Source organism: Curtobacterium sp. MCBA15_007 (genome assembly GCF_001864905.1).
Lineage (GTDB): Bacteria > Actinomycetota > Actinomycetes > Actinomycetales > Microbacteriaceae > Curtobacterium > Curtobacterium poinsettiae.
In genome coordinates, this window is record NZ_MJGM01000078.1 from 1 (window position 1) to 57671 (window position 57671).

Annotated in this window: 53 protein-coding genes and 1 tRNA gene (1 of these 54 running past the window's edge); 17 read left to right on the top strand and 37 right to left on the bottom strand. The window is 71.5% G+C overall.

Annotation, left to right across the window (positions count from 1 at the left end; all coding sequences use genetic code 11):
* A partial coding sequence (locus BIU95_RS18980) for a hypothetical protein (RefSeq protein WP_217639452.1) occupies positions 1–181 on the top strand: 181 nt, incomplete at its 5' end.
* Between the two features lie 122 nt (positions 182–303).
* Here the strand turns inward: BIU95_RS18980 and BIU95_RS15645 are convergent.
* The 13 genes from BIU95_RS15645 to otsA form a co-directional block, all read right to left on the bottom strand.
* Positions 304–1074: a fumarylacetoacetate hydrolase family protein gene (locus BIU95_RS15645; protein WP_071252120.1), complete on the bottom strand. Its 771-nt coding sequence runs from the start codon at positions 1072–1074 to the stop codon at positions 304–306.
* A gap of 30 nt (positions 1075–1104) precedes the next feature.
* The gene (locus BIU95_RS15650) at positions 1105–2214 is read right to left on the bottom strand and encodes a branched-chain amino acid aminotransferase (RefSeq protein ID WP_071252121.1); all 1110 of its coding nucleotides are present in this window, start codon (positions 2212–2214) and stop codon (positions 1105–1107) included.
* 15 nt (positions 2215–2229) lie between these two features.
* Positions 2230–3303, bottom strand: coding sequence for a 3-isopropylmalate dehydrogenase (locus tag BIU95_RS15655; protein WP_031260625.1), 1074 nt, complete (start codon positions 3301–3303; stop codon positions 2230–2232).
* 13 nt (positions 3304–3316) lie between these two features.
* Entirely contained in the window at positions 3317–4906 is a 1590-nt protein-coding gene (gene serA / locus BIU95_RS15660) for a phosphoglycerate dehydrogenase (protein WP_071252124.1), read from the bottom strand.
* A 217-nt stretch (positions 4907–5123) separates the two neighbouring features.
* A complete protein-coding gene (locus BIU95_RS15665) occupies positions 5124–5504 on the bottom strand; it encodes a hypothetical protein (protein WP_071252128.1) in 381 nt (126 codons plus the stop codon).
* Positions 5501–5965 carry a hypothetical protein gene (locus BIU95_RS15670; protein WP_042538764.1) on the bottom strand — a complete coding sequence of 155 codons (465 nt, stop codon included), beginning with the start codon at positions 5963–5965 and terminating at the stop codon, positions 5501–5503. The genes BIU95_RS15665 and BIU95_RS15670 overlap by 4 nt, the downstream gene beginning before the upstream one ends.
* A 73-nt stretch (positions 5966–6038) precedes the next feature.
* Complete coding sequence (locus tag BIU95_RS15675; protein ID WP_071252131.1) at positions 6039–7229, bottom strand: mannitol-1-phosphate 5-dehydrogenase; 1191 nt, start codon at positions 7227–7229, stop codon at positions 6039–6041.
* A 209-nt stretch (positions 7230–7438) separates the two neighbouring features.
* On the bottom strand, positions 7439–8464 hold the full coding sequence (gene ilvC / locus BIU95_RS15680; protein ID WP_017888843.1) for a ketol-acid reductoisomerase: 1026 nt from the start codon (positions 8462–8464) through the stop codon (positions 7439–7441).
* A 70-nt stretch (positions 8465–8534) separates the two neighbouring features.
* The gene (gene ilvN / locus BIU95_RS15685; protein WP_017888842.1) at positions 8535–9035 is read right to left on the bottom strand and encodes an acetolactate synthase small subunit; all 501 of its coding nucleotides are present in this window, start codon (positions 9033–9035) and stop codon (positions 8535–8537) included.
* Entirely contained in the window at positions 9032–10855 is a 1824-nt protein-coding gene (locus tag BIU95_RS15690) for an acetolactate synthase large subunit (protein WP_071252133.1), read from the bottom strand. The genes ilvN and BIU95_RS15690 overlap by 4 nt, the downstream gene beginning before the upstream one ends.
* Before the next feature lie 45 nt (positions 10856–10900).
* Positions 10901–12595, bottom strand: a complete 1695-nt coding sequence (gene ilvD / locus BIU95_RS15695; RefSeq protein WP_017888840.1) for a dihydroxy-acid dehydratase — start codon at positions 12593–12595, stop codon at positions 10901–10903.
* A 70-nt stretch (positions 12596–12665) separates the two neighbouring features.
* A complete protein-coding gene (gene otsB / locus BIU95_RS15700) occupies positions 12666–13448 on the bottom strand; it encodes a trehalose-phosphatase (protein WP_017888839.1) in 783 nt (260 codons plus the stop codon).
* The gene (gene otsA / locus BIU95_RS15705; protein WP_017888838.1) at positions 13441–15033 is read right to left on the bottom strand and encodes an alpha,alpha-trehalose-phosphate synthase (UDP-forming); all 1593 of its coding nucleotides are present in this window, start codon (positions 15031–15033) and stop codon (positions 13441–13443) included. Before otsA ends, otsB begins: the two co-directional genes overlap by 8 nt.
* A 261-nt stretch (positions 15034–15294) precedes the next feature.
* Here otsA and BIU95_RS15710 point away from each other — a divergent pair, with 261 nt between their 5' ends.
* Together BIU95_RS15710 and BIU95_RS15715 are read left to right on the top strand one after the other, a co-directional pair.
* Positions 15295–18069, top strand: a complete 2775-nt coding sequence (locus tag BIU95_RS15710) for a hypothetical protein (RefSeq protein WP_139179870.1) — start codon at positions 15295–15297, stop codon at positions 18067–18069.
* Between the two features lie 114 nt (positions 18070–18183).
* Positions 18184–19155 carry a magnesium transporter CorA family protein gene (locus BIU95_RS15715; protein ID WP_042538769.1) on the top strand — a complete coding sequence of 324 codons (972 nt, stop codon included), beginning with the start codon at positions 18184–18186 and terminating at the stop codon, positions 19153–19155.
* 18 nt (positions 19156–19173) lie between these two features.
* Here the strand turns inward: BIU95_RS15715 and BIU95_RS15720 are convergent, their stop codons facing one another.
* Positions 19174–20325, bottom strand: a complete 1152-nt coding sequence (locus BIU95_RS15720) for an SLC13 family permease (RefSeq protein ID WP_056070958.1) — start codon at positions 20323–20325, stop codon at positions 19174–19176.
* 93 nt (positions 20326–20418) lie between these two features.
* On the opposite strand from BIU95_RS15720, the gene BIU95_RS15725 reads away from it, so the two are divergent.
* Complete coding sequence (locus BIU95_RS15725; RefSeq protein WP_017888834.1) at positions 20419–20607, top strand: hypothetical protein; 189 nt, start codon at positions 20419–20421, stop codon at positions 20605–20607.
* Between the two features lie 182 nt (positions 20608–20789).
* Here BIU95_RS15725 and BIU95_RS15730 read toward each other — a convergent pair whose 3' ends face one another.
* Positions 20790–21953, bottom strand: a complete 1164-nt coding sequence (locus tag BIU95_RS15730; RefSeq protein WP_071252136.1) for a mechanosensitive ion channel family protein — start codon at positions 21951–21953, stop codon at positions 20790–20792.
* A 138-nt stretch (positions 21954–22091) separates the two neighbouring features.
* On the opposite strand from BIU95_RS15730, the gene BIU95_RS15735 reads away from it, so the two are divergent.
* On the top strand, positions 22092–23636 hold the full coding sequence (locus BIU95_RS15735; protein ID WP_017888832.1) for an amino acid permease: 1545 nt from the start codon (positions 22092–22094) through the stop codon (positions 23634–23636).
* A 79-nt stretch (positions 23637–23715) separates the two neighbouring features.
* A complete protein-coding gene (locus tag BIU95_RS15740; protein WP_042538775.1) occupies positions 23716–24015 on the top strand; it encodes a hypothetical protein in 300 nt (99 codons plus the stop codon).
* Between the two features lie 10 nt (positions 24016–24025).
* On the opposite strand, the gene BIU95_RS15745 is transcribed toward BIU95_RS15740, so the two are convergent.
* The 7 genes from BIU95_RS15745 to BIU95_RS15775 form a co-directional block, all read right to left on the bottom strand.
* Complete coding sequence (locus tag BIU95_RS15745) at positions 24026–24703, bottom strand: PepSY domain-containing protein (RefSeq protein ID WP_071252138.1); 678 nt, start codon at positions 24701–24703, stop codon at positions 24026–24028.
* Positions 24704–24751: 48 nt separating this feature from the next.
* Positions 24752–26173, bottom strand: a complete 1422-nt coding sequence (locus tag BIU95_RS15750) for a cell wall metabolism sensor histidine kinase WalK (protein WP_254783394.1) — start codon at positions 26171–26173, stop codon at positions 24752–24754.
* Positions 26166–26843: a response regulator transcription factor gene (locus tag BIU95_RS15755; protein WP_017888828.1), complete on the bottom strand. Its 678-nt coding sequence runs from the start codon at positions 26841–26843 to the stop codon at positions 26166–26168. Before BIU95_RS15755 ends, BIU95_RS15750 begins: the two co-directional genes overlap by 8 nt.
* 149 nt (positions 26844–26992) lie before the next feature.
* Entirely contained in the window at positions 26993–27205 is a 213-nt protein-coding gene (locus BIU95_RS15760; RefSeq protein ID WP_056070944.1) for an SCO4848 family membrane protein, read from the bottom strand.
* A 157-nt stretch (positions 27206–27362) separates the two neighbouring features.
* The gene (locus BIU95_RS15765; protein WP_071252142.1) at positions 27363–28289 is read right to left on the bottom strand and encodes a hypothetical protein; all 927 of its coding nucleotides are present in this window, start codon (positions 28287–28289) and stop codon (positions 27363–27365) included.
* On the bottom strand, positions 28286–28747 hold the full coding sequence (locus tag BIU95_RS15770; protein ID WP_071252144.1) for an ImmA/IrrE family metallo-endopeptidase: 462 nt from the start codon (positions 28745–28747) through the stop codon (positions 28286–28288). Before BIU95_RS15770 ends, BIU95_RS15765 begins: the two co-directional genes overlap by 4 nt.
* A complete protein-coding gene (locus BIU95_RS15775) occupies positions 28744–29184 on the bottom strand; it encodes a hypothetical protein (RefSeq protein WP_017888824.1) in 441 nt (146 codons plus the stop codon). The genes BIU95_RS15770 and BIU95_RS15775 overlap by 4 nt, the downstream gene beginning before the upstream one ends.
* Positions 29185–29278: 94 nt before the next feature.
* Here BIU95_RS15775 and BIU95_RS15780 point away from each other — a divergent pair, with 94 nt between their 5' ends.
* Positions 29279–29935, top strand: coding sequence for a YigZ family protein (locus BIU95_RS15780; protein ID WP_082509606.1), 657 nt, complete (start codon positions 29279–29281; stop codon positions 29933–29935).
* A gap of 138 nt (positions 29936–30073) precedes the next feature.
* On the opposite strand, the gene BIU95_RS15785 is transcribed toward BIU95_RS15780, so the two are convergent.
* Positions 30074–30146, bottom strand: a tRNA-Lys gene (locus BIU95_RS15785).
* 95 nt (positions 30147–30241) lie between these two features.
* Between BIU95_RS15785 and bcp the strand changes: the two genes are divergently transcribed.
* Positions 30242–30712: a thioredoxin-dependent thiol peroxidase gene (bcp, locus tag BIU95_RS15790; protein WP_071252146.1), complete on the top strand. Its 471-nt coding sequence runs from the start codon at positions 30242–30244 to the stop codon at positions 30710–30712.
* A 79-nt stretch (positions 30713–30791) separates the two neighbouring features.
* Here the strand turns inward: bcp and BIU95_RS15795 are convergent, their stop codons facing one another.
* Entirely contained in the window at positions 30792–31223 is a 432-nt protein-coding gene (locus BIU95_RS15795; protein WP_071252148.1) for a hypothetical protein, read from the bottom strand.
* Positions 31224–31484: 261 nt separating this feature from the next.
* Between BIU95_RS15795 and BIU95_RS15800 the strand changes: the two genes are divergently transcribed.
* Positions 31485–31733, top strand: coding sequence for a WhiB family transcriptional regulator (locus BIU95_RS15800; RefSeq protein ID WP_017888820.1), 249 nt, complete (start codon positions 31485–31487; stop codon positions 31731–31733).
* A gap of 173 nt (positions 31734–31906) precedes the next feature.
* On the opposite strand, the gene BIU95_RS15805 is transcribed toward BIU95_RS15800, so the two are convergent.
* Positions 31907–33409, bottom strand: coding sequence for a sensor histidine kinase (locus BIU95_RS15805; protein ID WP_042538784.1), 1503 nt, complete (start codon positions 33407–33409; stop codon positions 31907–31909).
* Positions 33410–33527: 118 nt separating this feature from the next.
* Between BIU95_RS15805 and BIU95_RS15810 the strand changes: the two genes are divergently transcribed.
* The gene (locus BIU95_RS15810) at positions 33528–33968 is read left to right on the top strand and encodes an Rv3235 family protein (RefSeq protein ID WP_083389414.1); all 441 of its coding nucleotides are present in this window, start codon (positions 33528–33530) and stop codon (positions 33966–33968) included.
* Positions 33969–34113: 145 nt separating this feature from the next.
* Here BIU95_RS15810 and secA read toward each other — a convergent pair whose 3' ends face one another.
* The 6 genes from secA to mtrA form a co-directional block, all read right to left on the bottom strand.
* A complete protein-coding gene (gene secA, locus BIU95_RS15815; protein WP_056070934.1) occupies positions 34114–36894 on the bottom strand; it encodes a preprotein translocase subunit SecA in 2781 nt (926 codons plus the stop codon).
* 171 nt (positions 36895–37065) lie between these two features.
* A complete protein-coding gene (raiA, locus tag BIU95_RS15820; protein ID WP_071252150.1) occupies positions 37066–37782 on the bottom strand; it encodes a ribosome-associated translation inhibitor RaiA in 717 nt (238 codons plus the stop codon).
* 159 nt (positions 37783–37941) lie between these two features.
* The gene (locus BIU95_RS15825) at positions 37942–38604 is read right to left on the bottom strand and encodes a ComF family protein (RefSeq protein WP_175470784.1); all 663 of its coding nucleotides are present in this window, start codon (positions 38602–38604) and stop codon (positions 37942–37944) included.
* A 97-nt stretch (positions 38605–38701) separates the two neighbouring features.
* Entirely contained in the window at positions 38702–40384 is a 1683-nt protein-coding gene (locus BIU95_RS15830; protein WP_071252154.1) for a GerMN domain-containing protein, read from the bottom strand.
* On the bottom strand, positions 40384–42090 hold the full coding sequence (gene mtrB, locus BIU95_RS15835) for an MtrAB system histidine kinase MtrB (protein WP_017888814.1): 1707 nt from the start codon (positions 42088–42090) through the stop codon (positions 40384–40386). The genes BIU95_RS15830 and mtrB overlap by 1 nt, the downstream gene beginning before the upstream one ends.
* Before the next feature lie 5 nt (positions 42091–42095).
* Positions 42096–42770, bottom strand: a complete 675-nt coding sequence (mtrA, locus tag BIU95_RS15840; RefSeq protein WP_017888813.1) for an MtrAB system response regulator MtrA — start codon at positions 42768–42770, stop codon at positions 42096–42098.
* 331 nt (positions 42771–43101) lie between these two features.
* Between mtrA and BIU95_RS15845 the strand changes: the two genes are divergently transcribed.
* The 5 genes from BIU95_RS15845 (at position 43102) to BIU95_RS15865 (ending at position 48638) form a co-directional block, all read left to right on the top strand.
* Complete coding sequence (locus tag BIU95_RS15845; protein WP_071252157.1) at positions 43102–44355, top strand: glycerophosphoryl diester phosphodiesterase membrane domain-containing protein; 1254 nt, start codon at positions 43102–43104, stop codon at positions 44353–44355.
* The gene (locus BIU95_RS15850) at positions 44352–44993 is read left to right on the top strand and encodes a DUF4129 domain-containing protein (protein WP_056070922.1); all 642 of its coding nucleotides are present in this window, start codon (positions 44352–44354) and stop codon (positions 44991–44993) included. The genes BIU95_RS15845 and BIU95_RS15850 overlap by 4 nt, the downstream gene beginning before the upstream one ends.
* The gene (locus tag BIU95_RS15855) at positions 44990–46273 is read left to right on the top strand and encodes a DUF4350 domain-containing protein (protein ID WP_071252159.1); all 1284 of its coding nucleotides are present in this window, start codon (positions 44990–44992) and stop codon (positions 46271–46273) included. Before BIU95_RS15850 ends, BIU95_RS15855 begins: the two co-directional genes overlap by 4 nt.
* A gap of 71 nt (positions 46274–46344) precedes the next feature.
* Positions 46345–47286, top strand: coding sequence for a MoxR family ATPase (locus BIU95_RS15860; RefSeq protein WP_042538896.1), 942 nt, complete (start codon positions 46345–46347; stop codon positions 47284–47286).
* Positions 47286–48638, top strand: coding sequence for a DUF58 domain-containing protein (locus tag BIU95_RS15865; protein ID WP_071252161.1), 1353 nt, complete (start codon positions 47286–47288; stop codon positions 48636–48638). The genes BIU95_RS15860 and BIU95_RS15865 overlap by 1 nt, the downstream gene beginning before the upstream one ends.
* Before the next feature lie 13 nt (positions 48639–48651).
* Here BIU95_RS15865 and BIU95_RS15870 read toward each other — a convergent pair whose 3' ends face one another.
* Entirely contained in the window at positions 48652–49650 is a 999-nt protein-coding gene (locus BIU95_RS15870) for a stage II sporulation protein M (RefSeq protein ID WP_071252162.1), read from the bottom strand.
* A 42-nt stretch (positions 49651–49692) separates the two neighbouring features.
* Here BIU95_RS15870 and BIU95_RS15875 point away from each other — a divergent pair, with 42 nt between their 5' ends.
* Positions 49693–50562: an RDD family protein gene (locus BIU95_RS15875; protein ID WP_071252165.1), complete on the top strand. Its 870-nt coding sequence runs from the start codon at positions 49693–49695 to the stop codon at positions 50560–50562.
* Between the two features lie 115 nt (positions 50563–50677).
* Here the strand turns inward: BIU95_RS15875 and ahcY are convergent, their stop codons facing one another.
* Together ahcY and BIU95_RS15885 are read right to left on the bottom strand one after the other, a co-directional pair.
* Positions 50678–52156: an adenosylhomocysteinase gene (gene ahcY, locus BIU95_RS15880; protein ID WP_017888805.1), complete on the bottom strand. Its 1479-nt coding sequence runs from the start codon at positions 52154–52156 to the stop codon at positions 50678–50680.
* Positions 52157–52259: 103 nt separating this feature from the next.
* A complete protein-coding gene (locus BIU95_RS15885; protein WP_071252167.1) occupies positions 52260–52475 on the bottom strand; it encodes a DUF3499 family protein in 216 nt (71 codons plus the stop codon).
* Positions 52476–52534: 59 nt separating this feature from the next.
* On the opposite strand from BIU95_RS15885, the gene BIU95_RS15890 reads away from it, so the two are divergent.
* Complete coding sequence (locus BIU95_RS15890) at positions 52535–52975, top strand: metallopeptidase family protein (RefSeq protein ID WP_017888803.1); 441 nt, start codon at positions 52535–52537, stop codon at positions 52973–52975.
* A gap of 84 nt (positions 52976–53059) precedes the next feature.
* On the opposite strand, the gene BIU95_RS15895 is transcribed toward BIU95_RS15890, so the two are convergent.
* The 3 genes from BIU95_RS15895 to BIU95_RS15905 form a co-directional block, all read right to left on the bottom strand.
* Positions 53060–54469: a DUF5719 family protein gene (locus BIU95_RS15895; protein WP_071252169.1), complete on the bottom strand. Its 1410-nt coding sequence runs from the start codon at positions 54467–54469 to the stop codon at positions 53060–53062.
* Positions 54466–57303, bottom strand: a complete 2838-nt coding sequence (locus BIU95_RS15900; protein WP_017888801.1) for a glycosyltransferase — start codon at positions 57301–57303, stop codon at positions 54466–54468. The genes BIU95_RS15895 and BIU95_RS15900 overlap by 4 nt, the downstream gene beginning before the upstream one ends.
* A 178-nt stretch (positions 57304–57481) precedes the next feature.
* A protein-coding gene (locus BIU95_RS15905; protein ID WP_139179876.1) for a WhiB family transcriptional regulator crosses the window boundary here: on the bottom strand, positions 57482–57671 show its 3' portion. The gene runs 134 nt beyond the window's last position; the window shows 190 of its 324 coding nt (coding positions 135–324); its start codon lies off the right edge, out of view; the stop codon is at positions 57482–57484.

The window sequence follows — 57671 nt, forward strand, 5'->3', positions numbered from 1 at the left end:
CAGAGAGGCATTCGTCTTGTACAACACCCGGGCTCACGACCAGAAGGTCATGGATCCGAGGGCTGGTTGCCTGAGCGGGACCCCGTCCGGACTGCATCTCCAGGTGTTCAACCCGGTGATCGTCTCGGCCGTTCCGTTCTCCGCCTCAGCGGCAACGATTGATTACTTTACGCAGAGGTGAACGGCAGCGCCAAGCCGGGCCACATCCCGGGCGTGTCGGTCATCCCGCCCGGGACGACGGCTCCCCCGACAACGACGGACGGCCCGCTCCCCACCTGGGGAACGGGCCGTCCGAGAGCGTTGTCAGTGCCGACCGATGACCGGGTTCTTGAGCGTGCCGATGCCGGAGATGGTGACCTCGACGATCTCACCGTCGCGGATCTGGCCGACGCCGGCCGGGGTGCCGGTCAGGATCACGTCGCCGGGCAGGAGGGTCCAGATCGAGGACACGAACTCGACGAGCGACGGGATGTCGTGCACCATCTCGTTCGTCGACGCCGCCTGTCGCAGGTCACCGTCGACGCGGGTCTCGAGGCGGATGTCCGACGGGTCGATCTCGGTCTCGATCACCGGGCCGAGCGGGCAGAACGTGTCGAAGCCCTTCGATCGGGTCCACTGCCCGTCCCGTGCCTGCAGGTCACGGGCCGTCACGTCGTTGGCGATCGTGTAGCCGAGGATGACGCTCGCGAAGTCCTCGCGCCGGACGTTCTTGGCGAGCGACCCGATCACGATCGCGAGCTCGCCCTCGTGGTCGACGCGGCCGATGTCCGCCGGCAGTCGGATGGGTTCGTCCGGACCGATCACCGAGGTGTTCGGCTTGAGGAACACCACCGGGTCGTCACCGGCACGTTCGTTAATCTCGGAGGCGTGCTCCGAGTAGTTGAGCCCGACGCCGATCACCTTCGACCGCGGGATGACGGGGGCGAGGAGCTTGGCGTCGGCGAGTGCGACGCGCTCCCCCGTGGTCTCGAACCCCTGGTACATCGGGTCCCCGGCGAGCACCACCAGGTGCCGCTCGTCGAGGATTCCGTACCGGGGGTCTTCACCCTTGCTGCTGAACCGTGCGATCTTCACCGTTCGACCCTACCCACGCCTACCGGTCGATCAGGACGCGTCGGTCAGCTTGGTCATCCACCCGTGCGGGTCGGGACGACGGCCGTACTGGATGTCGGTGAGCTCGTCGCGCAGCGACATCGTGAGTTCCCCGGCCCCCACGGTCGGCGAACCGATCGTGAAGCCCTCGCCCCGGAGTTCGGCGATCGGGGTCACCACGGCGGCGGTACCGCACGCGAAGGCCTCGGTGATGGAGCCGTCGGCGACGCCGTCACGCCACTCGTCGAGCGTCACCCGGCGCTTCTCGACCGTCAGGCCGCGGTCCTCGGCCAGCTGCAGGATCGAGTCACGCGTGATCCCCTCGAGGATGGACTCGGAGTCGGGCGTCACGAGGGTGCCGTCGGACTTGACCAGGACGACGTTCATGCCGCCGAGTTCTTCGAGGTACTTGCCCTCCACCGAGTCGAGGAACATGACCTGCTGGCAGCCGTGCTCGTAGGCCTCTTGCTGGGGCAGCAGCGACGAAGCGTAGTTGCCGCCGGTCTTCGCGGCGCCGGTCCCGCCCTTGCCGGCTCGGGCGTACTGCGTCGACAGCCAGATCGACACCGGCTTCGGGCCCGAGGTGAAGTACGCCCCGGCCGGGCTCGCGATGCAGTGGTACGCCACGGCCTGGGCGGCGCGGACCCCGAGGAACGACTCCGTCGCGATCATGAACGGCCGCAGGTACAGGCTCGTCTCGGGCGCCGAGGGTACCCAGTCGACGTCGGTCTGCACGAGCTGCCGGATCGACTCGACGAACGCCTCGACCGGGAGCTCCGGGAGCGCCAGGCGTCGGGCGGACCGCTGGAAGCGCTTCGCGTTGGCGTCCGGCCGGAACGACCAGACCGAGCCGTCTGCGTGCCGGTAGGCCTTGAGCCCCTCGAAGATCTCCTGGGCGTAGTGCAGGACACTCGCGCTCGGGTCGAGGGACAGCGGGCCGTACGGGTGGATCGACGCGCTGTGCCAGCCGTCGTCCAGCGTCCACTCGACCGTGGCCATGTGGTCGGTGAAGTGCTTGCCGAAGCCCGGGTCGGCGAGGATCTGCTCCCGCTCCGCGGCTGCGCGGCGGTCGGCGGACGGGGTGCTGGCGAACTCGAGTCCGAAGGCGGTGTCGGTGCTCATGGGGAGGACTCCTTCTCAGGCGGTGGTGGTGCGTGCCGTGACCGCGGCGGCGATCGCGTCGCCGATCTCGGCCGTGCGACGGGGCGTGGTGCCCCGGTCTGCGAGGTCGGACTCCACCGCAGCCGTCACCGCCGCCGCCAGGTCACCGCGACCGAGGTGGTCGAGCAGCAGGGCGACGGAGCGGATCGCGGCAGTGGGGTCGGCCTGCTGCTGGCCTGCGATGTCCGGTGCGGAACCGTGGACCGGCTCGAACATGCTGGGGAAGGTGCCGTCCGGGTTGATGTTGCCCGAGGCCGCCAGACCGATGCCGCCGCTGATCGCGCCGGCCAGGTCGGTGATGATGTCGCCGAACAGGTTGTCGGTGACGATGACGTCGAACCGTGCGGGGTCACGGACCATGTGGATGGTGACCGCGTCCACGTGCTGGTAGTCGACGGTGACGTCCGGGTACTCGGCGCCGACAGCCGCGACGGTGCGCTGCCAGAGGGCTCCGGCGTGCACCAGGACGTTGCTCTTGTGGACGAGGGTCAGGTGCCGACGCGGGCGTCGGTCCGCCAACGCGAAGGCGTACCGCACGACCCGCTCGACACCGAAGGCGGTGTTCAACGAGACCTCGGTCGCGATCTCGTGCGGGGTACCGGTCCGGATCGCACCGCCGTTGCCGACGTACGGCCCTTCGGTGCCTTCGCGCACGACCACGAAGTCGACCTCGCCGGGGTCGGCGAGCGGCGTCGGGACGGCCGGGTGCACCGTCGTCGGGCGCAGGTTCACGTAGTGGTCGAACGCGAAGCGGAGCTTGAGGAGGAGCCCCCGCTCGATGATGCCGCCGGCGAGCCGCGGGTCACGCGGGTCGCCGCCGACCGCACCGAGCAGGATCGCGTCGTGCTGCGCGATGGCCGCCATGTCGTCGTCGGTCAGGATGTCCCCGGTCTCCAGATACCGTGCGGCACCGAGGGAGAACGGGGTCTCCTGCACCACGAGGTCGTCCGGCAGGACCGCGTGCAGGACCTTCAGGGCCTCGGCGACGACCTCGGGGCCGATGCCGTCGCCACGGATGACCGCGAGTCGGATCGTCTGCGCAGTGCTCATGTCCGCCACTCCCCTAGAGCGTGATGTCGATCTCGCGGAGCGAGGACGCGTCGATCGCCGAGCGGACGTGCTCGAGGATCTCGGCAGGGACGGGTGAGTCGACCGTCAGCACGCTCAGCGCCTGGCCGCCCGCGGCTTCGCGCGAGATCTGCATCGCGGCGATGTTGATGCCGGCCTGGCCGAACTCCTTGCCGTAGACCGCGACGATGCCCGGTCGGTCGGTGTACTCCATCACGACGTGGTGCCGGTCGAGCGGCACCTCGACGTCGTGCCCGTTGATCTCGACGAGCTTCTCGACCTGCTTCGGGCCGGTGAGCGTGCCGGACACGCTGATCGCCGGGCCGTCCGACTGCGCGCCGCGGATGGTGAGCACGTTGCGGTACTCGGGGCTGTCGGTCTCGGTGATCAGGCGGACGGTGACCCCGCGCTGCTCCGCGATGAGCGGGGCGTTGACGTAGGAGACCTGGTCGCTCACGACGTCGGTGAAGACACCCTTGAGTGCCGCGAGCTTCAGCACGCTGACGTCGTACTCGGCCAGCTCGCCGTGCACCTCGACGTCGATGCTGGTGACCGGCGAGGTCGCGAGCGCGGTGAAGACCTGGCCGAGCTTCTCGACGAGCGGGATGCCGGGGCGCACGTACGGGTCGATGACCCCGCCGGCGACGTTCACGGCGTCGGGGACGAGCTCGCCGCCGAGGGCGAGACGGACCGACTTGGCGACCGAGACGCCCGCCTTTTCTTGCGCTTCGTCGGTGGAGGCGCCGAGGTGCGGCGTCACGACGACGTTCGGCAGCGCCAGGAGCGGCGAGTCCTTCGGGGGCTCGGCGACGAAGACGTCGAGACCGGCACCGGCGATGGTGTTCGACGTGAGGGCCCGGTGCAGGGCGTCCTCGTCGATCAGGCCGCCGCGGGCCACGTTCACGACGAACGCGGTCGGCTTCATGAGCGCGAACTGGGCGTCCGAGATCATGCCCAGCGTCTCCGGCGTCCGCGGCATGTGGATCGTGGTGAAGTCCGCCCGACGCAGCAGGTCGTCGAGGGAGACGAGCTCGACCCCGAGCTGCTGCGCACGTGCCGTGGTGACGTAGGGGTCGTACGCGATGACCGTCACGCCGAAGGCCTGCAGCCGCTGGGTGATGAGCGCGCCGATGCGGCCGAGGCCGATGATGCCGACGGTCTTCTCGTAGAGCTCGACACCGGTGTACGACGAGCGCTTCCACGCACCGGCGGCCAGCGAGGCGTGAGCGGCCGGGATGTGCCGCGCAAGCGACAGGATGTGTCCGACCGTGAGCTCCGCCGCCGAGATGATGTTCGAGGTCGGCGCGTTCACGACCATCACGCCGGCGGTCGTCGCCGCCTTGATGTCGACGTTGTCGAGGCCGACGCCGGCACGGGCGACGACCTTGAGGCTCGGTGCCGCGGCGATCGCCTCGGCGTCGATCTTGGTGGCGGACCGCACGAGGACGGCGTGCGCGTCGGACAGCGCCGCCAGGAGCGCCGGACGGTCGGTGCCGTCCACGTTCCGGATCTCGAAGTCGGGCCCGAGGGCGTCGACCGTTGCGGGCGAGAGTTCTTCGGCGATCAGGACGACCGGCTTCGACACAGCAGCTGTTTCCTCACTCGAGACGGTTGGTATCCCACCATGCTATCGACGCGGGCCGGTGGTGACGACCGCGGGAGCGGTCCTGTGGAGAACCACACGACGGCCAGGGCCCACGCCGCCGGTTCCGGAGCGCCGCGCCAGCGGCGGTCCGGCCGTGCCGGTGGGGAGAGGCGCGGGGCGGTGCCGCACCGCGCCTCCTGGCCGTCGGCGGGTCGCGTCAGAAGTCCAGCAGCGTCGGGACGAACAGCTGGAGGTCGAGCCAGAGGGCGCCGGCGCCCGCGAAGGCGACCACGAACACCGCGATCGTGACGGGCAGGCTCGAACGCCGGGTGATGACGATCGCCGCGACGAACGCGACCGGCGCGATGAGGATGTCGAGCACGAGCCACAGCCACGGGGTGCTGGTCTGCAGCGAGTCGCCACCGGAGGTCGTCTGGAGGAACGCGTTGAAGGCGTCCACCCGCTGGTTGATCTGCGTGAGGTTGCCGACGGCCTGCACCGTCATGTACGCGAACAGCGCCGCGAACACGACCCAGACCACGAGCTTCGCGACGACGGGAGCGGTGGCCTGACGGGTCGTCGGGACGGCCCCGGTCACCCGAAGCTCCGGGTCAGGAGGAAGGGCCAGGGGAAGAGCACGACGGCGCCGAGGAGCATCCAGAGCAGGCGGGTCCGCGTGCGGCTGCTGCGCGCCGCCCAGAGCACCACCGTGAACCAGAGTGCCGGCGCGAGGATCGCGAGGAAGCGGAGCACCTCGACGAAGAGCGTCAGGACCGTGTCGACGCCGGAGACGTACGCGGTCGACGCGGTGAGGAGCCAGGCCACCGTGTAGAGCAGGTAGAGGCCACCGAAGATGCCGAACCCGACGAGTGCACCGGAGGTCTCGGGGGCCTCGGGGTCGCGCGCTCCGCGGTCGCGGACCGCCACCGGGTTGTGCGCCGCGTCGACGTGCGTGGCGTCGTCGGCGTCACCCCAGCTGAGGGCGGCGTCGTCGGTGTCGACGGCGTTCGGCACGTCCGGGTCGATCGACCCGTCTGGTGGGGATGCTGCCGTGGTCATGCCCCGATTCTACGAGGGACGCGACGTCGGGCGGACCAGCGGGTGTCGGCGAGTGGCGCGGCGGCGGCGTCGGTCAGACGTCGGCAGGCTGCGTCGCGAGCACCTCGGCGACCACGTCACGGACTGCCGGGAAGAGCGGGTGGCTCTCCATCAGGCCCGTGAGGATCTCGGTCAGCGCGTGCGCGGTCGCCCCGGAACGCAGGAGCGCGTGCAGCTCGATCGACTCCGGGTCGTTCTCGTCGTCGAAGGCGAGTGCCGCACGGACGGCCCCGAGCAGGTGGTCGACGGGCAGGCCGCGCTCGGCGAGCTGCGATGCCGGGCCGACGAAGCGTTCACGACGGCCGAGCTTGCGGAGCGGATTGCGTCCGACTCGCGCCGTGGAGTCCGGCAGGTGCGGGTTCGCGATGCGGGACAGGTTCTCGGCGACGTAGCGCGCGTGGTCCTCGGGGTCGAAGCCGTGCTTCGCGATGAGCAGCGCGGTGGTCTCGGCGAGCACGCCGTCGACCTCGGCGCGGACGGCGTCGTCCTCCAGGGCTTCACGGATGAGCCGGATGCCCCGCACGTACCCGTGGTAGGCGGCCGTGGCGTGGGCGGTGTTCACCGTGTAGAGCTTGCGCTCGACGAACGGCTGCAGGTCGTCGACCCAGGTGACGCCCTCGATCGTCGGCGGTTCGGCGTCGGAACCCAGGAACGGGGTGCGCTCGATGACCCACTCGTAGAACGGTTCGAGCACGACGTCGAGGCCACCCGACTGGCCGAGGACGCCGGACTGGTCGGGCACGATGCGGTCGATGGCGCAGTTCGCGAAGACGGCGGCGATGTCGCGGTCTTCGAGGATCGGAGCGCGGCGGATGCTGGCGTGCAGGGAGTCGGTCGCGTTGAACGCGTTCTCGCACGCGACGATCGTGACGTCGCCGTGCTCGAGCGGTCGTGCCGCGAGCCCTTCGGCGATGAGCGGCGCGACGAGCGGGAGCGTGCGGGCCCCCACGGCGGTGGTCACGACGTCGGCCTCGGCGATGGCCCGGACCACGCGCTCGCGGTCGGTCTTGCTGTTCAGGGCACGGAACCCGTAGACGAGGTGCTCGACCGGCATCTCGCCGACCTCGTGCACCACGAAGCGTCCGGCTTCGTTGAGGGCCGAGACCACGCGTTCGTCGACGTCGACGAAGGTGAGCTCGTAGCCGCTCGCCACGAGGAACTGGCCCACGAACCCGCGCCCGATCTTGCCGGCGCCGATGTGGACCGCTCGCTTCGTCACCGCCATCCGACGATCATCCCATGCTGGTCGGGGCGGTCCTGACCGCCGGAGCGCAGCACGGCCGACGAGTGTCGGGAATCGGCCGCGGGGAGCGCGGAGGCATGCCGGTCCGCGGCGTGGGGGCTGGAGAAGAGCTGATGCATAACGTTCGGGTCACATCGCGAGGCGGCGGTGCAGGGTGCACCGCCGCCTCGTCGTCGAGTGTTCTCGGAAGACTACCGCGCGGCCGAGCCGTCGACGTAGTCACCGTCGTTCTGCTTCCACGCGAAGAGCGCGCGGAGCTCACGGCCGGTGGCCTCGATGGGGTGCCCCTCGCCCTTGGCGCGGAGTGCCTTGAACTCGGGGGCGCCGGCGTCCTGATCGTCGATGAAGCGCTTCGCGAAGGCCCCGTTCTGGATGTCCGCGAGCACCGCCTTCATGTTCTCCTTGACGTCCGGCGAGATCACGCGGGGGCCGGAGACGTAGTCACCGAACTCGGCGGTGTCGGAGATCGACCAGCGCTGCTTGGTGAGGCCGCCCTCCCAGATGAGGTCGACGATGAGCTTGAGCTCGTGCAGGACCTCGAAGTAGGCGATCTGCGGCTGGTAGCCCGCCTCGACCAGGGTCTCGAAGCCGTACTGGATGAGCTGCGAGGTACCACCGCAGAGGACGGCCTGCTCACCGAACAGGTCGGTCTCGGTCTCCTCGGTGAAGGTCGTCTTGATGCCGCCGGAGCGGAGCCCGCCGATGGCCTTGGAGTACGACCACGCGAGGTCCCAGGCGGAACCGGACGCGTCGACCTCGACGGCGACGATGACGGGGACGCCACGGCCGGCCTCGTACTCGCGGCGGACGGTGTGACCGGGACCCTTCGGCGCGACGAGCGACACGTCGACGCCCTCGGGGGCCTCGATGTAGCCGAAGCGGATGTTGAAGCCGTGGCCGAAGACGAGCGTCGCGCCCGGCTTGAGGTTCGGGCGGATGTCCTCGGCGTAAACGATGCGCTGGACCTGGTCCGGCGCGAGGATGACGACGACGTCGGCCCAGGCCGTGGCGTCGGCCGGCGTGTGGACCTCGAAGCCCGCCTCTTCGGCCTTCTGCCGGCTCTTCGAGCCCTCCTTGAGGCCGATCTTCACCTCGACGCCCGAGTCACGGAGGTTGAGTGCGTGGGCGTGGCCCTGCGAGCCGTAGCCGATGACCGCGACTTTCTTGCCCTGGATGAGCGTCAGGTCGGCGTCAGCGTCGTACACGATGTCAGTCACGAGGGTGTGTCTCCTTGGTTCTGTGGGAGTGCCGGGCACCGTCGGCGCCCGGGAAGGGTGTGACGGGCGCTCAGCGCACCCGATCGGTGATGCTCTTCGGTCCGCGGCCCATGCCGAGGAGACCCGCACGGGCGAGCTCCTTGACGCCGTAGGGCTCGAGCACGCGGAGGATCGCCTGGATCTTGCCGGGGTCGCCGGTCACCTCGACGATCAGGGAGTCGGTCGCCACGTCGACGACCTGGGCACGGAACAGGTTCACTGCTTCGAGCACCGCCGAACGCGTCTGGTTGTCGACGCGCACCTTCACGAGCATGTGCTCGCGCTGGACCGACTGCGAGAAGTCCAGTTCGACGATCTTGATGACGTTCACCAGCTTGTTGAGCTGCTTCGTCACCTGTTCCAGCGGCAGGTCCTCGACGTCGACGACGACCGTGATCCGGCTGAGGCCGTCCACCTCGGTGTTGCCGACGGCGAGCGACTCGATGTTGAACCCGCGTCGGGCGAACAGTCCCGCGACACGGGTCAGCAGACCGGGCTTGTCCTCGACGAGGAGGGAGAGGACGTGGCTCATGCGGTTTCTCCCGTCATGTCGGCGTCTTCGTCGTCCCAGGTGGGCGCGAGTGCCTGGGCGTACTCGATGGACGAGTTGCTGACGCCCTGCGGGACCATCGGCCAGACCATGGAGTCACGGCTCACGACGAAGTCGATGACCACCGGACGGTCGTTGGTGGCGAGGGCGAGCTCGATCGCGGCGTCGACCTCGTCGGCCTTCTCGACGCGGATGCCGAGGGCACCGTACGCGTCGGCCAGCTTCACGAAGTCCGGCACACGGCGCGAGGCGTGCCCCGTCTCGAGGTCGGTGAACGAGTGCCGGCCGTCGTAGAACAGCGTCTGCCACTGCCGGACCATGCCGAGCGACGAGTTGTTGATGATCGCGACCTTGATCGGGATGTCGTTGATGACGCAGGTCGCGAGTTCCTGGTTCGTCATCTGGAAGCAGCCGTCGCCGTCGATCGCCCAGACCACGCGGTCGGGCTGGGCGACCTTCGCCCCCATCGCCGCGGGGACCGAGTAGCCCATGGTGCCGGCACCGCCGGAGTTGAGCCAGGCGTTGGGCCGCTCGTACTTGATGAACTGCGCGGACCACATCTGGTGCTGCCCGACACCGGAGGCGTACACGGCCTCGGGGCCGGAGAGCTCCCCGATGCGCTTGATGATGCCCTGCGGGGCGAGCAGCCCGTCGGTCGGCTCGGCGTACCCGAGCGGGAAGTCGGTCTTGAGCTGGTGGAGCTTCGCCCACCACTCCTCCGTCGAGGCGCGGTCCTCGACCGCGATGCCACCCCAGGCGTCGAGCAGGTCGACCAGGACCTCGCGGGCATCGCCGACGATCGGGACGTCGGCGAAGCGGATCTTCGAGATCTCGGCGGGGTCGATGTCGACGTGCACGACCTTGGCGTCCGGCGCGAACTCGTCGGCCTTGCCGGTGACACGGTCGTCGAAGCGGGCACCGAGGGCGACGATCAGGTCGCTGTCCTGCAGCCCGAGCACCGCCGGCACCGTGCCGTGCATGCCGGGCATGCCGAGGTGCTGCGGGTGCGAGTCCGGGAACGCGCCGCGCGCCATCAGCGTCGTGACGACCGGCGCACCGGTCGCCTCGGCGAAGCGGAGGAGTTCGGCGGTCGCACCGGAGCGGATGACGCCGCCGCCGACGTAGAGCACCGGACGCTGCGCCTCGGACAGCAGCTGGGCGGCCGCGGTGATCTGCTTGCCGTGCGCCTTGGTGACCGGGCGGTAGCCGGGCAGGTCGAGCTTGGGCGGCCACACGTAGGGCGCGGACTTCTGCTGCGCGTCCTTGGTGATGTCCACCAGCACCGGGCCGGGGCGACCGGTCGTCGCGATGAGGTGCGCCGCGGCGAGGGTCGCCGGCACGTCGGCCGGGTCGGTCACCAGGAACGAGTGCTTCGTGATCGGCATCGTGATGCCGACGATGTCCGCTTCCTGGAAGGCGTCGGTGCCCATCAGCGTCGAGAACACCTGGCCGGTGATCGCGATGAACGGCACCGAGTCCATGTAGGCGTCGGCGATGGCGGTGACGAGGTTCGTCGCGCCGGGACCCGACGTGGCGATGGCGACGCCGACCTTGCCGGACGACGAGGCGTAGCCCTCGGCGGCGTGGCCGGCGCCCTGCTCGTGACGGACGAGGATGTGCCGGATCGTGGTGGACGCCATCAGCTCGTCGTAGAACGGGATGATGGCTCCGCCGGGCAGGCCGAAGACGTCGGTGATCCCGAGGTGCTCGAGCGTCCGGAGGACGGCTCCCGAGCCGGTCAGGAGCTCCGGCGACCGGCGTGCACCGGCGGCCGCGGACAACGGAGTTGCTTCCGTGGGCATGAGTGGTCCTTGCCTGAGTGGTGGCGGTGGTGCGGGTGTCGGACGCTAGCCCGTGACCGCGCCCTGGGCAGCGGACTTGACGAGCTTGGCGTACTTCGCGAGGACTCCGCGGGTGTAGCGCGGGGGCAGCGGGGCCCAGCCATCACGGCGGGCCTCCAGCTCGGCCGGGTCGACCAGTAGGTCGAGCGAACGAGCCGCGATGTCGACACGGATGCGGTCGCCATCACGAACGAAAGCGACTGGACCTGCGTCCACTGCTTCCGGTGCGATGTGGCCGATGCAGAGGCCGGTTGTGCCGCCTGAGAATCGACCGTCGGTCAAGAGTAGTACATCCTTGCCGAGGCCGGCGCCCTTGATGGCCGCCGTGATGGCGAGCATCTCGCGCATGCCTGGGCCGCCCTTGGGGCCCTCGTAGCGGATGACGACGACGTCGCCCTTCTGGATGCCTCCCTCGGTCAGGGCGTCCATCGCCGCGCGCTCACGGTCGAACACACGAGCCGGGCCCTCGAAGACCGAGGCGTCGAAGCCCGCGGTCTTCACCACGGCGCCCTCGGGTGCGAACGAACCCTGCAGGACGGTCAGGCCACCGGTTTCGTGGATCGGGTTGTCGAGGGTGCGGAAGACCTCGCCGTCGAGTGCCGGCGGGTCGATCTCGGCGAGGTTCTCGGCGACGGTCTTGCCCGTCACGGTCATGCAGTCGCCGTGCAGCAGGCCCGCGTCGAGCAGCGCCTTCATGATCACGGGGATGCCGCCGTTGCGGTCGACGTCGACCATGACGTACTTGCCGAAGGGCTTCATGTCGGCCAGGTGCGGGACCTTCGAGCCGATGCGGTTGAAGTCGTCCAGCGACAGCTCGACCTCGGCCTCGTAGGCGATCGCGAGCAGGTGCAGGATGACGTTGGTGGAACCGCCGAGGGCCATCGCGACGGCGATCGCGTTCTCGAAGGCTTCCTTCGTGAGGATCTGGCGTGCGGTGATGCCGTGCTCGAGCATGTTCACCACGGCCTCGCCGGAGCGGTGCGCGTAGTAGTCACGGCGACGGTCCGCGCTCGGCGGAGCAGCCGAACCCGGCAGCGACATGCCGAGGGCCTCGGCGACCGAGGCCATCGTGTTCGCGGTGTACATGCCACCGCAGGCGCCCTCGCCGGGGACGATGGCGCACTCGATCTTCTTGAGCTCTTCCTCGCTCATGGTGCCGGCCTTGCACGCGCCGACGCCCTCGAAGGAGTCGATGATCGTGACTTCCTTCATCGTGCCGTCGGCCTGCTTCACGTAGCCCGGCATGACCGAACCCGCGTACAGGAAGACGCTCGCCAGGTCGAGGCGTGCGGCGGCCATCAGCATGCCGGGCAGCGACTTGTCGCAGCCGGCGAGCAGGACCGTGCCGTCGAGGCGCTCGGCGTTGACGACGGTCTCGACGCTGTCCGCGATGACCTCACGCGAGACGAGGGAGAAGTGCATGCCCTCGTGGCCCATCGAGATGCCGTCGGAGACGGAGATGGTGCCGAACTGCAGCGGGTATCCGCCACCGGAGTGCACGCCCTCCTTCGCACCCTGTGCGAGACGGTCGAGCGACAGGTTGCAGGGCGTGATCTCGTTCCACGAGGACGCGATGCCGATCTGCGGCTTGCTCCAGTCCTCGTCTCCCATACCGACGGCCCGCAGCATGCCACGCGAGGTGGTTGCTTCGATCCCGTCGGTGACGACCCGGCTGCGCGGCTTGACGTCGATATCAGGCATGGGATGAGTCTAGGACGGTTTGGGATACCAGCCGTCCACCCCCGTGCTTTCTCATGCTCGGGGGCCGTTATCAGCGGGTGGCGCGCAGCCTCGCCAGCTGCTTCAGGACCCCGGTCAGTGCCGCCGGGTCGGCGATGCGGTACCCGGCCCGGGTCTCGCCCGGTCCGACCTTCACCCCGACGTCGCCGTCGCCGAGCACGCGGAAGGCGTCCTCGTCGGTGACGTCGTCGCCGGCGAAGAACACCGCGTCGGCGCCGTGCAGGTCGCGGAGCCGGGCGATGGCGTCACCCTTCGTGACGTGCCGCACCGCGAACTCGACGATGTCCTTGCCACCGCGCTCGAGCACCTCGGGGTCGGCCTCGTGCGCAGCACGGCTCGCCGCCGCGTCTGCCTCGGCCGCGACCTCGGCGGAGACACGTCGGGTGTGCACCCCGTGCCCGGCGGGCTTGTGCTCGATGACGACGCCCGGGAACCGTGCCCCGACCTCGTCGAGCGCCGCACCGATCCGTGCGACACGATCGACCTCGTCGTCCGTCAGCGCGGCCTCGTCGTGGCCGTCCACGCGCCACTCGACGCCGTGCGAGCCGACGAGCGCCATGTCCTCGGGCGCGTGGGTCACCTCGGCGAGGCTGCCGAGGGGACGCCCGGACACGAGCACCACCTCGGTGTCCTTCGCGCGGTGCAGGGTCAGCACCGCCGCCCACGAGCCGGGCAGCGCCCCGACCTGCGACGGGTCGTCGGCGAAGGGGGCCAGTGTGCCGTCGAAGTCGAGGGCGACGATGAGTCGCGGCGCAGCCGCGAGCGTCTCGAGGGCCGCGTCGATGGCGGACTGGTCGGTGGTGGTCTCAGTCATCACGTGCCTCCCGGGTGTCCTCGGCAGCCCTGGCGGACTGGGCGTCCTGGTCGAAGATCGACATGTTGTCGGTCTGCGCCTCACGGTGCTGCTCGCGCGGGTCGGCGGCGGACGGGTCGATCTGGGCGTTCCGCGGCGCGTGGCGGTCGAGCGCCTCGAGGAACGAGCGCGACCAGCGCGCAACGTCGTTGTCGCGGACCCGCTTGCGGAGCGCACGCATGCGCGTCGACCGCTCGCGACGCGGCATCTGGATCGCACGTTCGATCGAGTCCTTGAGCGCACCGATGTCGTGCGGGTTGACGATCACGGCCTGCTTGAGTTCGTCGGCTGCCCCGGCGAACTCGGACAGGATCAGCACGCCGTCGTTGTCGAACCGGGCGGCGACGTACTCCTTCGCGACGAGGTTCATGCCGTCCCGCAGGGCCGTGACGAGCATGATGTCGGCGGCCAGGTACAGCGCCACCATCTCCTCGCGCGGGTAGCCGTGGTGCAGGTACGAGATCGGCTGGTGGCCGATGACACCGAGGTCGCCGTTGATGCGGCCGACGCTCAGCTCGATCTCGTCGCGGAGCGCCGCGTACGAGTCGACACGCTCGCGGCTCGGGCTCGCGACCTGGATGAGGGTGGCGTCCTCGACCGCGATGCGGCCGTCCTCCACCAGCTCACCGAAGGCCTTGATGCGGTGCCGGATGCCCTTGGTGTAGTCGAGCCGGTCGACGCCGAGCAGCACCGTCTTGGGGTTGCCGAGGCTCGCGCGGATCTCCCGCGCACGCTCCTGCACCTCGGGCTTGCGGGCGATCGCCTCGAAGCTCTCGGCGTCGATCGAGATCGGGAAGTGCCGTGCCTCGACGTGACGGACCGTGATGCCCTTGCGGCTGCGCGGGGCGGCCGGGTCGTCGACGGGGACGTCGATCGTGGTGCCCTTGGTCGTGTAGCCCTTGATGTGCCGCACCGCGCGCAGGAAGTCGCTGGCGTCGTCGTGACGCTGGAAGCCGATGACGTCGGCGCCGAGCAGCCCGTCGAGGATCTGCGCACGCCACGGCAGCTGTGCGTAGATGCCGACCGGCGGGAACGGGATGTGGTTGAAGAAGCCGATCGTCAGGTCGGGACGCTTCGCCCGGAGCAGGGCCGGCACGAGCTGCAGCTGGTAGTCCTGCACCCAGACGATGCCGTCCTGCTCGACGATCTCGGCGATCTGCTCGGCGAAGCGCTCGTTGACCCGCTTGTACGCGTTCCACCAGTCGCGGTGGTAGCTCGGGTGCTCGATGACGTCGTGGTACAGCGGCCAGAGCGTGTCGTTGCTGAAGCCCTCGTAGTACTCCTCGACGTCATCGTCGGAGAGCGGCACGGGCACGATGTGGATGCCCTCGTTGTCGAACGGTGCCACCTCGACCTCGGCCTGCCCCACCCAGCCGACCCAGGCTCCGTCGTTCGCGCGCATGACGGGTTCGAGGGCGGTGACGAGGCCACCGGGCGAGTGCCGCCAGCCCTCGTTGCCGTCCTGGTCGACGACGCGGTCCACCGGGAGACGGTTGGAGGCGACGACGAACGAGTAGCGGGTCTGTTCGGTGCGGTCTGCAGGCATGGGGTGGTGTGATCTCCGTTCCGCCCGGCCGGAGCCGGGTGCGTCGGGTGCGTCGGGTGCGTCGGTGCGTCGGCCGGCGTGGTGTGCCGGGTCCGGCGACCCGGGTCCGGCGTGCTGCGCCGGGTGCGCTGCCGAAGTTACCAGCGTGGGGACAGCACATTCACGGGCGATCGGCGGTTCCGCTACGCTGCAGGCACGTGTCGGGGGGACACGGGTGCTGGAGTGCGGCGCCGGCCTCCCGGTCGGAGAGGACCCCCAGCCGTGAGCGAGAACCCGCCCAACCAGCCCGTCCCGCCGTCGCAGCCCGGTGGCCAGCCCGGCCCCGGCCAGCCGGCTTGGAATGGCCAGCCCGGCCCCGGCCAGCCAGCTTGGAACGGCCAGCCCGCCTGGCAGCAGCAACAGCAGCCTGGAGGCCCGCAGCAGTGGCCGGGTCAGCCCGCCCCCGCCGCGCAGCCGTCCGATGCGTTCGGTCGCTTCCTGCGGTCCGTGTCCGGTCGCGACTGGCTGGCGGCCGTCCTCGCCGCCGTCGGCGGCTGGGTCGCGGCCTACGTCGTCGCGGGGCTCTCCCTGCTCATCACCGTCGGGCTGCTCGCGTCCGGCGGCAGCGGTTCGGCCGCTCCGTCCACCGGGTCCGGCACCGACCTCGGCGCGGGTCAGGCCCCCGACGTGGAGTCCCTGCTCTCCGGCGTGAGCGTCCTGCTCGGTGCGCCGGCGCAGCTCGTCGCCCTCGCCGACCTCGGCCGGCTGCACCTGTCCGGGTCGATCGGGTTCCTCGGTTCCGGATCGGGCTCGCTCGCCGTGGTGCCGGCGCTGGTGCTCGCCGCGCAGGTCGTGCTGGCCGTCGTGCTCACCCGGCGGATCCGCAGCCGTGCACTCGGTCGCTCCCAGGTGCTCGTCACCGCGGTGGTCTCCGGTCTGGTGACCACGGTGCTCACGAACGTCGCGGCCGCACTGTTCGCGATCCGGTTCCCGTCGGTGTCCGGTGCGGTCATCGAGCCGGTGCACGCCGTCGGTGTCGGCAGCATCCTCGGGGCGTTCGTCATCGGTGCCCTGGCGGCGCTCCTCGCTCGGCCCTCCGTGCTCGCCGGTCGCAGCGTCTTCGCCGTCCGTCTGCTCGGCACGCTCCGCGTCGCCGCGTCGCAGCTGACGGTCCTCGTCGTGCTGGTCGCCGTCGTCGTCATCGTCGTCGCGCTCATCGCCCAGCCCTCCTACGGCTCCGCGCTGCCGCTGTTGCTCGGCAACGTCGCGATCGGGCTCACGGCGCTCGGGTTCTTCGGTGGTGTGGGCACGTCCGGCTTCGGGTCCGCCAGCGACAGCGCCTCGGTGTTCGGCGGAGCGGGTGGCTGGACCTGGCTCGTCGTGCTGTTCGTCGTCGTCACCTCGATCATGGCCGGGCTCGCACTCGCCGTCCGCCGCAACGACCGGATGCGCTCGACACTGGACTGGGTCGTCACGCCGCTCGTGTGGTTCGCACTCGGCCTGCTGTTCTTCGTCCTCGGCACCGGGGTCGTCTCGTACCAGGTGAGCAGCACGAGTTCGGTGGACGGGTCCGGGTCGATCGGCATCGCGCCCTGGACGCCGATCGTCTTCGCCCTGTGGGGTGGCGCGATCGAGGTCGTCGCCCGGTACCTGGCTCCGGTGCTCCTGCCCCGTCTCGGCGGTGCCGTGGTGCTCCGCACGTCGCGTGTGGTCGGGGCGGACCCCCGCCCCGTGGTGCCGCAGGCGTTCCCGGCCGCAGCCCCCGCCGACACGGGCATGCCCGCTGCCCCGGCGGCTCCCGCCGACCAGACCGTTCCCGGTGCGCCTGCCGCGCCCGGTGTGCCGGATGCTCCCGGTGCATCGGGTGCTCCGGCGGCTGCCGGCGATCCGGCTGCCGCCGCGTGGACCACTCCCCCGGCCGCCGACCAGCAGGCGCCGTACCCGCCGTCCGGGTCCGCCCCGCAGTCCGCGTACGGGTCGCAGCCGCCCTACGGCGCGGGCAACCTGCCGCCCTACGGGGCGCAGCCGGCGTCCGGTGGTCAGCCGGCGTACGGGTCGCAGCCGTTCATCGGCGGCGGCGCCCCGGCCCCCGCCCCGATGTCCCCGCGGGCCAAGAAGATCCTGGTCCGTTCGCTCATCGCCGGCGGTGCCGTGATCGTGGTCGTCGTCGCGGGTGCGGTCACGACGAGCGTCCTCCGCGCCAACGTGTGGGGCCCGGCCCCGACGGTGAAGTCGTACGTGCAGGCCATCGCCAGCGGTGACGCCGACACCGCCGCCGACCTGAGCGACGTGCCGGACGACGCCGCGATGCTCGACACGAAGGTGCTGCGGAGCGCGAAGGACCGTCCGTCCGACATCCACGTCGGGCGGGTCGCCCAGACCGGGGACTCGGCGATCGCCACCCTGAGCTACACGCAGGACGGCAAGAACCGCTCCGGTCAGGTGACGTTGCGCCGGACCGGCACCTCGTTCCTGGTGAAGGACGAGTGGCGTGTCACGCAGCCGCTCGCCCAGCAGGTGACCCTGACGGCGTCCGAAGTGCTCGAGGGTGCACCGGTGACCGTCGGCGGCAAGGAGATCGGGAAGATCAGCGACGGCAAGTTCACGTCCCTCGCCTACCCCGGCAGCTACGAGGTCTCGGTCGGCGGGTCGAAGTACTTCACCGGCGGCACCGAGAAGGTGAGCGTCGGGGCGGTCTCGTCCGGCTACGTCGACTTCGCGCCGAAGGCCACCAAGGCCCTCGAGCAGGACGCCGAGCAGTACGTGTCCGACCTGATCGACGACTGCGCCGAGAAGACCGAGCTCCGCGCCCTGAGCGGCTGCCCCTGGTACGGACCGTACGACGCCGACGGCGGCGTGCGGTACGACGTCACGTCGATGCCCGAGCTGGAGGTCGAGGCATCACGCTCCGGCACCGTGATGGTGACGAGCACGAAGGACGGGAGCGTCTCGTACGACTACAAGTCCTACCTCGGTGACAAGAAGCGCGGCGAGGACTCGTTCAGCGTGAGCGAGTACCTGAAGGTCGAGGACGGCAAGCTCGTCTCGGCGTACTGAGCAGGAGCCGACTGATCGGCTCAGGCTGAACGGGAGTCGCTGCACCGACTCCCCGGCACCACGACGGCCGACCCGCGATCCTCGCGGGTCGGCCGTCTCAGTAGGCTGACGGACATGGTCAGGACACGGGCGTGGTGCAAGGGCGACACGGTCGAGCGGGACTTCCCCGTCGACCGGATCTCCGACCTCGTCGCCGACCCGGACACCTTCGTGTGGATCGACCACACCGACCCGACGTCGGCCGACCTCGAGCAGATCGAGGAAGAACTCGGGATCCACGCCCTCGCCGTCGAGGACGCCGTCGAGCACGGCCAACGCCCGAAACTCGACCGGTACCGGGACAGCCTGTTCCTGGTCGTCTACGACGTGGGCGGTACGGACGACGCCGGCAACCTGATCACGCACGAGGTCAAGGCGTTCGTGACGGAACGCGCCCTCGTCACGATCCACGGGTCCGACGTCGACACCGCCCGGATGGAGCACCGTCTGAGCGCGAACGCCGACATGGCCGGACACGGCGTGCCGTGGCTGGTGTGGGCGCTGCTGGACGCCGTCGTCGACCGGGCCACCGACACCGTCGAGGACCTGGAGCGGCAGATCGATGCGCTCGAGGACGACCTGTTCGAGCCGGGCGATCCCCGTGAGCAGCAGGTCCAGCGACGGTCGTTCCGGCTCCGCAAGACCCTCGGGGTGCTCCGGCGGCTGGTCGTGCCGACGCGGGACAGCGTCGCGTCGTTGCTGCACGGCGACGCGGAGACGATCTCGAACGGCATCCGGCCCTACTTCCGCGACGTCGAGGACCACCTCGTCTCGATCGCCGACTCGGTCGAACAGCTCCGCGACGCCGTGTCGAGCGTGCTGGAGACGACCCTGAACCTGGCATCGAACCGGCAGAACACCGTGATGAAGAAGGTCACGAGCTGGGCGGCGATCATCGCGATCCCGACCGGGGTGACGAGCTTCTTCGGGCAGAACGTCGCGTTCCCGGGCGAGGGCGCCTGGAGCGGACTCTGGGCGTCGCTCGCGATCATCACCGCGTCGTCGCTCGTGCTCTACCGCGTCTTCAAGACCCGCGACTGGCTCTGAGCGACGGCCCCGCCCGCGTCAGAGGGCGAGCGCCAGGACCCCGGCGACGACGGTGAGCGGCGCCACGATGCACCCGAGCGCCATGTACCGGCCCCACGACAGGTGCACACCCTCGGCCGACAGCCGTGCGTGCCACAGCAGCGTCGCGAGCGAGGCCCACGGCGTGATGAGGCAACCGGCGTTCACACCGATCAGCAGTGCCGCGTACCGCAGGGCCTCGTGCCCGGCAGCTGGTTCGAGCACCAGGTACGCCGGCAGGTTGTCGATGCCGTTGGCCGCCACCGCGCCGGCACCACCGAGCAGCAGCAGCGGCCCCGTTCCGGTTCCACCCTGCAGCGCGTGCACGATCGGGTCGGTGATGCCGGTCGTGTGCAGCGCCTCGACCACCACGAAGAGCCCGGCGGCGAACACCAGGGTGGACCACGGCACGCGGGACACCCGGAGCTCGGACGGCGACCGGAACGCCGCGACCACGACGAGCACCACGGCGGCCAGGACCGCGGCGATCCACACGGTCACCCCGGCGGTCAGGGCGACGACGAGCGCGACGAGCACGGCGGAGGCAGCCCAGAAGGACACCGGGTCGCTCGGCTTGCGGACGGACACCGGTGTGTAGCGGCCGAAGAGCTTGCCCCGGAACACCACCAGCAGGACGACGCACGGCACGACCACACCGGCGACCGCGGGCCAGGCCATCAGCCCGGCGAACGCCAGCGGGCCGTCGAGCCCCATCCGGTCGACGGCGAGCAGGTTGGTCAGGTTGGACACCGGCAGCAGCAGCGACGCGGTGTTCGCGAGCCAGACCGTGGTCAGCGCGAACGGCATCGGGGGCAGACCCACGCGCCGTGCGAGCGAGATCACGATGGGGGTGAGGAGCACCGCGGTGGTGTCGATCGACAGGAAGACGGTGCAGAGGACGGCGAGCACGACGACCGCGCCCCAGAGGCCGATGGTGCGCCCGCCACCGACCCGGGCGGCGACGTCGGCGAGGCGGTCGAAGACCCCGGCGTCCGCAGCGAGCTCGGCGACGATCGTCAGCCCGAGCACGAACCCGAGGACCGGCAGGACCCGGTCCGCGAGCACGGCGAGGTCGTCGAGGGGCAGCAACCCGAACACGACGCAGACCGCGCCGACCACGAGCAGGGCCGCTCCGATGACCGCTTGACGCACGAACGCTCCTTCACCCGGTGCCGCGGCCGGGTGACCGGCGGCGCTCCAATGTACGGGCCGGTAGCGTTGTCAGCACGACGACAGGAGGCCTCTGTGCGCAAGTTCATGTTCAACGGTGCGGTGTGGAGTTCGCTCATCAGCGGCTACAGCGTGCTGCAGACCACCCGACAAGGACCGCGTGACTGGCGGCTCGCGCTGACCTGGGTCGCGTGGATCGCCACCACGATCGTGGCAATCGGCACGGTCGTCGAGGACGACCGCGCCGTCAAGGCCCTCCAGTAGGTCGGAAGGCCGAAGGGGCCGCGGTCGCGGCCCGCTGGCGGACGGACGGGCGCCCCGCTCATCGGCGACGCGAAGCGTTGCGCGGGGCGCGCCGACCGAGCCTGCGAGGGAGGCGTGCCAGCTGGCACCGGGCCTCCCGTCCGTCTTCCGTGCCGTCCACGGCAACCGGTGCCGCAACCGGGTCAGCGCTCGGAATCCGGGATGCCGGAGGTCTGGATCGGTCCGGTGAAGAGCGCTCCGCGCTCGTCGTCGCCGAACAGCTGCGAGTCGCCCTCGGTCGCGCGACCGCTTCCACGTCGGCGGGGCGCCGTCGGCTCGGTGAGCTGTACCCGCTGCACCGGCAGGGCGTCGGGGTGGGTGCGCTGGATCCACTCGACCATCTCCTCGCGGACGTAGCAGCGCAGGTCGAACAGGCCGCCGGCGTCCGGCGCCGTCACGAGGATGCGGACGCGGACCAGTCCCCCGACCGCGTCGGTGACCTGGAGCACCTTGACCCGGCGGTCCCAGATCGTCGACGTCTCGAGGATCCGGTCGAGCTCGGCGCGCATGTCAGCCGGGCTCACCCGCCAGTCGAGGTCGAACTCGACGGCGCCGAGGAGCTCGCTGCCGGTCCGCGTCCAGTTCTCGAACGGGGTGCTCGTGAAGTACGTCGACGGCAGCACGAACCGCCGGTCGTCCCACAGGTGCACGACGACGTAGGTCAGCGTGATCTCCTCGATCCGCCCCCACTGCTGCTCGACCACGACGACGTCGTCCACCCGGATCGACCCGGAGAAGGCGAGCTGCATGCCGGCGAACACGTTGCCGAGTGTGGACTGCGCGGCGAGGCCCGCGACGACGGAGATGAGGCCGGCGCTGGCGAGCACGCTCGCGCCCGCCGCCTCGACCCCGTCGAAGGTCAGCAGGATCGCTCCGACGGCGATGATGACGAGCAGGGCGACCGTGAGCCGACGGATGATGAGCACCTGGGTGCGGATGCGGCGCGCCTGCCGGTTGTCGGGCACGTCGATGCGGAAGCGGTGCAGCCCGAGGTCCTCGAGGAAGATCGCGACGTGGCACGCGAGCCAGCAGCCGACCGCGATCGTGACGATGAGGAAGCCGTGCACGACCTCGTCCCGCCACGGGTAGGCGTCGGGGTCCCGCGGGATGCTCGAGGTGAACGCGATCCAGAGCAGCACCACCAGCAGCACGGTCCGGAACGGGTGCTTCGTCCGGCGAGAGAGCACGCCGGCCCAGCGTTCCCGGCGCGCGACCGCCCGCAGGACCAGGTGCAGGACCAGGGCGACGACGGCGGTGACGAGCAGGGCGAACCCGGTCGCGACGAGCAGTCGGAGGAGGATGTCCATCCCTCCATGCAAGCAACGGACGACGGCCGTCGTTCAGGTTCGGGCCGCCGTCGGCTGTGCGGACGTTCAGCAGCTTCCGTTCGTCGGAACGGGGGTTTGCGTGACGGCCCGGTCCGGAGCGCATGTAGGTTGTCGCGCATGACAGCGCAGAACGACACGGGTGTGAACCGAGCGCCGGCGAACGACTTCTCGCACGAGCAGGAGGGCTACCAGCACGGTCTGAAGCCCCGGCAACTGCAGATGATCGCGATCGGCGGCGCGATCGGAACCGGGCTCTTCCTGGGTGCCGGCGCACGACTGCACACCGCGGGCCCCGCGCTCGCGCTGACGTACCTGGTCGCCGGCGTCTTCGCCTTCTTCATCCTGCGTGCACTCGGCGAGCTCGTGCTGCACCGGCCGTCCTCGGGGTCCTTCATCTCGTACGCCCGAGAGTTCTACGGCGAGAAGTTCGCGTACGCGGCCGGCTGGATGTACTTCCTGAACTGGGCGATGACCTCCATCGTCGACACCACCGCCGTCGCGATCTACCTGCAGTACTGGTCCGCCTTCACCGCGGCGCCGCAGTGGCTGCTCGCACTGATCGCCCTGATCGTCGTCCTCGCGGCGAACATGGTCGCCGTGAAGGTGTTCGGCGAGCTCGAGTTCTGGTTCGCCCTGATCAAGGTGGCCGCGCTGGTGGCGTTCCTGGTCGTCGCGATCGTCTGGCTCGTCTTCGCGTTCCCCGTCGAGGCCGGTGGCGAGGCCGTCCGGACCGGGTTCACGATCTGGGGTGACAACGGCGGGCTGTTCCCGAAGGGGCTGCTCCCCGCGGTGATCGTGATCCAGGGCGTCGTCTTCGCCTACGCCGCGATCGAACTCGTCGGCACGGCATCGGGTGAGACGCAGAACGCCGAGAAGGTCATCCCGCGTGCGATCAACTCCGTCGTCTTCCGCATCGCGGTGTTCTACGTCGGGTCGATCGTCCTGCTCTCCCTGCTGCTGCCGTACACCTCGTACAAGGACGGCGAGAGCCCGTTCGTGACGTTCTTCTCGTCGCTCGGCAACCCGCACGTCGGCGCGATCGTCGGCGGCATCATGAACTTCGTCGTGCTCACCGCCGCGTTGTCGTCGCTGAACGCGGGCCTGTACTCGACCGGTCGGGCGCTGCACTCGATGGGCATGAACGGGTCCGCGCCGAAGTGGACCACGAAGATGTCGAAGGGCGGTGTGCCGTACGCCGGCATCCTGCTCACGGCGGCCTTCACCGTCGCGGGTGTCGTGCTCAACTACTTCGTCCCGAAGCAGGCGTTCGAGATCGCGCTGAACATCGCCAGTCTCGGCATCATCACCGCGTGGGGCACGATCATCCTGTGCCAGATGCGGCTGCGCCAGTGGGCCAAGCAGGGTCTGGCGAAGGAACCCTCGTTCAAGCTGCCCGGCGCTCCGGTCACCGCCTGGCTGACCCTGGCGTTCCTCGCCTCGGTCATCGTCCTGATGGCGATCGACTACCCGGTCGGCACGTACACGATCGCGTCCCTCGTGGTCATCATCCCGCTGCTCATCGTCGGCTGGTTCCTGCAGCGCGACCGCATCCTGCGCATCGCCGCCCTGCGCGAGGGCGTCACGGGTCCGTACCCGATCGGCGTCCGCAACCCGGCTGCCCAGGTCCGCCGTGACGACGACCGGAACGGAGACGGGGTCTAGCACGCCCCGGTTGTCCCCGGAACGCAAGGCCGCACCGCGCGATCACGAACGGTCCGGCACCCGTCGCTACCATCAGCGGGTGCCGGACCGTTCTGTTTCCCCCACCCTCGACCTGCAGCTCAGCTGGCGGGGTGCGTTCGGACGCCTCCGGGTGTTCGCGGACCGGCTCGAGGCCGAGACCGACTACCAGCGCGAGGCACGCACGGTGGTGCCGATGGACGCCGTGCAGGGGTGGCGCCTCGGGCCGTGCGACGAGGACGCGGTCTGCGTCGAGTTCGTCGCGGAGCAGGAGACCTACCGGGTGCTGCTCGACACCCCGGACGAGCAGCTCGCTGCGCTGGCGATCCGGAAGGTGCTCGGGCCCCCGCTGGAGTCCTGAGGACGCAGGGTCAGTCGTCGGTGTCGACGCGGTCGGTGACGACGTCACCGGAGCCGGCGTCGATGCGCACGCTGTGCTTCGTGCCGGACGAGTCGAGCACGTCGCCCTCCCAGACCACCGTGCCGACGTGGTCGTCGAGCCCGAGCTCGGTGACGGTCCCGGCGTGCAGGTCCTGGAAGGCGTCGACGGCCTGCTTGACGCTCAGGTCGGCGGCTGTGACGAAGCGCTCGTGCTCGGCCGTGTCGTCCGCGTCGCCGGCTTCGGTCTGCGGGGTGCCGGCGACCGAGGTGCCGTCGGCGTTCGTGTGCACCTCGTGCTCGGTGCCGTCCTTCGTCACGACGAGGACCTCGTAGGCGGAGGCGCCCTGCTCCTGCTCGACCGAGATGACGGTGCCCGAGCCGACCTCGCCGCGTGCGGTGGCGACCGCTGCGAGCAGGGCCTTGTTCGAGCCGACCGCCGCCGCGCCGGGCGAGGACGAGCCGTCGCCGCTGCCGCTGCCGGTGCCGCTGCCGCTGCCGGCGGAGTCCGTGGCCGACGAGCCGACCGAGCCGGAGCCGGCCGAGCCCGTGTCGTCGTCGGAGTCGTCGCTGGCGCAACCGGTGAGGGCGAGGGCCGCCACGATCGGCAGGGCGGCGAACGCGGCGACGCGGCGGGCGGAGGGCTTCTGGTGCTGGGTGCGGAAGTTCATGTGACGAGCATCTCGTCGGGGTGCTGAAGCAGGCCTGAAGCGACCTGTTCAGCCGCCGAGTGCGATGCGGACGACGAACCGGGCGCCGCCGAGTGGCGACGCGACGACGGTCGCGTCGCCACCGTGCGCACGGACGGCGTCCCGCACGATGGCGAGCCCGAGGCCCGCGCCGCCGGCATCGCGGCTGCGGGCCTCGTCGAGACGGACGAACCGCTCGAAGACGCGTTCCCGCTCGCCCTCGGGCACGCCGGCGCCGTCGTCGTCCACCGTGAGCACCGCCGAGCCGTGGTGCTCGGTGAGCGAGACGGCGACGCGGGTGCTCGCGTGCCGGACGGCGTTGTCGACGAGGTTCCGGACCACTCCGGCCAGCACGCGCTCGTCGCCGAGGACCCGCGCCGCCGAGATCGCCGAGCCGTCCACCCGGACCGCGCGCACGGCGCCGTCCGGTCCGGACCAGGCCCCGGCCTCTGCCCCGGTCGTGGCCCGTGCTCGTGCGCGGGCCACGGCGTCGAGGGCGAGGTCGTCGAGGTCGACGGGGCGCCGTGCCCGGATCCCGCCCTCGTCGAGGCGGGAGAGCTCGAGGAGCCCGGCGACGAGGTCCTGCAGGCGCACCGCCTCGGACCTGACGACGTCGGCGAGGTCGGCCACGTCGGAGCGTTCCGGGTGGGCGACGGCGACCTCGGCGTGCTGCCGGATCGACGCGATCGGTGACCGGAGCTCGTGGGAGGCGTCGGAGACGAACCGCCGCTGGCTCTCCGCGGACCGGTCGAGGCGGTCGAGCATCGCGTTCATCGTCGTCGCGAGCCGGGCGACCTCGTCACCGGTGTCCGGCACCTCGACCCGAGCGTCCGGGTGGGCGGCACGGATCGTCTCGACCTCGGTGCGCATCCGCTCCACGGGCCGCAGCGACCGCCCGGTGACGGCCCAGGTGACCGCCACCAGCAGCAGCACGAGCACGGGCACCCCGACGGCGAGGAGCGCGACGGCAGTGCGGACCGCGGTGTCGGCCTGGTCGAGCGAGGCGCCGTAGACGAGCGTCGCCTCGCCGCCGCCCGGCAGGTCCACGTCGTCCGCGACGAGCAGCCACCGTTCACCGTCGTGGGACCACCGGGACTCGTCGGCGGTGGGCAGGGCGTCGCCGTCGGCGTCCTCGCCGTGCGCCAGGACCGCTCCGCCGTCGCCGATCACCTGCACCAGGACGTCCTCGTAGTCGGTGACCGCGGACGCGCCGTCCGCCTCGACCCGGGAGGACACCTGCTCGAGCCCGGCCTCGGCCGAGGTGCGCACGCCGTCGAGCAGCACGAGCCGCAGCACGACGACGAACGCCACCGCGCCGATGACCAGGGCCGCGAGCACGACGAGCCCCGCGCCGAGGGTGGTCCGGGCGCGGACCGACCGGAAGCGCCGTGGTCGGGTCGGCGCGGCCCCGCTCACACCCGGACGCGTGCCCGGGCTCGACCCGTCAGCCACCGTCGGCCGCCAACCGGTACCCGGCGCCGCGGACCGTCTCGATCGCAGCACGCCCGAAGGGCCGGTCGAGCTTCCGGCGGAGGTGCCCGACGTACACCTCGACGATGTTCGGGTCCCCCTCGAAGTCGACGTCCCAGACGTTCTCGATGACGTCCCGCTTCGACCGCACCTGCCCCGGGTGCCGTGCGAGGTACTCGAGCACGGCGAACTCGCGGCTGGTCAGCTCGACCTGGGTCCCGCCCCGGGCCACGGTGCGCGCCGCGGGGTCGACCACCAGGTCGCCGAGCGTCAGCACCGTGGGGCGCTCCCGTGCGCCGCGGCGGACGAGCGCCCGGAGCCGGGCGACGAGCACCGGGTGCGAGAACGGCTTGGTGACGTAGTCGTCGGCCCCCGCGTCGAGTGCCTCGACCTGGTCCCACTCGCCGTCCTTCGCGGTCAGCATCAGCACGGGGGTCCAGTCACCGTCGGCACGGAGCTGGGCGCACACGGCCCAGCCGCTCAGGCCGGGCATCATCAGGTCGAGCACGATCGCGTCGTAGCGGAACTCCCGCGCGTGCCACAGGCCGTCCACGCCGTCGTTCGCGACGTCGACCGCCCACCCCTCGGCCTCGAGCCCGCGGCGCACCCCATCGGCGAGCCGGACCTCGTCGTCGACCACCAGCACACGCATGGCACCGATCCTGCCGTGCCCCGCTGAAGCAGGGCTGAAGCGGCCCGCGATCGTGGCCAGGGGCGGACAGGAGGCCCGTGGCGGCACCGCCACGCGCCTCCTGTCCGGCGGTGGTCCGGACCAGGGCCGCGCAGCCCGCCTGCGCGGGCTCAGACCAGCAGCAGGATCCCCGCGATGACGGAGGCGACGGCGATGGCGAGCGCGACGAGCAGGAGCACGAGGTGCACCGTGTAGAACGTCGTCGGCTTGCCGGCGGCGTCACGGGCACGCGTGTCCGTCGCGACGCGCTGGAAGAAGCGCGGCCAGGTGATGACGTTGAACACGGCACCGAGGAACAGGACGACTGCGGCGAAGACGAGCACGGTCCGATCCTAGACAACCCACGACCGGGACGAGACCGGGCAGGTGGTGCTCGGCCGCCCCCAACGCGGCCGAGTCCCGACCCGGCGAGGCCACAGGATCTGTAGCACTTGCTACAGACTGTACACGGCATGCCCCACAGCGTCGAGCACCGAACGGCTACGCGGTCTCGAGGGCGGCCTCGGCATCGGCGAGGACGGCACGCTCCGACTCGGTCAGGGACGCCCGTGCACCGCGGACCCCGTCGTTGATCTCGACGATGCGGCGGCTGAGGAGCGTCGCGGGGTCGTCGGTCGGCGGGTAGGCGTTGTCCACCCCGAGCCGCTCGTGCAGGGGCGCCAGACGCTGCAGCGCTGCGTCCACCCTGCGGGCACGGCGTCGGCGCGAGATCCGGTGCCCGAACACGAGCAGGAGCATCCCGGACGCCACGCACAGCACCGCTCCCGGCGTGGTGACGTCGTAGGGCAGCGAGAGCGCGTGCGTGACCTGCAGGTCACCGACGACGTGGGCGACGTCCATCACGACGACCACGACCATGCGGACGACCCCGAGCACGCCGCCGAGGATCAGGACCCACAACCCCACCAGGTCCGTGGTCGTCCGGGCCTCGCGCAGGCGCAGCACGCAGATGAACCCCGTCGCGCCGAGTGCCACACCGAGGTAGACGGTCTGCGCGATCGAGTAGACCGTGGCCGCCGGGTGCGAACCGGCGTCGAGCATGAAGGTCGTCGTGGTCGCGGGCTTGTCGAGCACGGTGAACGCGACGAGGACCACCACGACCACCACCACGAAGGACACCAGGACCGCGTTCCGGAGCCAGGGTCGTGCCGCCCCGACCGCCTTCGCCACGCCCCACAGCAGCGTGCTCGTGCCGGCCACCATGAGGCAGTCGCTGATCACGGTCACGACGTTGAACCCACCGAGCCGCGGATCGAGCCAGCGGTACAGCGGGTCGACGTTCGTGACGATGGTGGCGGCGAAGAGCAGGAACGTGAACGCGAGGGTGCGGTCCTGCCCGCGCTGCAGGACCAGCAGCACGATCGTCCCGACGAGGAGCAGCACCGCCTGGACGACGGCGATGATCACCCGAAGACCCCGCGGAAGGCACTCGGGCGGCCGCGGTGCTGGCGGATCACGGTGGCCAGGCGGTCGGCGAAGACCTCGGCCTCGTGCTCGTACGTGTTCGAGAACAGCCCACGGGCCAGTGCCCGTTCGACCTTGTACTCGGGCAGGTCGGGGATGACGTCACGGATGTAGGCGCTCTGCGGGGCGTGCTCCTGGTGCCGGTGCAGGACGTGCCCGAGCTCGTGGCCGATGACGAACGACCGGAAGGTCGGCGACGCGGTCGGCGAGATCATCACGAGGTGCGCGTGCTCGAGCGTGGCCACGAAGCCGCAGACGGGCTCGGCAGCCAGGAACGACTCCTCGCGCACCACGATCGGCTTGCCGACGACTTCGGCCGCGGCAGCGACGGCCTGGTCGACGTCCGACCAGCCCTCTGCCGCACCACGAGCCCAGAACGCGTCGACGAGCGCGTCGGTCATGCGACGCTCCCCCGCTGCGATTCCTCCTCGAGCACCTCGGCGATGCGTCGGAGCGCGTCGGGCGACAGTTCGCCGGGGAAGGTCCGCGCCGCGAAGCCGCTCACGCGGGCGGACCGCAGGGACCGGACGAGGGCGAGCTGGGCGCCGATGCGTTCCGGTACCTCGCTGTCCTCGAGCAGGAAGCGTTCGTCGACCTCGAAGAACCCGGCCAGCAGGCGCAGGAGCTCGGTGTCGCGGTTGCGGCGGCCGTCGCCGGAGAGCATGTAGGTCCACTTGGCCCGGGACAGGGAGCCGCCGTGGGCCGCGACGTATTCTTCGATCGAGGCGAACGGCACCGGGGCACCGCGCTGGGACTCCTCGAAGTCGAGGAGCAGGTTGAGGCGGCGCGCGAGCTCGGCGGCGTCGAGCGCCCCGCCCTTCAGATCACCCGTGTCCATCTCGGACTCCTCCCCAGCCGTGTCCGCGCGGGGTGTCGGTCCGGCGCGTGGACGCCATGCTAGCGCGGACACCCGACACCGCGCCGTTACCCTCGTGGGCATGCCCCGCCGCTTCCCCGCCACCGTCGCGGCACGCGTCGAGCACGAGATCGTCATCACGAAGTCGCGCTTCATCACCACCGTGGCGCCCGTGTCCGGCGTCGAGGACGCCGACCGCGTGATCGCCGAGGTCCGCCGACGGTACTGGGACGCCCGGCACAACTGCACGGCGATGGTCACGGGCGTGCTCGGCGACCAGGCCCGCTCCTCGGACGACGGGGAACCCTCGGGCACGGCCGGCGTCCCGATGCTCGAGGTCCTGCGCCGTCGCGACCTGACCGACGTGGTCGTGGTCGTCACGCGCTACTTCGGCGGGGTGAAGCTCGGCGCGGGCGGGCTCGTCCGGGCCTACTCGACCTCGGTCTCCGAAGCGCTCGACACCGCCGTGCCCGTTCGTCGCGAGGCCCTGACGCAGGTGCGCTTCGACGTCGACCACGCCGATGCCGGGCGGCTCGACAACGTGCTGCGCGACTGGGTCCGGCACCACCACGCGACGCTCGGCCCGACCGAGTACGGGCAGGCGGCGACCTTCGAGGTGTGGGTCCCCCACGACGCGCTCGGGGCGCTGACCGCCGACCTCGCCGCGGCGTCGGCCGGCGCGCTCGAACCCGTCGTCGGCGAGGAACGGATCGTTAACGTCCCCACCGGCTGACGTCCGGTCAGACCGATGTCCGGTCCGGACTGACTTCTGCACTCCGACGCACCTCGGGCGTGTCCAGGTGCCGGAGCGCGAGGACCCCTGGAACGCACGAACGCCCCGACTCGATGAGCCGGGGCGTTCGTCCTGCGGTGCACCCCCTCGGACTTGAACCGAGAACCCACTGATTAAGAGTCAGTTGCTCTGCCAATTGAGCTAGAGGTGCATGTTCCGGCTTCCGTGCCGCAACGGGAATCAACAATAGCATGGGTTTCGCGCGCCCACGACCACTCGCGGGCGCACGACGCGAACAGGAGCACCATGACCGACCGTCTCGTCCCCGGCGACACCGCCCCCGACTTCACGCTGCCCGACCAGGACGGCGTCCAGCACTCCCTGGCCGCCCTGCGCGGCAAGAAGGTCATCGTGTACTTCTACCCGGCGGCCTCCACCCCGGGCTGCACCACCGAGGCCTGTGACTTCCGCGACAACATGTCCTCGCTGCAGGCCGCCGGCTACGAGGTGCTCGGCGTCTCGAAGGACGACCAGGCGAAGCTCAAGGCGTTCCAGCACGAGCAGGCGCTGACCTTCCCGCTGCTGAGCGACCCCGACCTCGCCGTGCACAAGGCGTACGCGGCCTGGGGCGAGAAGAACAACTACGGCAAGATCGTCACCGGCACGATCCGCTCCACGATCGTGGTCGGCGAGGACGGCGCCGTGCAGCTGCCGCTCTACAACGTCAAGGCCACCGGGCACGTGGCGAGCCTGCGGAAGAAGCTCGGCCTGGTCTGAGGGCCGGCCACGCACCGGAGGCCCGGTGCCGGTTCCGAGAACCGGCACCGGGCCTCCTGTGTGTGGCGGACCAGACCGTCTACTCGACCGGGCGCGCGAGCGCGGCCGTCACCGACCGCGACAGCACCAGCGTGATGCCGAGCAGGGCCGGGATGAGCAGCACCCAGCCGACCGCGGCGACCCGGAAGACGCCCTGGAACGCCCCGATCGCGATGGCGCCCTGCAGGACCTGCCAGACGATGATGCCCGAGCGCACCCACGACCGGCCGTGCCACAGGCCGTTCAGCAGCGCACCGAGCCAGAGCGCAGCGATGGCGACGAGGACGGTGAGGGCGATGCCCGACGCGATGCTCGTGGCCGGCGCGACGAGCAGTTCGACGACCAGCACGACGGTCACGACCGCCAGTGCGAGGAACTCGAGGCCGACCACGACGAGCAACCCCAGCATCGCCGGCGACCGGCGCGCGACGGGGGCGGAGGGTTCGGTGTCGTTCGGGGTGTCGTCGTGCACAGTGATCCTCCAGCATCGGAACCCTTGATTTGGCCCTACCAGTATGGAACGATATTGGAGGTCGTTTGGACGGCACGATGTGGTGTGCGTCTCCCGTGGTTCATCGCTCCTCCCCCGAGCGTCTCGCGGGCGTCAGATTCGCTTCATGCGGACTCCTCCCCACAGTTGTCCCCTCCATGCCGCATGCATGGTCAGCGTTCCGATCCCCCGAACCACGGCCCCGGCCTGCCGTTCGAGCATCGACATCAAGGAGCACCACACATGGACTGGCGTGACAAGGCTGCCTGCCTCACCGCAGACCCCGAGCTCTTCTTCCCCGTCGGGAACACCGGGCCCGCCGTCGACCAGATCGAGAAGGCCAAGTCGGTCTGTGCGCGTTGCACGGTCACCGAGATGTGCCTGCAGTACGCACTCGAGAACAACCAGGACTCGGGTGTCTGGGGTGGTCTCAGCGAGGACGAGCGTCGTGCGCTGAAGCGTCGCGCCGCTCGCGCCCGCCGCGCGTCCTGACCCCGGTCGTCTGACACCACGACGCCCGTCGTCCCTTCGGGGACGGCGGGCGTCGTCGTGCGCGCGGGGATCGGCATGCGCGGGGGTAGTCATGCACAACACCGGTGTTCACGCATCGAACACCGGGACACGGGTGTTCGACCGGTGAACACCGGTGTTGTGCGGCGCTCGGACTAGGCGGCGGGGGCGGTCAGCCAGCGGAACGGGATGCTGATCGTCACCTCGGTGCCGCTGCCCGTCAGCGTGTGCCAGTCGATGGTGCCGCCGAGCTCACCCTGGATGAGCGTGCGGACGATCTGCGTCCCGAGGCCCGACCCGACCTTGCCCTCGGGGAGCCCGACGCCGTTGTCGCGGACCTCGATCTCCAGGTGGTCGTCGAAACGGCGGGCGACGATCTCGACCTCGCCGTCGCGGCCGTCCAGCCCGTGCTCGACGGCGTTCGTCACGAGTTCGGTGAGGCCGAGGGCGAGCGGCGTCGCAGCCTCGGAGGGCAGCACCCCGAACTCACCGGTCTTCTTCGGGTGCACGGTCGTGTTGTGCGACGCGGCGACCTCGGTGACCAACTTGAGGACCGAGTCGAACACCTCGTCGAAGTCCACCGTCTGGCTGAGCCCGCTCGACAGCGTGTCGTGCACGACGGCGATGGCGGCGACACGGCGCATGGCGTTCTGCAGCGAGGTCCGCGCTTCGTCCGAGTGCGTGCGTCGTGCCTGGATCCGCAGCAGGGAGGCAACGGTCTGCAGGTTGTTCTTCACGCGGTGGTGGATCTCGCGGATCGTGGCGTCCTTGGTGATGAGCTCGCGCTCCTGGTGCCGCAGCTCGGACACGTCGCGGCACAGCACGATGGCACCGATGCGCTCACCGTGGTCGCGGAGCGGGATCGAGCGGAGCGACACCGTGACGCCCTTCGACTCGATGTCGGCCCGCCACGGCGCCCGGCCGGTGACCACGAGCGGCAGGGACTCGTCGACGTCGAGCTGGGCGCCGATGAGCTCGGTGGTGACCTCGGCGAGGGACTTCCGCTCGAGTTCCCCCTCGAAGCCCATCCGGTTGAAGGCGCTCAGGCCGTTCGGGCTCGCGAATGTGACAGTGCCGGCGGTGTCCAGGCGCAGCAGGCCGTCGCTGGCGCGGGGCGCCCCACGGCGGGGGCCCGCCGGTGCGCCGAGGTCGGGGAAGTCACCGGTCGCGATCATGCCGAACAGGTCGTTCGCGCTCGCGGTGAAGTTGAGCTCCTGGCGGCTCGGGGTCCGCATCTCGTCCTGGTTGGAGTGCCGGGTCACGACGGCGATCGGCCGTTCGGTGGTCTCGGCGCTCTTCGGGCTCAGGCGGCGGAGCACCGGGATCGCGCGGACGCGGGTCGGGGTGTCCTCGTACCAGTCCGGCTCGGCGGAGTCGACGACGCGGGAACCAGCGAAGCTCTCGGTCACCTGGCCGCGCCACTCCTCGCGGATCTCCTGCCCGACGATGTCCCGGTAGAACAGCGTCGCCGCGGAGCTCGGGCGGGCGTGCGCGACGGCCACGAACGAGCCGTCCTCGGCGGTCGGGACCCAGAGCACCATGTCGGCGAAGGATAGGTCGGCGAGGAGCTGCCAGTCCCCCACGAGCAGGTGGAGCCACTCCACGTCTGCTTCCGAGGAACGGCCTTGCGCGAGGACGAGGTCACTGAGGGTCGACACCCAGCCAGTCTAGGTCCGCCGCCTTGTGGAGAACGTCGCCCTCTCCACAGGGTAGACAGCGTTGTATTTCGTATGTCGTACGCCCCATACGCTCGCTCCAACGACGGAAGGGGCAGGGGTGGCAGAGCAGGCACGCCGCATCGATCACGAGACGACGGCGGTGCACCCACCGCCCCTGCGGATCGTGGGACCGGCACCGGAACCAGCCGCGGCGTCCGGTCCCCCGGAGCCCGAGTCGACCGCTCGGGCGCTCGGGCTCTGCGTCGCCGAGGTGCTCACCGGGGCACGCGAGGTCGACAGCATCGCCCGGTGGATCAGCGACGACGTGCAGCGACACCTGCAGCAGCGGGCCGCGGTGGCGGCGCACGCCCGGGGATCCGGCCAGCGGGCCCGAGGGCGCCCGGTGCTCCGGGTCGGCAGCGTCCTGGTCTGCCGCCCCGCGGACGGCGTCGCAGAGGCGACGGTCATCGTGCACACGCGCAGCCACGCGCGAGCGGTCGCGATGCGCCTCGAGACGCGGCACGGTCGGTGGCAGGCGACCGCCATCGGCGTCCTGTAGGTGTGCCCGCTGCCGACCTGGAGGCCCGTGGCGGCGCCGCCACGGGCCTCCCATCCGGCAGGCGGCACGCATCGTGAGCAGCAATGGTCGGGTCCCGACGCGGGACCCGACCATTGCTGCTCACGATGCGCTCGCGCGCGGGACGCTAGTTCTTCTTGGTGGCCTGTCGACGCTCGGCGCGGTTGCTCGCCGCAGCCTGACCGGAGGCCGTGGCCGCGTTGCCGAACGCGGAGCCCTGCTCCGGCTCGGCAGCCGCTTCGGCCTCGGCCTGGGCACGCTGCGCACGAGCGGTGGCGGCCTGCTCGAGGCGCCCCTTCTCGTCGCGGACCTCGACCTCGCCGTCGATGGACGGTGCCGAGTACTCAAGGCCGGAGACCTCGTCCTCGCCGAGCCCCTTGGCCTCGATGACCGCGTTCTCGCCGTCGGACTGCACCTGGACCTCGAGGTTGAACAGGTAGCCGACGGACTCTTCGCGGATCTGCCCCATCATCGTCTGGAACAGTGCGTAGCCCTCGCGCTGGTACTCGACCAGCGGGTCACGCTGCGCCATCGCGCGGAGGCCGATGCCGTCCTTCAGGTAGTCCATCTCGTACAGGTGGTCGCGCCAGCGGCGGTCGATCACCGAGAGCACCACACGACGCTCGAGCTCGCGCATCGCCTCGTCGCCGAGGAGTTCTTCACGCTGCTGGTAGGCCAGCTTGGCGTCGGAGAGGATCTCGCGGGCCAGGAAGTCACGCGACGCCTTGCCCTTCGAGCCGGCCTCGGTGATGACCTCGTCGATGGAGATCGAGATCGGGTAGAGGGTGCCGAGCTCGGTCCACATGGCGTCGAGGTCCCAGTCGTCCGGGGAGCCTTCGCCCGTGTGGGTGTCGATGACGTCGTCGATGACCGCCTTGAGGAACGCCTGCGCGCGGTCGTGCAGGTCGTCGCCCTCGAGGATGTGGCGGCGGTCGCTGTAGATCGCCTCACGCTGACGGTTCAGGACGTCGTCGTACTTCAGGACGTTCTTGCGGATCTCGGCGTTGCGGCCCTCGACCTGAGACTGGGCGGACCGGATCGCGCGGCCGACGAGCTTGTTCTCGATCGCCAGGTCGTCCGGGACGTTCGAGCGGCCCATCAGGCTCTCGGCGGCACCGGAGTTGAACAGGCGCATCAGGTCGTCGGTCAGCGACAGGTAGAAGCGGCTCTCGCCCGGGTCACCCTGGCGGCCGGAACGACCACGCAGCTGGTTGTCGATGCGGCGTGACTCGTGGCGCTCGGTGCCGAGCACGTACAGGCCGCCGACTGCGCGGACCTTGTCGCCCTCTTCCTCGACCTCGGCCTTGACGCGGGCGAACACGTCGTCCCACGCGGCTTCGTACTCGTCGGGGGTCTCGGTCGGCGACAGGCCCTTGGCGTGCATCTCCTGCACGGCGAGGAACTCCGCGTTGCCACCGAGCATGATGTCGGTACCACGACCGGCCATGTTCGTCGCGACGGTCACAGCGCCGAAGCGACCGGCCTGGGCGACGATCGCGGCTTCACGGGCGTGGTTCTTGGCGTTGAGGACCTCGTGCTTCACACCCTGCTTGGCGAGGAGCTTCGACAGGTACTCGGACTTCTCGACGCTCGTGGTACCGACGAGGACGGGCTGGCCCTTCTCGTGACGCTCCGCGATGTCCTCGGCGACCTGCTCGAACTTCGACTTCTCGTTCTTGTAGACGAGGTCCGTCTGGTCGATGCGCTGCATCGGCTTGTTCGTCGGGATGGCGACGACGCCGAGCTTGTAGGTCGACATGAACTCGGCCGCCTCGGTCTCGGCGGTACCGGTCATGCCGGAGAGCTTCTGGTACAGGCGGAAGTAGTTCTGCAGCGTGACGGTGGCGAGGGTCTGGTTCTCGGCCTTGACCTCGACGCCTTCCTTGGCCTCGATCGCCTGGTGGATGCCCTCGTTGTAGCGGCGGCCCATCAGGATGCGGCCGGTGTGCTCGTCGACGATGAGCACCTCGCCGTTCATCACGACGTAGTCCTTGTCCTTCTTGAACAGGGCGACGGCCTTGATGGAGTTGTTCAGGAACGAGATGAGCGGGGTGTTCGCCGACTCGTACAGGTTGTCGATGCCGAGGTAGTCCTCGACCTTCTCGATGCCGGGCTCGAGGACGCCGACGGTGCGCTTCTTCTCGTCGACCTCGTAGTCCTCGCCCGGGGTCAGGCGCGTGGCGATCGAGGCGAACTCGGTGAACCACCGGTTGGCCTCGCCCGACGACGGACCGGAGATGATGAGCGGCGTCCGGGCCTCGTCGATGAGGATCGAGTCGACCTCGTCCACGACGGCGAAGAAGTGGCCGCGCTGCACCATGTCCGAGGCCTGCCACGCCATGTTGTCGCGCAGGTAGTCGAAGCCGAACTCGTTGTTCGTGCCGTAGGTGATGTCGGCGGCGTACTGCTCGCGACGCTCGGGCGGGCTCTGGTTCGCGATGATGCAGCCGGTGGTCATGCCGAGCGCGCGGAAGACGCGGCCCATGATCTCGGACTGGTACGAGGCCAGGTAGTCGTTGACCGTGATGACGTGCACGCCGCGCGACGGGATCGCGTTGAGGTACGCGGCGGTCGTCGCGACGAGGGTCTTGCCCTCACCGGTCTTCATCTCGGCGATGTTGCCGAGGTGCAGGGCCGCGCCCCCCATGAGCTGCACGTCGAAGTGCCGCATGCCCAGGGTGCGCTTCGCGGCTTCACGCACGGCGGCGAACGCCTCGGGCAGGAGGTCGTCGAGGGTCTCGCCGTTGGCGTACCGCTCGCGCAGCTCCTTGGTCTCGTCGTGGAGTTCCTCGTCGGTGAGGCTCGAGAAGTCGTCCTCGAGGTCGTTGATGGCCGAGGCGTACGCCTTCAGCCGACGGAGGGTTCGTCCTTCGCCGATGCGGAGGACCTTCTCCAGCACGTTTGCCACGTGAACTCCTTACGGGGTCGTCGCGCGCGACCTGCACGCCCGATCGACCAGTCATGCTAGCAACCCGCGAACGCTCGGCGCTGTGAGCGCCGCGGCTGTCGCGGACACGGGTGTGCGCGGCCCGCGAACGGACCGCGCACACGGAGCGGAACCGGAGGCTCCGCGAGGACGTCAGGCGATCGCCGCTGCGCGCTCCGCGTCGGAGTCCGCCGTGCCCGAGGCCTGCGCCTGGCCGGCGGGCACCTCGTCGATCCCGATCACGCCGTAGTCCCAGCCCTTCCGTCGGTAGACGACGCTCGGACGACGGGTCTCCGCGTCGAGGAACAGGTAGAAGTCGTGCCCGACGAGTTCCATGTGGTAGAGGGCGTCGTCGACCGTCATCGGGGCGGCCTCGAACACCTTGTGCCGGATGACGACCGGGCTGTAGACCTCGTTCTCGTCCTCGGCGGTGTCCTGGTCGACGACCGGGACCGCACCGGTCGCGACCTCCTCGATGAGCTTGCCGTCGGCGGGGACGACACCCATGCCGTCGAACGCGCTGCCGGCGGCCTCGGCGACCGAGGTGGGACGGTGGCGGCCGTGGTGCACCTTGCGGCGGTCGCGCGCCCGACGGAGGCGCTCCATGATCCGCGCGAAGGCGAGGTCGAAGGCGGCGTACTTGTCCGACGCCGCGGACTCGGCCCGCACGAGCGGCCCCGGCCCGATCAGCGTGAGCTCCACGCGGTCCTCGCCCTGGCTGCCGCTCGACTTCTCGTGGTGGCGGCTGATGCGCACCTCGAAGGCGAGGGCGCGGTCGGCGAGCACGTCGATCTTCTCGGACTTCTGCTCGACGTAGGTGCGGAAACGGTCGGTGACCCCGACGTTCCGGCCCGTGATCGTCACGTCCATGTGGCGGCTCCCATCCAGTGTCGGCGCGTCGCCTCCGTCCGGCGACCCGAACGCCTTGCCGCGAGGCTAGACCCGGCGCACCCTCGGCGTCACGGGGCGTCGGCGAGTCTGTCGGACACTCACCGGACGCTCAGTGGACACCGGGTGTTCACGGAGCCGTCATTCGTCGACGCTCGCCAGGGCGACGCAGCGCACCACCCGACCACCCGCCGACCGCACGGCGCGGACACCCTCGGCCATCGTCACGCCGGTCGTGACGACGTCGTCGACGAGCACCACGTGGCGGCCGGCGACCCCGACCGCGCGCAGGGTGCCGACGGTGGCGGCGACCCGCTCCACCGCCGATCGTTCCTTCTGCCCGGGCCCCGCACCCCGGCGTCCGGCCCGGGTCCGGACGAGCCGCCCCGTCCGCCGGACACCGCCGCGGGCGAGCAGGAGCACCACCGGGTCGAACCCGCGGCGCCGGGCACCCGCACGGGACGGCGGGACGCGGAGCACCACGGTGCCGTCCGGTGCCGCGGCGAGCGCCGTCCGGACGAGTGCACCGAACCGGCCACCGAGCGGACGGGCGACGTCGACCCGGCCGCGCAGCTTCAGCTCGAGGACCAGGGTGCGGACCAGCCCCTCGTACTCGAAGGCGGCGTCGAGCCGGACGCCGGCGACGAGCCGGACGCGCCCGGGGCGTGCGTCGAGCGCCGCGCGGCACGGCGGGCAGAGTGCGCGGTCCGGGCGGCCGCAGCCCAGGCAGGCGACGGGGAGGAACAGTCCGAGCACGGCGAGCAGGGCGTCACGCCACGGGGTGGGGGCGTCGTCAGGGGGCACGACCACGATCGTGGCGGTGACCGGACGACGGCGGTGGGCCGGTGGGCCGGGCTGTGGACGGGCCTCCAGGCCGGGTGCGGTGTGGAGGAGGGTGCCGTCAGCGCTGGACGCCGAGCACGTCGGCGGTGACGCCCGTCGTGTCCCAGCCACCACCGGTGGACTGCAGGACGTCACCGCTCGACATCCGGAGCAGCAGCGCCCCGCCGCTGCCCCCGCTGATCGCGGTCGCGCGGCCGTCGGGCTTCGGCAGGGTGCTCGACTTGCCGCCGATGGTCGTGCGCACGATGTTCGGGCCGCTGGTGGTCTGTCCGACCGAGGCGACGTCGGTGTCGTTCACCCACGTGGCGTCGACGGCGGTGCCGCTGGCGGCCTGCACCCGGACGGGAGCGCCGAACGAGCTGGGTGACCGGTCGGACCCGCGGATGATCGCCATCACGTACAGGCCGGGTCCGTCGGCGGTCTCGATGAGCGCGAGCGCCCTGGTGGAGTCGCGGGACACCTGGAACGACACGAGGTCGCCGCGCGGCAGGGTGGTGCGGACCTCGTGCGGGTCGCCGCCGAGGCCGTACGCGGTGATGCGGCGGGTGTCGGACTGTTCTCCGACCCACACGAAGCCGAGGTCGTCGACGGCGGGGGCGACGAGGTCCTCGCGTGCGTCGACGCGCAGGCGGTCCTTGCCGCGCACGACGACCGCGCCGTCCCGGTTGCCGACGGCCGCGGTGGTGCCGGATGCCGACAGGGCGATCGAGGTCGGGTCGAGGCCGGCGATCGCCGCACCGACGCCGCTGCCGAGTTCGGCGACCTTGCCGGTGCCCGAGGCTGCGTAGCCGACGACGCCGTCGTGTTCGACCAGCGGTCTGGGGTCGACGTCGGGGTTCTGCTGGGCGTCCGCTCCCCCGGAGTCCGGCACCGACAGCGTCGCGCCCTCGATCGTCATCGACACCGACGAGATGGTGGCGACCGAGGCGAGGGACTTGCTGAGCTGTTCGCGCATCCGGACCTTGTCGATGGTGCTCGCGCCCAGGGCGTCCCTCGACAGGTCGACGAGGGCCGTGCCGCTGTCGATCGTCACCGCGTTGAGGGACAGTTGGGTGCCCTCCGGGAACGACGAGACGACGGCCCCCTTCAGCCAGTCGGCGGGGCCGGCGAGCAGGGCGCTGGCGATGCGGGTGCTGGTGGAGGACCGGGCGAGGAACCAGCGCTGGTCGGGCACGAGGAAGCGGTAGGTGGGGTCGTAGAAGTACAGCGCGTGCGGCTGGAACACCGACTCGAAGCTGACCGGCGACAGGATGATGCCGTCCGGGGCGTAGGCGATGCGCCACTCGCCGTCCTCGCGGACGAACTGGAACGTCAGCGTCGACGAGGTGGGGCGGACGGCCTGGGTGTACTCCCCCTCGGCGTCCACGGTGGCGCTGGCCGTCATCGTGTACGTGAGCTCACGGTCGTCGGCGCGCTCGACGGTGCCGCTGCCGTCGCGGATCGTGACGCCCTGCCGCGGGTTCCACCGCTGGGCGAAGTCGTCGGCCAGGAACTGCCGGGCGATCGCGTAGTTGTCCTGGGCGCCGGTGGCCGCGGCGATGAACCCGCGGAGGATGGCCGTCTGGTCGGATCCGGTGATCGGCTTGTCCGGCCGGAAGTCGACGCCCGAGAGCGACTCGTCCTTGATGGTCTGCCCGGTGCGCACGGCGCCGTCGGTGGGGATCGCTGCGCAGGCGGTGACCGCGAACAGGCTGACCGCGGCGAGCGCGACGACGAGGACGTGGCGGATCCGGTGGCGCATCAGGACTCCTCTCGCACGGCGCGGGGGCCGTCGTACGACTCGTCGAGTTCGGGCAGCGGGATGGCCGAGGTGGCGGTCGTCCCCTGTTCGTTGCGGGGCAGGGTCAGCACGAACGTCGACCCTTCGCCCGGCCGGGACCACACGTCGATGCGGCCACCGTGGAGCTTGGCGTCGCCGAGGCTGATCGCGAGACCGAGCCCGGTGCCGCCGATGGTGCGCTTGCGGCTCGGGTCGGCGCGCCAGAAACGGTCGAACACCCGTCCAGCGTCCTCCGGCGGCATGCCGACCCCCTGGTCACGGACGGCGATGGCGACGGTGCGCGCATCGCTGTCGACGACGACCTGCACGGGCTTGGCGTCGCCGTGCTCGATCGCGTTGCCGACCAGGTTGCGGAGGATCCGGCGGACGCGCTTGGCGTCGAGCCGCATGGTGGTGTGGCCGCCGGGCGTGGCGAGCTGCAGGTCGATGCCGGCGCGTTCGGCCAGCGGACGGAACTCGTCGACGATGTCCGCGGCGATGGACGCCGGCACGACGGGCGCGGTGTCGAGCTGGACCGCCTGGGCGTCGTAGCGGGAGATCTCGAGCAGGTCGGCGAGGAGCAGTTCGAAGCGCTCCACCTGGGCGTGCAGGAGCTCGGCGGACCGACCGACCGACGGTTCGAACGCGTGCCGGGAGTCGTAGAGCATGTCGCCGGCGAGCCGGATCGTGGTGAGCGGGGTGCGGAGCTCGTGCGAGACGTCGGAGACGAACCGCTGCTGCACGCGCGAGAGCTCGGCGAGCTGGGTGATCTGGCGGCTGACCGCCTCGGCCATGCCGTTGAAGCTCCGCGCCAGGGTCGCCAGGTCGTCCTGGCCGCGCACCGGGATGCGTTCGTCGAGGCGACCAGCGGCGATCTTCCGGCTCGTCTCGGCGGCACCGCGGATCGGCACGACGACGAGCCGGACGACGAGCGAGGTGACCAGGGCGATGAGCACCATGAGCGCCACACCGCCGATGGACAGCGTCTGGGACACGAAGTCCAGGGTCTGCTGCGCGTCCGAGAGGTCGTAGACCAGGTAGAGCTCGTACTGCCCGGCGCTCGGGATCTGCAGGGTTGACCCGACGGCGAGCCCCGGCACGCGGCGCCCGTCGTCGTCGAGCTGGACGGGCTGCAGGCTAAGCCGACCGGTGTTCTGCCCCACTTCCTTCCGCAGGTCGTCGGTGATCACCGCGTCCGGGAAGTCCTGGCTGGCGATGGTCTGCAGCGTCTGCGGGGTGGACTGGCCCGGGCTCCGCTCGATCGCGATGCTCGTCCCGCCGGGGCTCGTCGTGTTCGACAGGATCGCCTGCTGCGCCTCGTTCTGCAGGGTCTCGAGCTCGGACTGGTTGTTGTCCTCGGCCGCGGTCGCCGCGTCGAAGATCCCCTGGGCGACGATGGTGGCCCGGGCCGACTCCGACTCGATCTGGTCACGGCGCTGCGAGTAGACGTTCGTCGAGATGCTCACCATGACCGCGGTGCCGATGATCCCCACCGCGAGCCCCGTCGTCATCACGGTGATGGCGACCGAGCGGAACATGAGCGAGCGCCGCCACAGGTACGCGATCGGGCGCCAGCCCCGTCGGAGCCAGCGCCGCATCCGGCGACGGCCACGGTCGACGACACCGATCGAGACCGTGGCGCCGCTGACACCGCGGGCCGGGCCCGACGGGCGCGTCGAGGGCGGCACGGTGCTCAGGCTCCTCCGGCGCGGTACCCGACGCCGCGCACCGTGGTGACGGTCTTCGGGTTGTCCGGGTCGTGCTCGATCTTCGCGCGGAGCCGCTGCACGTGGACGTTCACCAGCCGGGTGTCCGCCTTGTAGTGGTAGCCCCAGACCTGTTCGAGCAGCATCTCGCGGGTGAAGACCTGGTTGGGCTTCTCGGCGAGCGCCCGGAGCAGGTCGAACTCGAGCGGCGTGAGCGCGATCACGGTGTCGCCGCGGCGCACCTCGTGCCCGGCGACGTCGACCGTGACGTCGCCGACGTGCAGCACGGTGGCGTCGGATGCGCTGGGCCGCAGTCGGGTGCGGATGCGCGCGACGAGCTCCTTCGGGTTGAAGGGCTTCACGACGTAGTCGTCGGCGCCGTTCTCGAGCCCGAGGACGACATCGGCGGTGTCGCTCTTCGCGGTGAGCATGATGATCGGCGTGCCGCTCTCGGCACGGATGCGCTTGCACACCTCGATGCCGTCGATGCCGGGCAGCATGACGTCGAGCAGGACGAGGTCCGGCTTGGTGGCGTGGAACGCGTCGACGGCGTCGTTGCCGTCGGCGCTGAACTCGGGTTCGTACCCCTCGGAGCGGAGCACGATGCCGATCATCTCGGAGAGGGCCTGGTCGTCGTCGACGACGAGGATGCGCGGTGTCATGTGATCTGGACTCCGGGTGGCGTGCGGGAGTGCCGTGGTCGGCACGTGTCCCCACACGATAGCCGAGGCCCCGCCGCGCGGGGTTTTCCGACAGGATGGGGGTGGGACGTGCATCGCTGGCACGGTCCGACACGACGAGGGGGCTGGAGTCATGTCCGATTGGCACACACCGGGCGGTGGGCAGCAGGGTGCGCCGACACCGCCGGCGTCCGGACCGACACAGGGACCCGGACCCCAGCCAGGAGGCCCGCCCCGCTTCTCGGTGCCGCCGCAGCCCGCCCCGGGGTCGGGTCCGGGGCGACCGGGCGGTCCGTCCGGCGGCTCGCGTCCGGTGATCCCGCTGCGCCCGCTCGGGCTCGGCGACGTCCTGGCCGGCGCGTTCACGGTCTTCCGTCGGAACGCCCGCGTGCTGCTGCTCTGGAGCGTGCTGCTGAGCGGTGTACTCGGCCTGCTGTCGACGCTGGCCAGCACGTTCGGGCAGCAGGCACTGCAGTCGCGGATGTTCTCCGCCCTCGACGGCGGCAGTGGCGCCGGCTCGGTGGCCGCGGGCACGCTGACGCTCACGGCGCTCATGTCGATCGGGCTGCCCTTCCTCGCCTACCTCGGTCGCGGGTTCCTCGTCGCGCCGGTCGCCGCGGACACCGGGCAGCGGGTGCTCGGCCGCCGCGCCACGTTCCGCGGGCTGTGGGCGCTGCTGGCCGGACGTCGCTGGCCGGTCGTCGCGTGGATGCTCGTGCAGACCGCGGCCGGCGTCGTCATCGCGATCGTCGCGGGGCTCGTCTTCTTCGGGGTCTTCGCGACGATCGGTGCCGCCGGCTCCGGGACCGGCTGGTTCGTGCTGGCGCTCGTGCTCTTCGTGCTCGGGCTCGGTGTCGTCGTCGTGTGGCTCGGCATCCGCTTCGTGTTCACCGTCCCGACGATCGCGCTCGAGGGCCGACCGGTCTTCGCCGCTGCCGCCCAGTCGTGGCGCCTGACCCGCGGGGCCTTCTGGCGGACCTTCGGCATCCTGCTGCTCGTGCAGCTGATGTTCGGCTTCGCGGCGTCCATCGCGTCGATCCCGCTCACCGTCGGCACCGTGCTCGTCGGGGGCACGTTCGACCCGCTCGGGCAGACCGGCGGTCCGTCGGGCGCCGGCGCCGGTGCGGTCATCGCGATCGTCATCGGCAGCCTGCTCGCGATGGCGGTGCAGTGCATCACCGACGTCCTGAGCGCGTCGGTCACCACGTTCCTGGCCATCGACCGGCGGATCCGCACCGAGGCCCTGGACCAGCGGATCGCGTCGCACCTGGACTCCGGGCAGCCGACCGACCCGTTCGCGCCGTCCGAGCCCGTCGCGCGGCCGCCGTGGCCCCCGCAGCAGCAGTGGGGCGGCCAGCAGTGGCAGGCGCAGCAGCAGCAGTGGCCGGGGCAGCAGCAGTGGTCCGGGCAGCAGCAACCGCAGTGGCAACCCGCACAGCAGCAGCAACCGCAGTGGCACCCCACCCAGCAGCCGTGGCAGCCGGGGCAGCAACAGCCGCAGTCCCAGTCGCAGCAGCCGCCCTGGCAGCAGGGTCCGGGCCAGTCGCCGCCGAACGGCAACGCGTGACGGCGGTCGACCCGGACGAGGCGCGTCGTCTGCTCGAACGCGAACTCGACCGGTCCGCCTACGACGGTGCCCAGCCGACGTGGTGGGACCGTGCCTCGCGGTCCTTCCTCGACTGGCTCGGCTCGCTCCGCGCCGACGGTCTCGACTCCCCCGCCGCGGCCCGCACCGCGCTGGTGATCGCGATCGTGGTGCTCGTCGCGGTCGTCGTGCTCGTCGTCGTCGCGCGGGGGCTCCCCCGACGGCGCGCCCGGGCCGGCGACGGCGACACCGGCGGGGTCTTCGACGCCGACGACCTGCGCTCCGCCCGCGAACTCCTCGAGGCGGCCCAGGCCGCAGTGCGCCGCGCCGACTGGTCGGCAGCGGTGCTGGACGGCTTCCGCGCGATCGCCCGCGGACTCGGTGAGCGCGACCTGGTGCCCGACGTGCCCGGTGCGACCGCCCGCACGATCGCCGCACGCGGCGCCGTGCCGTTCCCCGCGTCAGCCGGTGCGCTCGACGCCGCGGCGACGTCCTTCGACGCGGTCCGGTACCTCGGTGCCGAGGCCGACCAGGACACCGCCCTCCGCGTGCTCGACACCGAGCAGACCGTCCGACAGGCCCGCCCGGCGCGGGTCGAGGCACCGGTGGTGCCGGCATGACGGCCGACACCGCCACCCGGACGAGCGCCGCCCCGGCCTCGGCCCCGGCCTCGGCTCCGGCCTCGGCTCCGGCCTCGGATCCGGCTTCCGGTCCGGCCGAGGGACGCCGGTTCCGCTTCGGTTTCTGGGTCGTGATCGTCCTGGTCGGGGTCCTGCTCGCCGCCCTGACGGCGGTCGTGCAGGGCACCGAGAAGGGCGCACCGCGCGCACTCGACCCGACCTCGACGACGGCGAGCGGATCCGCCGCCCTGGTGCGCGTCCTCGAGCAGCGCGGCACCGCGGTCACCGTGACCGACACCCTCGACGGCACCGGCGCGCTCGACGGCGGCACGGTGTTCATCGACGACGCCGACGGCGCGCTCGACCCCGCCGTCGCGGAACGGATCGCGCGCACCGCCCGGCACGTCGTGGTCGTGGGGACGAGCGGCGCCGGCCTCGACGCGCTGCTCGGCTTCCCGATCGACCCGCCCGGCCAGATCGACGGCAACGCCACCGTCTCGACGACCTCGTGCGGGATCCCCGCGGCGGCCTCGGCAGCGCGGGTCACGACCGCAGGCTCCGGGTACACCGTGCAGGACGAGAGCGCCGAGCGGTGCGCGCCGACCGGTGCGGGCGACTCCCGCGTCTGGGGCCTCGTCCGCACCACCACGCCGGGCGGTGACGTGACGCTGGTCGGCACCACCTCGGCGTTCCGGAACGACACCATCGCCACCGCCGGGAACGCCGCGCTGGCCCTCGGGCTGCTCGGCGGCGACGAGCGGCTCGTCTGGTACACCCCGACGGTCGGGACACCCGACGCCGCTCCGACCCTCGGCGAGCTCGCCCCGCCGTGGGTGCCGAGTGCCCTCGCCCTGCTCGCCCTCGTCGCCGTGGCTGCGGGCGTCTGGCGTGGTCGGCGCCTCGGCCCGCTCGTCGTCGAGCGGTTGCCCGTCGTCGTCCGGGCCGCCGAGACGACCGAGGGACGCGCCCGGATGTACGCCCGCACGCGGGACCGCACCCACGCGCTGGACACCCTGCGCGTCGCCGCCGTCCGACGGATCGCCCGGCTGCTCGGGCTCCCCCGCTCCGCCCACGTCGACGAGGTCGTCCGCGCCGCTGCGCAGGCGACCGGCATGCCGCACACCCGTGTCGGCGCCGTGCTCGTCGGCGGGACCACCGACGACGACCGCGCGCTCGTCGACGGCACCGCGGCGCTCGACGACCTCGAACGCGCCGTCCGCCGGGTGACCTCCGGCGACCACCCGACCTCTGACCCCGACCGACCAGGAGCACGACCGTGACCGACCTGCCCCCTGCCACCACCGAGCACGCCGCGGCGGAGCCCGACCACTCGAGCGCCGCCGGCACCGACCTGCGCGACGCGTTCGGCCGGGTCCGCACCGAGGTCGCCAAGGCCGTCGTCGGCCAGGAGGGCGCGGTCTCCGGCATGATCGTGGGCCTCCTCGCCCAGGGGCACGTGCTGCTCGAGGGCGTCCCCGGTGTCGCCAAGACCCTGCTCGTGCGCAGCCTCGCCGCCGCGATGACGCTCGACACGAAGCGCATCCAGTTCACGCCCGACCTGATGCCCGGCGACGTCACCGGATCGCTCGTCTACGACGCGTCGACCGGCACGTTCCCGTTCCGCGAGGGCCCCGTGTTCACCAACGTCCTGCTCGCCGACGAGGTCAACCGGACGCCCCCGAAGACCCAGTCGGCCCTGCTCGAGGCGATGGAGGAACGCCAGGTCAGCGTCGATGGCGACGCCCGTGCGCTGCCCGACCCGTTCTTCGTCGCCGCGACGATGAACCCGATCGAGTTCGAGGGCACGTACACGCTCCCCGAGGCACAGCTCGACCGGTTCCTGATGAAGCTGACCCTCGACATCCCCCCGCGTGACGTCGAGTGGCAGGTGCTCCGACGCCACGCCGACGGGTTCGTCCCGCGCGACGTGCGGTCGGCCGGCATCACCCCGGTGGTCGGCGTCGACGAGGTCGTGCGGGCGCAGCGCGCAGTCCGCGGCGTCGGTGCCCGCGACGACGTGCTCGCCTACATCGTCGACCTGGCCCGGGCCACGCGTCAGGCGCCCTCGGTCCGGGTCGGCGTCAGCCCCCGTGGCGCGACGGCCCTGCTCGCGGCCGCGAAGGCCTGGGCGTGGCTCACCGGCTACGACGCGATCACCCCGGACCACGTGCAGGCGATGGCGCTGCCGGTCTGGCGGCACCGCCTGCGGGTCGCCGCGGACGCCGAGCTCGAGGGCGTCGGCGCCGACGGCGTGCTCCAGCAGGTGCTCGAGCAGGTGCGGGTGCCGATCTAGTGGCGGTCTCCGGTCGGTTCGTCGCGCTCCTCGCCGTCGCCCTCGTCCCCACCGTGCTGCTCGGCAGCGGGTGGGCCGGTCTGGCGTGGGTCGGGGTGGTGCTGCTCGCCGCCGTGCTCGACGTCCTGCTCGCCGCCGACCTGCGCCGGGTCCGGGTGGAACGCCGGATGCCGCGGCTCGCCCGACGTGACAGCACCGCCGACGGCACGCTCGTGCTCGCGAACGACGGGACCCGGACGGTCCGTGGCGCGGTCCGCGACATGTGGGAGCCGTCGGCCGGCCACCGCCCCCGGCGGATCCGGATGACGGTGCCCGGCGGGGAGCGACGGACGGCGCGGATGCGCTTCACACCGTTCCGCCGCGGCCGACGCCGAACCACCGGGGTCGCCGTGCGGTCCTTCGGCCCCCTGGGCCTCGCGGCACGCCAGCGGGTCGTGGCAGCACCGGGCGAACTCGTCGTCACGCCGCCCTTCCGGTCGCGGCGGCACCTGCCGTCACGCCTGGCACGGCTCCGCGAGCTCGACGGCGAGACCACCCTGCAGCTCCGCGGGCACGGCACCGAGTTCGACTCGCTGCGCGACTACGTCCGCGGTGACGACGTGCGCTCCATCGACTGGCGGGCGACCGCTCGGCGACAGGACCTCGTCGTCCGCACGTGGCGGCCGGAGCGGGACCGGCGCGTCGTCGTCGTGGTGGACGCGGGGCGAGCGGGTGCCGGCCGTGTCGCCGACGAGCCACGGCTCGACACGTTCATCGAGTCGGCGCTGCTCCTCGGCGCGCTCGCTGCCGCCGCCGGTGACCGGGTCGACCTGGTCGTCCTCGACGACACCGCGCACGACCGCGTGCACGGCGCCACCCGCACCGACGTCGTGCAGCGCTTCGGCGAAGCACTCGCGATGGCCGAACCCGGGCTCGCCGCGACCGACTGGGCGTCCGTGCCCGCACTCGTCGACTCGATCACGACCTCGCGCGCACTGGTCGTCCTCGCCTCGAGCCTGGACTCCGTCGGTGCCTCGGGTGACCTGCTCGCCGTGCTCCCCCGGCTGTCCCGACGGCACGCGGTGGTCGTGACGAGCATCGAGGACCCGGCCGTCGAGCGGATGGCACACGGCGGGGTGGACCCGACCACGTCGATCCGCACCGCGCGGGGCGGACGGGTGCCGGGCCTCCCCACCGGCGCGGAGCGCGACGTCTACCGACGCGCCGCCGCGGAACGCACGCTGCTCGACGCGGACGGAGCGGCCGACGTCGCACGCCGATCCGGCGCCGAGGTCGTCCGTGGCGCGCCGGCCGACGTCCCGCCGCTCGTCGCCGACGCCTACATCCGGGCGAAGGCCTCCGGCCGACTCTGAACCGGGGCAGGCCCTAGCCGGCCACCAGGGCGGTGGAGCCGCGCTCGAACTCCTCGAGGTCGCCGCGCTCCCCCGCCCGGTAGGCGCGACCGCCGAGCACCCACTGGTACGCGAGCACCGCGACCAGGGCGAGCGTGCCGATGCCGATCTTGACCGGCCACGGCCAGTCCTGCCGCGTCACCACGCCCTCGACGATGCCGGACAGCAGCAGGGTCAGGGTCAGGCCGATCGCGATGGTGATGAGTGCCCGGCCGTCCTCGGCGAGAGCCTGGGCGCGGGTGCGACCGGGGCCCGGTGCCACCCACGACCAGAAGATCATCAGCCCCGCGCCACCGGCCAGGAAGACCGAGTAGAGCTCCAGCTGCCCGTGCGGGGAGATGTAGAGGAAGAAGTCGGCCAGGCGTCCCTGGGAGTGCATGATCGCCGCGGACACCCCCAGGCTGACGGCGTTCTGCATGATCGAGAACGGCACGAAGACCCCGGTGATTCCGAAGGCGACCATCGTCGCGGCGATGTACGCGTTGTTCGTCCAGACCTGCGCCGTGAACGCCCCGAGACCGCGGTTCGAGTAGTAGTCGACGAAGTCCTGCGTGGCGTACCGGCGCAGGGCCTCGTCGCTGCCGAAGGTCGCCGTCGCACCGGGGGTCGTGGTGATCCAGATCGCGACGATCGCCCCGATCGCCACCGTGGCGAGCGCGACCCAGATGGTCACCCAGCGGATCCGGTAGAGCGCCGCGGGGAGCTGCCGCGTGAAGAACAGTGCGACCGCGGTCAGCGGGTCGACGGGGGTGCCGGTGAAGCGCAGTCGGGCGCGGAACAGCGTGAGCGAGAGCCGGTCGCCGGTCACGGTGCGCGGTGCGGCACCGCGGATGCGGGCGAGGTCGGTGGCGGCCTCCTGGTAGCCGGCGACGAGCCGGTCGACGTCCGCACCGGACCGGTGCCGGGCACGCGCCAGCCGGTCGAGCTCCTGCCACCGGTCACGATGCACCTCGGCGTAGGCATCCAGGTCCACGAGTTCCCCCTCAGGTCGCGCGATCTCCGACAGAATGATCCCATGCCGAAGCCCCGCACGCCGCGTGACCTCGCCGACGCCCGGTTCTCGCGCGATCTCGACGAGACCGCCGACGAGCTCGTGGTGGGCGAGGGTGTCGCGCTCGACGTCCAACCCGCCGGACTCGTGCTGCGGCTCGCAGCGGCCCTGCTGGACGGCCTGTGCGTCCTCGTCCTGTTCGTGCTCGCGATGTTCGGGGTCGCACGACTCTGGCCGCGGGGCCTCGAACCCGCCTGGGGTGCTGCGCTGAACATCGTGCTGCTCGTCGTCGTGCTGGTGCTGGTCCCCGCCGCGGTCGAGACGGTGACGAAGGGGCGGAGCGTCGGACGGTTCGCCACCGGCACCCGGGTGGTCCGGCTCGACGGCGGTTCGATCGGGTTCCGGCACGCCTTCACCCGGTCGCTCGTCGGCCTGTTCGAGCTCTGGATGACGTTCGGGTCGGTCGCCCTGCTCGTCGCACTGTTCGGCACCCGGCCGAGGCGCCTCGGGGACCTGCTCGCGGGCACGATCGTGCAGCACGAGCGCCTGCCGAAACAGCGCGACCCCGAGGTGCTCCTGCCGCCGGAACTGACGGCGTGGGCCGGCGTCGCGGACGTCTCGGCGCTGCCGCAGCGGTTGGAGAACCGGCTCGGCGCGTTCTTCCGCGGGGCTGCGCTGATGCGACCGGAACTGCGCGAGGCAGCGGCGCGGTCGCTCGCGGCCGAGGTGTCGGCGTTCGCCCACCCCGTGCCGCCCGTGCCGCCCGAGGTGTTCCTGGCCGGGGTCGTCGTGCTGCGTCGTCGTCGGGACGTCCGGGCGCTGGGCGCCCGCGCCGAGCTGCTCACCGCAGCGGGGTCCACGGCGTCGGCGCGCCCGCCGGGCTTCCCCCGCTGACGCAGCGCGCGGCGCGGGCTGCTCGCACGACACCGGTGTTCGCGCGCCGAACACCCGCGTGCCGGGGTGCAACGTGCGAACACCGGTGTCTTGCGGGAGCGCAGGAACGCCGAGCTCAGTAGCGGTAGTGGTCCGGCTTGAAGGGGCCCTCGACGGGGACACCGATGTACGCCGCCTGCTCCGGACGCAGCGACGTCAGCTGCACCCCGAGGGCGTCGAGGTGCAGGCGCGCGACCTTCTCGTCCAGGTGCTTCGGCAGCACGTACACGCCGGTCGGGTACTCGTCGCGCCGGGTGTGCAGCTCGATCTGCGCGAGCACCTGGTTCGTGAACGAGTTGCTCATCACGAACGACGGGTGGCCCGTCGCGTTGCCGAGGTTCATGAGCCGCCCCTCGGACAGCACCAGGATCGACCGCCCGGTCGGCAGCCGCCACTCGTGCACCTGCGGCTTGATCTCGACCTTCGAGACGCCGGGCAGCGCCTCGAGCCCGGCCATGTCGATCTCGTTGTCGAAGTGCCCCACGTTCGCGACGATCGCCAGGTGCTTCAGCCCGAGCATCTCGTCGACCCCGACCACGCCCAGGTTGCCGGTGCACGTGATGACCATGTCGACGGTGTCGACGACGTCCGCCAGGCGCGCGACCTGGTAGCCGTCCATCGCCGCCTGCAGCGCACAGATGGGGTCGACCTCGCTGACGATGACGCGGGCGCCCTGCCCGCGGAGCGCCTCGGCCGCCCCCTTGCCGACGTCGCCGTAGCCGACGACGAAGGCGACCTTGCCGCCGATGAGCACGTCGGTGGCGCGGTTCAGACCGTCGGGCAGCGAGTGCCGGATGCCGTACTTGTTGTCGAACTTCGACTTCGTCACGGAGTCGTTGACGTTGATCGCCGGGAACTTCAGCTCGCCGTTCCGGAACAGCTCGTACAGACGGTGCACGCCCGTCGTGGTCTCCTCGGTGACGCCCTGGATGTCGGCCGCGATGCGGGTCCAGCGGTCGGACGAGGTCTCGAGCGACCGCGCGACGGTGTCGAGCACGATCTTCCACTCGGCGCTGGCGTCCGGCTCGGCGACCGGGGCGGCACCGGCGGCCTCGGCGTCGGCGCCGGTGTGCACGAGCATGGTGGCGTCACCGCCGTCGTCCAGGATCAGGTTCGGGCCGGTCCAGTCGGCACCGGCCGCGGCGGCCTCGTCGCTCCAGTCGAAGATGCGGCTGGTGCACCACCAGTACTCCTCGAGCGTCTCGCCCTTCCACGCGAACACCGGGACGCCGGCGGGGGCGTCCGGGGTGCCGGTGGGTCCGACGGCGACGGCTGCGGCGGCTTCGTCCTGGGTGGAGAAGATGTTGCAGCTGGCCCAGCGCACCTGCGCGCCGAGGGCGACGAGCGTCTCGATGAGCACGGCGGTCTGCACCGTCATGTGCAGGGACCCGGCGATGCGCGCGCCGGCGAGCGGCTGCGCCGCCGCGAACTCGTCACGCAGGGACATCAGGCCCGGCATCTCGTTCTCGGCGAGGCGGATCTGGTGCCGGCCCGCCTCGGCGAGGGACAGGTCGGCGACGCGGAACACAGCAGCGGTGCGGGTTTCGGTGGGCATGCCCGTCAGTCTTCCATGCCGGGAGGCGCGGGTCACCAGCCGATCCCGGTCACGTTCCCCGGGCCTCCAGATCGCCCCCCACCCACGTCGCGGACGCGCGCCGTCAGTCCGCGTCGCGCGGGAGCGGCTCGCGCCGCACCACCTGCCAGCCGCGCGGGACGCGCAGGGTGGCCGCGTGGCGGGCGCAGAGGTCGTAGCCGTGCGGTTCGACCCGGGTCGACAGCGGACCGATGACGACCATGGAGTCGCCGTAGTCGTACGTCAGGGTCGACGAAGCGCCGTTGGCACACGCCACCTTGCTGCAGATCCGCACGTCCATGTCGTCAGGGAGCCTAGCGGAGCGTCCGGCGTGCACCCGTCCCCGCGTACGATGTGGGGATGCGTCGGAAGCCTCGCCTCGTCACCCCGGTCGACCGCGGTCGGGGGCGCTCCCGGCACGGCCGTGGCGGGCGTTCGAGCGTCACCGGACCCGAACTCGCGCCGATCATCACCCGCGCCGAGGCGTTCGACCGCATCGTCGGTGACAGTGCGCACTACCTGCTCGGCCTGTGGCCCGAGGAACTCGCGGGCGTGGTCTTCCAGGTGGCGGACATGCCGAGCGACCAGACCCTGCCGGACGAGATGCCACGTTGGCGCATCGACCGTGACACCCGCCGCGTGACCGTGTTCCGCATCCCCGTGGAGCGGGTGAACCGGAGCCCCGAGAAGGACGACTCCGACCGCCGCATCATCATCGAGACCGCGGTGTTCCGCGCGGTGGGCGAGCTGATCGGCAAGGACCCGTGGGACCTGGCACCGGACCGCTACCGACACTGGTGAAGCGGACCGGCCGCACCGCGCCGACCCGCCGGTGAGCCGGACCGACCGCACCGTGCCGACCACCCGGGCCGCTGGCACCAGCCGTCAGGGGTAGACGCGGACCGGCGTGGACACGTCGGTGGCTGGGCGCACCGGGAACCCGGCGATCCCGTCGGCACCGCGGTACGTGACCCCCGCGACGACGCCGTCGGTCCCGGTCAGCGTGAGCTGCTTCGCCGTCGGCACCGACAGGGTCCCGGTGGCGCCGGACAGGAGCGTCAGGGTGCGGCGTTCGTCGCCCGACCGCACCGTGACCGTGCGGTCCTCGCTCGTGGGGTTCACGAAGTTCAGCCGCACACCCTCGCCCGGCGCGATGGCGGTGATGGTCTCGTCGCCGAGCGGCTCGGCGGAGGCGAACCACCCGAGGTCGGTGCCGGTGCTGGTGCCGTCGGTGGGCGTCGTGGTGCGCGCCCCGGTGACGATCGGCTGGGTCGACGTGACGGTGAACGAGTACCGGCCGTCCGGGAAGTCGTCGAGCGGGACGTCGGTCACGACGCCGGGCTCGGCGGTGGCGTTGACGGTCGTGCCGCCGCCGTCGGCCGTGCTGATGCCGAGGGTGACGCGGGCCGACTTCGTGCCCGGCACGAACAGTCGGACGACCGGTGCCGCGTCGGCCGTGTCGTCACCACGCTGGGCGGCCTGCGCGTCGGCGAGGACGACGGCGGGGATGACCTGGGACCGGGACGGCGCAGCGCCGCCGGAGACGATGTCGAAGCCGCCCGGGGTCAGGGTGCGGACGACGGTCTCCTGCATGTGCGCGACGATCTGCCCGCCGGACGACGTGACGTGCACGACCGTCGACGCGGCGTCGGACACGAAGCCCGACAACGGGACGACCTTCTGCGTGTTCGGTGCCACGACGATGCCGGTGGTCCCGGGGGCGCTGACCGTCCCGTCGCCGTCGTAGATCGCCAGGTCGACCGTGGCGTTGACGTCCGTCGGGTTCGAGAGCGTCACGAGGCTCGTGCGACCGGTCTCGGTCGATCCGCCGACGAGCCACGTGGACTGGGTGGGGTCGTCGCACGAGGCCGCTCCGGCCCCCACCAGGTCGCCGCTCGAGACGCTCTGGAAGCTGCTGCCCGCGACCTGCGGGGTCGTCTCCCCCGCTGGCGCCGTCAGGAGCCGGGGGTCGCTGCCGCCGGTGGTCGAGGCGTCGAGCGCGGACCGCTCGACCGTGGAACCGGTCGTCGCGGTCGCGACGGTGGCGGTGCCGACGGTGCTCGCCTGCGTCGCGTCGTTGCCCGCGTCGTCGGACAGGCGCAGTGCGCTGCCGGCGCAGACACGTTCGGCGGCGGCCGGGACAGGCGTGACGGTGCGCCCGGCGGGTCGGCCGGGTTCCGACTCGGTGCCGATGGCGTGGGCCGCGGTGACGGCGCCGGCCGCGACGACGACGGCGACGGCCGTGGCGGTGCCGCGGACGATCCAGCGCCGGACGGAGGAGGGGGTGGTGCTCATTCGTCGCGCTCCTCGTCGAAGGTGGTGGCGGGTTCCTCGGCCTCGATGACGTTCGAGGTGGCACGGCGGCGGCGCGGGGCCGTCGGGACCGCGAGCAGGGCTGCGGCGCCGAAGACCACGCCGAGCACGACGAGGTACAGCACGTGGGTGGCCTGGGTCGCCGCGGAGCCGGAGCGCGTGCGGTCGACCTCGCCGTCGTAGTGGAACAGCTGCCCGTTGGTGGTCTCGCCGATGCTGGTGAAGAGCGCGTTCTGGCCGATGGCACCGGCGGCCCGGTCGTGCACCGTCTGCGCCTCGGGGTCGTCGCCCGCGTCGTCGATGAGCACGAAGCTCACGCCGAGTTCGCGGAGCGCCGGCCGGGGGTCGTACCCGCTGCGACTGGCCAGGTTGCCCGCGAGCGTGGTCAGCCGCGAGCCGGACTCGCTCAGCCGGAGCGCGGTCGCGTCGAGCGTCGACTGGTCGTCGAGGGTGGACCCCTGCCCGCGTTCGAGCGTGACGGCGAGCGACCCGTCGTCCTGGGGCACGACCACGAGCGTGCCGACGTCGGGGTTCGCCTGGGCCTCGGCGTTCACGTAGGCGCTGAGCACGCGGCCCGTGGTCGGCTCGATCGTGGCGGTGCCGAGGTAGAACGCCGCGAACGCCGGCGCGACGGCGATCCCCGCGAGCACGGTCGCGACGAGTCCGGTGACCGGGGCGGCCTTCGGCAGCACGTCGATGCCGATGCACGCCGCCACCACGAGGGCGAGCCAGTACACGGACAACCCGCTGCCGGGCCAGACGATGGTGGTGGTGGAACCGACACCGGTGACGGTGACGTGGGTGGCGGCGAAGGCCGTGGCGAAGCCGAGGAGCGCGATGACGAGCGCGGAGCCGGCGACCGCCCAGCGGTGGCCGAGCACCGCCCCGATCGCGGCGACGGCGACCGGGAGAGCCAGGACGGCCATCACGATCGGCAGGGCCCCGACGACGAGCGTCAGCCCGGAGGTCGCGGGCAGCCAGCCGCTCCAGTCGGGCAGGGGCTGCCCGATGGCGAGCTGCAGGGCGGACGGTGCCCGGGTCGCGGACGGCGCCCCGGGGTCGGCGAACACGGCGAGCAGGTTGCCGCGTGCCGCCTGCGCCAGGATCAGCGGCAGGAACAGCACCGCGGTCGGCACCGGGATGAACACGCGACGGTGGGCCCGGCGCCAGCCGACCAGCAGCGCCACGAGCCAGCCGATCAGCAGGACCGGCAGCAGCGACGGAGCCGAGGCGGCGACGACGGCGAACAGCAGCGACGCACCCGAGGCCCAGGCCCACGAGCGGTGCGCCTCGAGCACGGCGACGAACAGCCACGGCAGGACCAGGTGCGCGATCACGGCGCCGAGGTGCCCGGTCGTCACCGCGCCGACGAGCGACGGGGCGATGGCGTAGAGCGACGCGCCGATGACCGGCACCCAGGTGCGGGTCGTGACCTTGCGGACCGCGAACCAGGCACCGAGGGCGGACAGCGGGAACGCGACGAGCATGACGAGCACGACCGCGGTGGACGGCGACCAGAAGACGATCGAGCCGAGCACGGCGAGCACCGCGGTGAAGGGGTCGGACGGGCCGGTGAAGCCGGTGCCGAGCGAGTGGAAGCCGTACCCGACGTTCTGCCAGAGCTGACCGGGGGTCGCGGAGAGCGGCAGGAGTCCCCCGCCGGTCAGGGCCGGCGAGCCGAGCAGCGGGTAGAGCGTCACGACGCTGAGCGCCGCGGCGGCCAGGACCACCCAGATCCCGCCGTCGCCGAGGAACGACGCCCTGGCGATCGGGGCGTCCTCGACGCGGGCGAGTTCGACGTCGCGCGAGGTGGTGCGGTGCTCGTACACCCGACGCCAGCTCACCCGGAGCGGTTCGACGGCCGCCCAGCCGAGCTGCTTCGTGCGGGCGAGGTTCTTGCGTGCACGGCCCGTGCCGCCGCCGAACGCGACCGCGAACGCGGCGGAGAGCTCGGGGACCACGGCGGCTGGGTGCTTCGCGACCAGGTGCCCGAGGGCGCGGCCGACCGCGAAGGGCACGAGCGTGAGCCAGTGCAGCCAGACGAGCGCGATGGGGGCGTACGTCATCCGACGGTGCAGCTGCGCCTGCCGGTGCATCCGGACGCGCCGCGCCTCGGACACACGCTTGCGCCCGAACTCCTCGATCGGTCCGGCGCTGGTGACCCTGGCCTCGGGCACGAGGGCCACGCGGTGTCCGGCGAGGCGGACCCGGACCGAGAAGTCGAGCGCCGCGTCGACGTCCGGCAGTGCCGGGTCGAAGCCGCCGAGTTCGTTCCAGACCGAGCGACGCACGAGCATGCCGCCGGCGGTGACGCCGAGCACGTCGGTGTTGCGGTCGTGCTGGCCCTGGTCGAGCTCGTCCTGCACCAGGACGATCGAGCGGCCGAAGCGGGTCATGCTCTCGCCGAACGCGCGGATCAGCGACGGATCGTCGTCGGCGACGAGCTTCGGACCGGCGACGACGACCGACGGCGCGATCTCGACGGCGCCCAGCAGGTCGGCGAGCGCGGTCGGTGCCGGCGCGTTGTCGTGGCCGAGGATCCACAGCCACTCGTCGACCGGCTCGTCGGTCGCGGCGGGCGGCGCGCTGCGCTCGCCCTGCCGGACGGCGTCACCGAACGACCGGCCCGCCGGGAGGCGGACGAGCTGCGCGGACCCACCGAAGGACAGTTCGGCGGTCGATCCGTCGGTCGTGCCGACGTCGACGACCACGAGGTTCTCGGGGTGGCGGGTCTGGGCGGCGAGCGCGTCCAGGGTCCGGTCGAGGTGGGCCGCCCCGTTGGCGGCGACGAGGATCGCGGTGACTCTGGGCTGCATGACGGGCGTCACTCTACGGTCTGGAGGCGCGGTGTCGGCTGCGGACGGCGGCGCGCCGTGAAGCTGTGGACGCGCTCACCGCGCGGTGCGGGGCGGGCGGAGAACGGCTGGTCCCGGCGTCCTCGTCGCAGGCTCCTCAGGGGCGCAGTCGCACGGCGCTGGCGCGCCGTGGACGCTCCTACGCCCGTTTCCGCAGCTTGCGGCGTTCCCGCTCGGAGAGGCCACCCCAGATGCCGAAGCGTTCGTCGTTCTCGAGCGCGTACTCGAGGCACTGCGCCCGGACCTCGCACGAGGTGCAGATCTTCTTCGCCTCGCGCGTCGAGCCGCCCTTCTCGGGGAAGAACGCCTCGGGGTCGGTCTGTGCGCAC

Bases quoted from the DNA above. Each gene is read 5' to 3' on its own strand.
- bcp (WP_071252146.1), top strand. From the start codon at position 30,242: ATGACCGACCGTCTCGTCCCCGGCGACACCGCCCCCGACTTCACGCTG.
- BIU95_RS15730 (WP_071252136.1), bottom strand. From the start codon at position 21,953: ATGGACATCCTCCTCCGACTGCTCGTCGCGACCGGGTTCGCCCTGCTC.
- BIU95_RS15900 (WP_017888801.1), bottom strand. From the start codon at position 57,303: ATGCAGCCCAGAGTCACCGCGATCCTCGTCGCCGCCAACGGGGCGGCC.
- otsB (WP_017888839.1), bottom strand. From the start codon at position 13,448: ATGACTGAGACCACCACCGACCAGTCCGCCATCGACGCGGCCCTCGAG.
- BIU95_RS15855 (WP_071252159.1), top strand. From the start codon at position 44,990: ATGACGGCCGACACCGCCACCCGGACGAGCGCCGCCCCGGCCTCGGCC.
- BIU95_RS15735 (WP_017888832.1), top strand. From the start codon at position 22,092: ATGACAGCGCAGAACGACACGGGTGTGAACCGAGCGCCGGCGAACGAC.
- ilvD (WP_017888840.1), bottom strand. From the start codon at position 12,595: ATGCCTGATATCGACGTCAAGCCGCGCAGCCGGGTCGTCACCGACGGG.
- BIU95_RS15800 (WP_017888820.1), top strand. From the start codon at position 31,485: ATGGACTGGCGTGACAAGGCTGCCTGCCTCACCGCAGACCCCGAGCTC.
- BIU95_RS15755 (WP_017888828.1), bottom strand. From the start codon at position 26,843: ATGCGTGTGCTGGTGGTCGACGACGAGGTCCGGCTCGCCGATGGGGTG.
- BIU95_RS15650 (WP_071252121.1), bottom strand. From the start codon at position 2,214: ATGAGCACCGACACCGCCTTCGGACTCGAGTTCGCCAGCACCCCGTCC.
- mtrA (WP_017888813.1), bottom strand. From the start codon at position 42,770: ATGACACCGCGCATCCTCGTCGTCGACGACGACCAGGCCCTCTCCGAG.
- otsA (WP_017888838.1), bottom strand. From the start codon at position 15,033: ATGCCTGCAGACCGCACCGAACAGACCCGCTACTCGTTCGTCGTCGCC.
- BIU95_RS15875 (WP_071252165.1), top strand. From the start codon at position 49,693: ATGCCGAAGCCCCGCACGCCGCGTGACCTCGCCGACGCCCGGTTCTCG.
- BIU95_RS15775 (WP_017888824.1), bottom strand. From the start codon at position 29,184: ATGGACACGGGTGATCTGAAGGGCGGGGCGCTCGACGCCGCCGAGCTC.
- ahcY (WP_017888805.1), bottom strand. From the start codon at position 52,156: ATGCCCACCGAAACCCGCACCGCTGCTGTGTTCCGCGTCGCCGACCTG.
- BIU95_RS15890 (WP_017888803.1), top strand. From the start codon at position 52,535: ATGCGTCGGAAGCCTCGCCTCGTCACCCCGGTCGACCGCGGTCGGGGG.
- raiA (WP_071252150.1), bottom strand. From the start codon at position 37,782: ATGGACGTGACGATCACGGGCCGGAACGTCGGGGTCACCGACCGTTTC.
- BIU95_RS15715 (WP_042538769.1), top strand. From the start codon at position 18,184: ATGGTCAGGACACGGGCGTGGTGCAAGGGCGACACGGTCGAGCGGGAC.
- BIU95_RS15830 (WP_071252154.1), bottom strand. From the start codon at position 40,384: ATGCGCCACCGGATCCGCCACGTCCTCGTCGTCGCGCTCGCCGCGGTC.
- BIU95_RS15885 (WP_071252167.1), bottom strand. From the start codon at position 52,475: ATGGACGTGCGGATCTGCAGCAAGGTGGCGTGTGCCAACGGCGCTTCG.
- BIU95_RS15655 (WP_031260625.1), bottom strand. From the start codon at position 3,303: ATGAGCACTGCGCAGACGATCCGACTCGCGGTCATCCGTGGCGACGGC.
- BIU95_RS15670 (WP_042538764.1), bottom strand. From the start codon at position 5,965: ATGACCACGGCAGCATCCCCACCAGACGGGTCGATCGACCCGGACGTG.
- BIU95_RS15690 (WP_071252133.1), bottom strand. From the start codon at position 10,855: ATGCCCACGGAAGCAACTCCGTTGTCCGCGGCCGCCGGTGCACGCCGG.
- BIU95_RS15895 (WP_071252169.1), bottom strand. From the start codon at position 54,469: ATGAGCACCACCCCCTCCTCCGTCCGGCGCTGGATCGTCCGCGGCACC.
- BIU95_RS15675 (WP_071252131.1), bottom strand. From the start codon at position 7,229: ATGGCGGTGACGAAGCGAGCGGTCCACATCGGCGCCGGCAAGATCGGG.
- BIU95_RS15770 (WP_071252144.1), bottom strand. From the start codon at position 28,747: ATGACCGACGCGCTCGTCGACGCGTTCTGGGCTCGTGGTGCGGCAGAG.
- ilvN (WP_017888842.1), bottom strand. From the start codon at position 9,035: ATGAGCCACGTCCTCTCCCTCCTCGTCGAGGACAAGCCCGGTCTGCTG.
- BIU95_RS15745 (WP_071252138.1), bottom strand. From the start codon at position 24,703: ATGAACTTCCGCACCCAGCACCAGAAGCCCTCCGCCCGCCGCGTCGCC.